Raw genomic sequence first — 57671 nt, forward strand, 5'->3', positions numbered from 1 at the left:
CCGGCGACACTCGTCCAAAACGGCATTCAATTGACAGAAGGCCGTGAGTACGTGCTCCGCTTCAACGCCAAGTCAGAACGCATCAAATCGCTTCAAGTCGGCTTGAACGGATTGGACGGAGACGCGTATCTCCCGCTCCAAGACGTGTCGTTGACACGTAAGTTCAAAGCAATCGAGATTCCATTCACGATGGGACAAGAGACGGACTTGTTGAGCCAACTCCAATTTGTCCTCGGCTCTGCCAAAGGCACAATCACACTCGATGATGTGCAATTATTCGATGTGACACCGATTGAGGTCGATCCTTCACCGCTCAAGAACGGTTCGTTCACAGAAGGGTTGACGCATTGGGGCTCGTACGTCCACTTTGACGCCCAAGCGGCGGTCGAAGCGGTGAACGAGGCGGCTCAGTTGTCAATCACGCAAGAAGGACAAGAGCCATGGAGCGTGCTCATGGAGCAAGGCGGCCTCGAGTTGCATGCAGGTCAAACGTACGTCGTACGCTTTGATGCCAAATCGACAGTAGCCCGCAACATGGAAGTGACGATCGAGAACGCGGTGTACACGCGTTACTTGAGTGAAATCGTCCAAGTTACTCCTGAGACGAACACGTATGAGTTCGAGTTTGTCATGGGCCAGACAGACATGACAGCTATGAAATTCTTGCTCGGCCGCACGGACGGCTCGCCGCTCGGCGCGCACGATGTGACGATTGACAACGTCAGCGTGACCGTAAAATAATCGAAAATAAGAGCGCCTCGCATGCATGCGAGACGCTCTTTTTGCGTTTAAGACTCTCGTTTTCGACTGATCAGCCGTGCTGTACGCATCAAGGACGGGAGTAACTTCCGTCGCTTGCGGATGGCCAAATATCTGGCTTCCCACGTCGGTTTGAACTTGTGTTTGAACTGACGGAGTCCACTGAACGGATAGATGTAACTGATGTTCTCGAAGATGTCGGCCGCAATTCGCTCCGGCCAGTACGCGAACGTGTGCTCACCGACCGAGGCGAGCGGTGCCATGCCGAGGCCGACATGGGTGTAGTCATTTGACCGTGCCCACTCGATCACGTGCAGAATCAGCACCTCGATCGATCCGGGCGGAGCCTCACCATGGGAACGCATCAAATCGATGGAGACGGTATCATTGCCGCGGAGCAACGTGATGAAGGCGACGACTTGTCCGGTCTCGTCACGAAGGAGGGCGACCGGATAGTGAAGCAAGGCCTGCTCATTGAAAAAGCCGAGCGAGAAGCCTTTCTCGCTTCGATTGCCGAGCCAGTCGTCCGAGATGCCGCGCAGCGACACCATCAACTCGGATGACGGGTTCATGACGATGTCGGTCGTATAGCCCCGCTTCGTGAATTGGTTATGGAGCGAGCGCATGTTGGCGCGCTTTTTTCCGGTGAGCGAGAACGTGGAGACGTCGACCGTCGCCTCTTCACCGAGCTTGAAGAATGTGAACCCGGCATCGTGCAGGCGCGGCATCCAGTCCGGGGTGACTTGATAAAAGAGCGGGATATAGCCGAGCCGGTCCGTCTCTTCGATAAAGGCGAGCAATAGGTGTGACGCGGCGTCTCGCGCTCCTTGCACATCCCCGAGGACGATGGCGTGATTGCCAGATACGGTGAACAAGAGACACGCCTCGTCGTCCGGCCCATAATAGACGAGTTTGTCGTTCATATAGGCCAAGTCGAACGCGCTCGTCGTCGCATGCGTGGCTTGAAACGCCGCGAAGCGGGACGGTTCAAACGACGTGCCGAGCTTTGGACGTTTCAACCGGTTGAACAGCGTGAAGATGCCAATCAACAGCAGTCCGGACAAGACGACGGCGGCGAGGCTCAACCCGGCGGCAGCTTCCGGGTCGAAGAAAATCGTGTCGGTCTGACTGAACGACTGCAGCAGGAACGCGTGCGTGCCGACGTAGAGGCCGACATAGGCGACGTTGCGGACGAAACGGCTGACGGTCACGATGGAGCGATAGCGTTTGTGTTGGGTCCGGGTCAACCAGACGAACAAGGCGAACCCACCGACGACGAACGCTTCAAACAGATTGAAGCCGCGTGCGATGACACCGATACTGGCAATGAACACTGCGACGCCGACAAGCCAGAGCACGCGTTTCGTCCTTATGTACATCCCGAACGTGGTCAGTAGCGTCAACAGACCGGCGGTGAACAGCGCGAGCGTGCCGACCCACTGTAACCAGAGGGCGGTCGAATAGAGCGGTGACACGCTCGGTAACAGCGTCTGGAACCACAAGACGAGACTCGTCATCAATGCGATCAGGCTTCCGGCGAGCCGTCCGGTCTTGGCGAGTGTGCGCGACACGATGCGCCAGACGACGGTTCCGATTTCATAGGACGACCCGATGATCGGCTTATACTCGATCTGTTTGACGACCTGGTCCCCGAAGACGAGCGCCGCCAAGAACAGGCCGATCATGAACGGGACGATGAAGTAGACGAAGCGATAGACAATCAAGGAAGACAAGACGATCTCTTGGTCGATACCGAGCTGGGTCATCCCGACGAGGTATAATAGATCAAACGAACCGACACCACCCGGGACGAGCGAGACGACCCCGACGATGGTCGCGACGATGAAGACGCCCATCATGGCCGCGAGCGGTGCTTCGCCTCCGAGCAAATGCAGGGCATACAAGGCGACGAGTCCGGCCGTCACCCATTCGGCGAGCGACGTCGCGATATAGCCGAGCAATGTGGGCCAATCCAAGTTCGACCGCTTCCGCGTCACATAGATATAGAGCGGTAGGACGGCGAGTGTCGCGAGGAGCACGGGCCAAATCCACTGTTTTGTTTCGGTGAGCGCGCTAGCCGGGAAGAGCCCGAGCAGCACGCCTGCGGCAAGCAACGACAAGCCGCTGATGAGCGTCGGGGTCATCCAACCGATGGCCCGGAGCAAACGCAACGTGTCCGTATATGGACGATACAGCGACGTCCGGAGCGCGATGCCGATGACGCCGCCAAACCCGATCATGCCGTTCATCGCGTTAGTGATCCATGCCGCGCGAAGCAGCTTCGAGAGCGGGATATGGACGTCGAGCGAGCGCAGTAAAAAGTAGTCGTATCCGGTCATCGTCAAGACGGCGACGAGGCCGAGTCCGATCAAGGCTATTTGTTCGAAGCCTGTCAACGCCTCTAACGTTTGAAACGCCGCGGCGAGCGACAGGTTTTGGAGCTCCTGGCCGCTCTGATAAAGAATCAGTCCAATCAATAGGAATGGAAGCAACCATTTCAGTTGTTTCCAGGAAAATCGCTTTTGCATCGTATGTACTCCTTCTGACTTGATTAGCTAAAGTGTACTCAATCGAGTCGCGTAATCATAGTACGAGTCAAAGGGGGAGACGGATTCAAAATCAATGAGATTCGTGAATCGCGGGAATGTAGACTGTAAGGGCAAGAAACAGGACGAGTGAACGAAAATCAATCTGATACATTGGAACAAAGGGGGTGGACTGAGATGCTGACGTTTGAAGAGAAGTGGGAGAAAGTGCTCGCCTGTGACGCGGCGTATGACGGACAGTTTTATACCGCGGTCAAGACGACCGGGATTTACTGTCGGCCCTCGTGCCGCTCGCGGAAGCCGAAGCGGGAGAATGTCGATTTTTATGAGACGAAAGCGGAAGCGGAGTCGTCCGGCTTTCGGCCGTGCAAGCGATGTCAGCCCGAGGTCGACCGTAGTCCGGCGAGCGCGCTCGTCCATGACGTGACGGCGTTCGTGCTCACGCATTACAAACGACCGCTCAAGCTTGAGGAGATTGCCGAGCACGTCAACTTGAGCCCGTTCTATGTCGAGCGGACGTTCACCCAAGCGACGGGCGAGACGCCGCGCCGTCTGCTCGAAAAGGTTCGCATCGACAAGGCGGCCCATCTTTTGCGGACGATGGACATGAGCAATCTCGCCATCTGTTATGAGGTCGGCTTTCAAACCACATCCAACTTTTATCGCGTCTTCCGACGGCTAAAGAGATGTTCACCGAGCATGTATCGAAAGGGGGGAGCCGATGAGTCGCTCATCGTTCGAGATTCACGTCACCGCTCCGTTTGATTTTCAACAATGTCTGCAATTTTTGCGACGCTCAAACGATGAAGTGATGCATGTCGCCCGCGAAACGTCCGTCTCGAAGCTGTTCGACGTCGAGGGAAGGTTGTTGCTAGGGGATATCATGGAGACGGCTCACGGCCTCGTCATCGCATTTTCGGAAGACGACATCACGAGCTCGGAACAGAAACACGTGGAGCGCTACGTCCGCGACTGGTTCGACCTCGACCAAGACGTCGCGGCGTTCGTGCGGATGGCCGAGACGGATGAACTGTTGCGTCCGCTCGTCCGAGAGTACGAGGGGCTGCGTCTGATCGGCTTCCCGGACTTGTTCGAGGCGCTCACGTGGGCCGTCATCGGTCAACAGATCACACTCTCGTTCGCCTACACGCTGAAACGACGGTTCGTCGAGCAGTATGGACCATCCCGTGAAGTGGACGGTGTGACGTACTGGGCTTTCCCCAATCCTGAGACGATCGCGCTCCTCGATCCGAGTGAACTGAGACCGCTCCAATTCAGCACCCGGAAAGCAGAATATATCATCGGCATCGCCCAGGAGATGACGGACGGACGATTGTCGAAACAGCAGTTACGCAGCGAGCCACCTGACGTGATGCATGGACGGTTGTTAAGCTTACGCGGTGTCGGGGAGTGGACGGCCGCGTATGTCCGGATGAAGTGTTTCCAAGATCCGACGGCGTTCCCGGCTGCGGACGCTGGTCTGCATCAGGCGTTGAAGCATCACCTCGGGCGAAACGACAAATTGACGGCAGACGAAGTGAGGCAGTACGGGGAACGCTTTGCCGGGTGGGAAGCGTACGCCACATTCTATTTATGGAGGTCATTGTATGGAGACGTATAGACTGGACTATGTGAGTCCGATTGGAATTCTGGAGATGGTCGGGACAGAGACGGCCATCCGCTCCATCCTGTTCGTTGAACGCGATGATGTCCGCTTTGAAGCGGATGAAATGACGCCGGACGTGTTGAAGACGTGCCACCGAGAAATCGAGGAGTATTTCAACGGACGTCGCCAATCGTTCACGTTCCCGTTTGAAGTCGAGGGGACGGTGTTTCAACAGGACGTGTGGCAAGCGCTGGTCATGATTCCATACGCCGAGACGACCTCGTATCGCGAATTGGCCGTGACACTCGGCCGTGACCGCGCCGTGCGGGCCGTCGGCAGTGCCAACGGGCGCAACCGGTTGAGCATCGTCATCCCGTGCCATCGCGTCATCGGATCGAACGGGACGTTGACGGGCTATGCGGGCGGCCTCTGGCGAAAGGAATGGCTGCTTCGACACGAGCAAACAAACGCATATCCGAGCCTGGCAAAAAAACATCTACCCCTCCATATCTGATACAATGGAGAAGTCCTATCGTGACGTCTGAATCGACGTAGTGGTCTAGGACGATTCTCGTCATTTAAGGGCGATTATTTGGAGGGTACCATGATAAAATTACTAGCAGATTCAACTTGTGATTTATCCGATGAGATTTTAGCAAAATATGAGATTGGCGTCGCGCCGCTCATCATCACGATTGACAATAAATCGTATGAGGACCGTGTCGACATCCAGCCTGATGAGTTTTACGGAATGTTGGAAGCGCTACCGGAATTCCCGACGACGGGGATGCCGAGCCCAGCGACATTTATGAAGCTGATGGAAGAGGCCGTCGAGAGCGGACATGACGAGATTCTTTGCATCTGTATGTCGAGCGGGACGAGCGGATCGTATCAATCGGCCGTGCTCGGTAAAGAATATTTCGAAGAGGCGCATCCCGATTCGACGGTGAAGATTCATATCGTCGACTCACGTTCGATGAGCCACGGGAGCGGTTGGTTGTTGATGAAGAGCGCCCAGATGCGTGAAGCCGGGGCGACGTTCGAGGAGCTCGTTGACTTCAACGAGAAGTATAAGCTGAAAGTGAAGCACTTCTTGTCGGTCGACGACTTGGATCACTTGATTAAGAGCGGTCGTATCTCGAACGCGAGTGCCATCATCGGCAAGCTGTTGATGGTCAAGCCGATCATGAGCATGAAGAACGGCAAAGGGGCCATCGTCGCGAAAGAACGGGGAACGCGTAAGGTGCTCAAGCACTATACGGACGAGTTCATCAAACGTTGCGACAAGGACATCACCAACTTTGTCATCATCGGCTATACGTCGGATCAAAAGATTGCTGAGAACTTGAAGGCGAAGATTCAAGCCGAATCCGACTTCGAAGGTGAGATTTACCTCATGCAGATGGGCGTCTCGGTCGGGACGCACGTCGGCCTTGGGGCCATCTCGATGTTCTTTGTGGAGAAATAAAACGTAAGCCGTCTCAATTAAGAGGCGGCTTTTTCTGTGGATAACGTTATCCACAGGCAGGGACGGTCCAGACGCGTTCCACGGACCAAGAGTTATCCACAATGTCGAGGCGATAGACGTCGGGATTGCTAAGTGTACGCCACGTGTCGAAGTCGAAGCAGTTATCCACATGTTGGAGTAGCAGCGCGAGCAAATTGCCGTGCGTCACGAGAATCGTCGCGCCGGTTACGTCGTCGAGATGGTCGATGACGCTCAGAATCCGGTCAGTCGCATCTTGCCCTGACTCGGCGCCGGCCAGACGGAACGAGGCGTCGGAGAACGAATGGCGGAGCAGTTCGAACCAATCGTCTCGCGGCTCAAGCGAGAGGATGCGTTCGCGCAACTTCGGCTCCGTCTCGATGGTCAGCTGCTTGGACGTGGCGAGCGGTGTGATCGAGGCGATGGCTCGCGTATAGTCGCTCGAGATGATGCGGTCGACGGGAATGTCTCGAAAGAAGTCAGCGAGGGCGAGTGCTTGTTGTTCGCCGGCTTCAGTGAGTGGGGCGTCCGGCTCTTGGCCAGTCGCCGAGCAATGACGGATGAGATAGAAAGCAGACATGATAGATCCTCCTTCATTATAGGGTTGGGTGCTTACCAGACGGTCAAACTCGTCCTCACATCGTTGGCGTCGGTCAAATAGGCGACGTCCTCAAAGGAACAGGAGAGGGCGTATGTATAGAGTGATTCAATCATTTGTTGATCTTTGCAGTACATATCGACGAATGTGGAGTCGACGATGAGCAGGGCGAGGTCACAATGGCTATCACGAAACGCCTCATACGTCTCAATGTCTTTCACCGGTCCTTTTGAAAAGGCCTTTAAATTTACGAAGATGAGATAGTGCTCATCCTGATGAATCAAATGAGAAAACGTTTCGCCGTCCATCTCGGTCTCTTCAGGAAACAACGGGTGATCAAGATCGCCGTCCTTCACACGATACGATTCCTCACCACCGACGAACCAGCTGTAAGAGGTGAGATCGATGGGACTCAACATGTCGGCCAGAAAGCGTCCGTATGTATTCGGGATTTTAAAACGGATGCCGCGCTTCACGGATTGCATTCCCCCCTTCAAAAGTTTCATGGATGAAATCCGTACTTAACCCTTATCAAACATCACAAAAGCGTTATAATCAATATAACAATTATAAACGGGGCGAGTCGGCGAATGGGGATTTACCGAATCGTCTCATACACAAATCCAGGGGAGAAGGATGGGGTTTTCATGAGCAGTGTTCAAAAGAGAACAGACGTCATTTTGATTGGTGCAGGCATCATGAGTGCGACGCTCGGGTCGCTCTTTAAAGAGCTCGTACCAGAGTGGGAAGTCAAAGTGTTTGAGAAGCTCGAAAGTGCAGGGGAAGAGAGTTCGAACGAATGGAACAACGCCGGGACGGGACATGCGGCCCTCTGTGAGTTGAACTATACGACCGAGAAGCCAGATGGCACGCTCGACATCTCGAAAGCGATCAACGTGAACGAGCAGTTCCAAATCTCGCGTCAGTTTTGGGCGCATCTCGTCAATAAAGGCTTGATTCAAAACCCGGAAGCGTTCATCCGTTCGATTCCACATATGAGCATGGTCCAAGGCGAGAAAGACGTCGACTTCTTGAAGAAACGTTTGGAAGCGCTAACAAATAATCCGTTGTTTGAAGGAATGGTTTTATCGGATGACCCGGAACAGCTCCGGGACTGGATGCCGATCGTCATGGAAGGACGTTCCGTCGATGAGCCGATCGCGGCGACGAAAATCGATTCAGGTACCGACGTCAACTTCGGTGCGCTCACACGGATGCTGTTTGATCATTTGACCGGCCAAGGTGTCGAGGTCAATTACAAGCATAGCGTCGAGGACGTCAAACGGTTGGCGAACGGGCTGTGGGAAGTGAAGGTAAAGGATATTCAGGCGAACACAATCGAGACGCACACGGCGCCATTCCTGTTCATCGGCGGCGGTGGCGGCAGCCTGCCGCTCCTTCAGAAGACAGGCATCCCGGAGTCGAAGCATATCGGCGGATTCCCGGTAAGTGGTCTGTTCCTCGTTTGTAAGAACCGTGACGTCATCGAACAGCACCATGCGAAAGTATATGGCAAAGCGAAAGTCGGCGCACCGCCGATGTCGGTGCCGCACCTCGATACGCGCTTCATCGAAGGACGCAAAGAATTGTTGTTCGGACCGTTCGCCGGCTTTACGCCGAAGTTCTTGAAGACAGGCTCAAACCTCGACCTCATCCAATCGGTCAAACCGTACAACGTCGTGACGATGCTCGCGGCCGGGGCGAAAGAGATGCCGCTCACAAAATATTTGATTGAACAGGTGCTCTTGTCGCATGACAAACGGATGGACGAGCTCCGCGAATTCATCCCGACCGCGAAGAACGAGGACTGGGAAATCGTCGTCGCTGGACAACGGGTTCAAGTTATTAAAGACACGCCGGACGGCAAAGGGACGCTCCAGTTCGGAACGGAAGTCGTCAGCGCCGAAGACGGATCGGTCGCAGCGCTGCTCGGTGCGTCACCGGGAGCCTCGACGGCCGTGCACGTCATGTTAAAAGTGCTCGAGCAGTGTTTCCCGAACCGGATGCCGGAATGGGAACCGAAAATCAAAGAGATGGTGCCGTCTTATGGCGTATCGCTCTCGGATCACCCGGAACTGTTCAAGACGATTCACGAATCGACAGCAATGGCGCTCGGCTTGAAAGAAAAAGGCGTCGTCCACAATTAAGCGAGTACAGGCGAGGATATGTTCATATTCTCGCTTTTTCTTTTTGATTGTAAGACAATTAATCCATATATTGGTTAAAAGTAAGTAGGGGTCTACATAAAATAGGAGGTGCTGCATGAATAAAATCATTCTTTCTGAATGGGAGCGTAAAAAATACGGTGATTATGTCAATAAACTTCGAGAGTACCCGGACTGTTTCGAGTATTGTGCGGTCCCTAACTACGAAGACCATATGGAGATTGCACAGACGGAATGTATCCAGTTGGGCGATTGTTTCGCAGTCCTGATGAGGCATGCGGATCACTATATTCTTGTTGCCATCCTGTTCGATGTCGAATGGGAAACGAGACAAGTGTTAGAATGGCTTGACCGCTGGGAAGTGCGTTGCATGAGACCGACAACAGAGACGCTTCTAATCTCACATGCGAATGATGTGGTTGAACAAATCAAATTCAAAGACCATCCACTTCTCTTGATTGAAAAAGGGTCGAAGACATTGCTTGTGGATCCCGAAGAACTTGTTGATGTGGCGGATGTGTATGATCAGTATAAGAAAATCAATAACACAGGGCTTGCGGAAGACATCATTATTGAGAAGGAATGAGGAGGGGGATTAGTGATGCAGAAGAACATGGAGGAGCTGGTTCAGCTAAAAGAGGAAGACTCCTATTTTAGACCGTTTGTTGTTGAGTCTGCGGATTCAAAAGGGAATGTATTTATTGTCGGCATCAATCCAGCCACACCTATGAAAGTGAAAGACTTCGAAGATACTAGCGAATATATCGATCTGATCTATAATCGAAGTCGATTCATGGAACGGATGCAGACGCTTCGAATCCGAGACGGAAAATCACGACTCTCTAAGACGCGGGTCGGTTTGAACGCATTCGTGAAAGATTTGGAAGCCAAATCTAGCGGAGTGATTAACGTGGTTGAAACGAACATGAATGCATGGCCTACAAAATCTGCAAAATGCTTGTCTTTACCAAAAAACAAACAAGCGGCAGTATACGGTGCACAAATCTTCAAAAGGGTTTTCTTCCACTACAAACCTAGCGTGTTGATTGTCCACAGTAAGCAAGCACTTGGCGAATTGCTGGCATTTTTGGAAATAGAAAAACTAAACCCATCCGTAACCTTCGATTCGAACGTGCGATTAGTGGACTGGATTGCAGCCGGCCCAATTACTTTTACGTACGAAGATGGAACAATTGGGACGATTTTCTGCTCCAAGCATTTTATGTACCACGGACATGTCGGACATAGCTTCCAGCCGCTGAAAGAACAGGTGCTGGCCGTCTTTGAACAATAAAAAAAGACCTCTTCGCACGGAAGGGGCCAATCAAGTAGTGGCGACAGGTTTTTCGCTCAAATAAGCAGCAATTTGTTGATCGATAATTTCTTCCGACAATTCAAGCGCGAGCGAAAGTTCTTTCACGAGGATCGTTTTAGCGTTCTCTAGAATCTTACGGTCCTGTTCATATAACTTTTTGTTCAACAAGAGAGCTTCGCTTTGGCGGCGAGCAAGCGTGTTGATGACTTGAGCGATCTCGTGACGGTTACCCGAGTGCACGACGTTCAAGAATTCACGATTGCGGTTGTTCGGATGGGGATTCCATTCGACACCCGGCGAGCGGAACGATTCAAGGATCTCTTTTGCTTCTTTGGCTTCAAGGAGCGTCAACATCATCACTTTATCACTATCGACGGGGATACTGATTTGTAACTTCTGTGCGTTGTTGATGGGATGGAGCGTATAGTACGACTTCGTCTCACCCGCGACCGTCATGTCGGAAATGTCGTCAATGCGGCAAACTCCGTGGGTCGAATAGATGATTAAATCACCAGTTTTGAACAAATCGATCACCTCTTCCTTTCATCAAGTATAGTAGTTCATGACACGAAATGTCAACTCGGTTGACATTTGAGGTGAGATATGACACAAAAAAATCCCTCCCAATCGTTAGGAGAGATTAAAGGTTCCAGTCGGTTTTCAACAACATTTTCAGTTGTCGGAACGCGTCGTCACCGAGTGATTCGGCGATTTTTTGTTCGAGTTCAGCTTTCAGTGCCTCGTTCTGTTCGTAGCAACGGACCCCGAGCTCGGTCAGCTCGATACATTTATCTTTTCGGCTCGTCGGATGATCGGTCACCGTGACGAGTTCTTTCGTCTTCAAGTTCTTGATGAGCTTATGGATCGCTTGACGGGAGATGTGGACGTTGCGCGTCACTTCGGCAATGGTCGGCTTCGTCTTATAGATGCGGGCGAGCACGTACCATTCGGAGTTGGAGATGTAGATATCGTGTTGCTCGTTCCAAGCCCGCTCGCTGATGCGACGGATTTGGTCGTGACGCTCGCTTAGGAGATCGAGGAGTCGTGTCGTCGGTTCTGTTGGAGTCAAATTGGTCACTCCTATTCGTTTTTGTCGTTCCTAACTATACAAAAGCCGATGTGTCGCGTCAATGCGCAAACGAGATCGTCATCCTCCGATAAGATTTACTGATTTAGGGAACAGAAAAACAGAGGAGGGACTTTCATGCCGACACGTACTGACTTGTTTCAACGCTATAAACAACATATTCTCGAACTGCCCGACCTGGAGGAAGCGACACTGAAGAGTGAACCGTTCTTACTCGAGGAGGACCCGAACAAACAACTTACAATCTATTACGCTCCGTTCGAATACGTTAACCCGCAGGCCAAAGTCGTCATCGCCGGGATTACACCAGGACTGTATCAAATGCGGCAATCGTTCGAGGCAATCCGCGATTTGGCGGACGCGCCAGACGAGGAGGCGCTCCGAGCCGTCAAACAACGGGGCAGTTTCTCGGGACCAATCCGCAAGAACTTGGTGACGATGCTCGACGACTTGGAGTTGCATCGTCACCTCGGTCTCCCGACGACGCTCGACTTGTTCGGCGAGGCGAACCATCTCGTGCAGAACACGGCGGTGCTACCGTATCCGGTCTTCTATAAAGGGAAGAACTACAACGGGTCGAGTCCAGACATGTTGAAGACGGACTTGTTCCGGTCTTATGTCGAAGGTAGCTTCGCCGACGAGATGGCCGTCCTCGAGGACGCCCTCATCTTGCCGATGGGGATTAACGTCCGTCGGGCCGTCGAGACGCTCGTCGACAAGGGTATTATCGCGCCAGAACGCGTCGTGAGCGGATTTCCCCATCCATCAGGGGGGAACGGCCATCGGCATCGCATCTTTGCCGAGAATCGTGAATCGATGCGGCGCCATATCGCTGACCATTTCAAACAGAACCCGTTAAAGTGAACCGGCCCGTGCGGTTCTTTTTTTGTGAAGCACCTCACCTGACAAGTTTGCTTTAGTTCGCTAAAATGGGGTACGAGGTTGACCCAGTTTTCCTATGAGAGAAAGGAACCGTCTATGATCACGTTAACGAATGTCAGCAAACAGTTCGGCCGCGACTTAGCCGTCCGTGACGTCTCGCTTCAAATCGAGCGGGGTGAGGTATATGGCATCATCGGCGCGAGCGGGGCCGGTAAGTCGACGTTGCTCCGGTTGATGAACCTGCTCGAGACACCGGATACAGGGCAAGTCACGGTCGATGGGGACGAATTGACGGGCCTGTCGAATCGACAGCTACGCGAGAAGCGCCATGTCATCGGCATGATTTTCCAACAGTTCAATCTCGTCGCGAACAAGACCGTCTATGACAACGTGGCCGCCTCGCTGAAGCTGGCCGGCCGACCGCGCTCGACGCATGAGGCCCGGGTGCTCGAGTGCTTACGTTTCGTCGGGCTCGAGTCGTTCAAAGACAAGTATCCGGCGCAACTAAGCGGTGGTCAAAAGCAACGCGTCGCCATCGCCCGGGCACTCGCGAACGAACCGCACGTCTTGTTATGTGATGAGCCGACGTCGTCGCTCGACCCGAACACGACGGCCGAAGTGCTCGGCGTGTTGAAGTCGATTAACGAGCGGCTCGGCGTCACCATCGTCATCGTGACGCATGAGATGGACGTCATCAAACAAGTGTGCGACCGCGTGACCGTCATGACGGACGGTTCGGTGTATGAGACGATTGACGTCATTCCGAGCGGGGTCGCAGACATCGACGACAATCCGTCCTGGTTCGTCGATCAACTGAAGAAGGCAGGTGAACCACATGCCTGAGGTGCTCCTGCAATATCAGACTGAGATTTGGCAATCGATCGGGGAGACGTTCATCATGGTCGGCGTCTCGATTCTCGCGGCCGTCCTCCTCGGTCTGCCGCTCGGGACGTGGCTCTATTTGTCACGAAAAGGACAGCTGTTAGAGAATCGGGCCGTCTTCTCCGTGCTCAACTTGATCGTCAATATCGTCCGCTCGTTCCCGTTCCTATTACTCGTCGTGTTTTTGATTCCATTTACGCGGCTCATCATCGGAACGGCCATTGGGACGGCGGCGGCAACCGTGCCACTCGCCATCATTGCCATCGCCCATTACTCGCGACTCGTCGAGCAGTCACTCCTTGACGTACCGCGTGGCGTCGTCGAGGCGGCCGTGTCGATGGGGGCGTCCATCAAAGACGTCATCTTCAAGTTCTTGTACGTCGAGGCCCGTTCCGGTCTCGTCCTCGGGCTGACGACGTCAATCATTAGCTTCATCTCGTACTCGACCATCATGGGGGTGGTCGGGGGCGGTGGCATCGGCGACTTTGCCATCCGCTATGGCTATCAACAGTTCAAGACGGAGCTGATGATGTACATGATTCTCATCATGCTCGTCTTCGTCCAGATGATTCAGTTCACCGGTACGACGGTGGCTCGGCTCATCGACAAACGCTAATTACCTAAAGAAAGAAGGAGAACTTATGAAAAAATTAATGGCGCTTTTCGCCTCACTCACACTCGTCCTCGCGGCGTGTGGGAACGATTCAGAAACGAACACGACGGAAGCCCCGTCAAACGAGCCGCAGACGCTCAAAGTCGCATCGCTCATCCCACCGATGACGGATATGCTTGAAATCGCGAAAGAGCAACTCGCAGAAGACAACATCGAGCTCGAAATCGTCGTCCTCGGTGACAACGTTCAACCGAACACGGCGCTCGCAGCGAAAGAAGTCGACGCGAACTTCTTCCAACACGTCCCGTACATGGAAGAGTTCAACCGCAGCAATGATGCCAACCTCGTCCCAATCGAACCGATTTACTTCGCCAACTACGGTGTCTACTCGAAAGAGTATGACAACATGGACGATATCCCGGAAGGCGCGACGATTGCCATCGCGAACGACGTGTCGAATATCGACCGCTCGCTCTCGCTGCTCGCGCAACACGATGTGATCGAGCTCGGTGAGAAGAACGGTTCGTATTACACGCAAGCCGATATCACAGAAAACTCAAAGAACCTCAAGTTCGAGGAAGTCGATTTGCTCATGCTCGCGCGTGCGTATGATGACGTCGATGCGGTCCTCATGACGCCGGCTTACGCGGCTCCACTCGGCTTGACGCCGAAGAGCGATGCTCTCTTGACGGAAGGTGTCGAGAACGACTTCGCCATCACGCTTGTTGCTCGTGAAGACAACAAAGATGAAGAAGCGATCCAGAAACTCGGCGAAGCACTCACAAGTGACGAAGTCCGCACGTTCTTGGAAGAGAATTACGAAGAAACGGCGATTCCGGCGTTTTAACGAGAAAAGATTGAGCCCAGACGGCTCAATCTTTTTTTTAGTATTCCTCGTATTCTCTCGGGTCTTGATTATCGATACGGCCGTCCGGCTTCGTCAGTGCGTTGAGCGTCTCCATCTCGTCCTCGGTCAATTCGAAGTTGAAGACGTCGAGGTTCTCTTTTTGGTGCAACTCGCTCGACGAACGGGGGAGCGGGATGACACCGAGTTGGACGTGCCAACGCAGAATGACTTGAGACACGGTCTTGCCTTTTTGTCTTGCTAGTTCCGCAATCGTCTCGTCATGCGTGACGGTCCGGGCTCGGCTCAACGGACTCCATGCCTCAGTGATGATGCCGCGCTCTTTGTCAGCTTGACGCTGTTCCACTTGGGAGAAGTATGGGTGGAGCTCGATTTGGTTGATGACCGGTGTCTCACCCGTCTCCTCAATCAAACGGTCGAGGTGCTCAGGCATAAAGTTCGAGACGCCGATTGAGCGGATCCACCCGTTCTCTTTCGCTTGGATGAGTGCGCGCCACGCCTCCACGTATTTGTCTTGTTTCGGGTTCGGCCAATGCAACAGGAACAAGTCCCAATAGTCGAGGTTCGCCCGATAGAGTGACTCACGAATCATCTCGAGTGCATCATCATAATTAAAATATTGAGCCCGCAGCTTCGACGTCAAAAACAGCTGCTCGCGCGGGATGCCAGATTGGCGGACGGCTTCGCCGACGGCACCTTCATTGTCATAGCGAATCGCCGAGTCGATGAGACGATAGCCGTTGCGGATGGCGCTCGTGATGGCGTCGACGCCCGGTTCACCTCGTAAATAGACGGTGCCGAGCCCGATGGCCGGAATCTCGTAGCCATCATGTAGTTTAATGGTTGGGATGTTCATAAAATGCCTCCTCATTCAAAATCCGTTCTCTTGTCCGATATTCCACTTTCCCGGGGAATCAAACGTTTGAATCGGTTGGAGTAAACCAAAATGAAGTTGCCTATTTTCCTGTTTTTGGGATAATTGAAGAGAGGTGATGGGGATGAAGTGGTGGTGGATGTTCGGGATATTGGCCATTGGAGGAATGATGGTCGTAAATGAGGCTTGGTATGGAAACTCGGCGGCGTTTGGAACGGCGACCAGTATGATTATCGTGACGTTGATTGGCCTAAAGAGTTTAGAAAACCGATATCGGATAAGAATGGGAGTCATCTTTTCATTATTGATTGCTGGAGCAATTTACTTCGGGTTGCCGAATTATTCGGTCGCTGAGGCAGAACATAACCTGAAACAAGTACATAAGAACGTGAACTATGTGAATGATGTCGGGGTGGTGAACGAAGGCTGGAATCCGTTTCAACCAAACCGTGTCTATTTATTTGAAATCGATTCAGGGGACCGAGTCTTGTTTTTACCCGATTCAGGAGACATTATAAAAACGCGTCCTCCAATGTGAGGACGCGTTTCTGATTAGTTGCGAATCATATAATCGAAAGCACCGAGTGCGGCAGTCGCACCAGATCCCATCGAGATGATGATTTGTTTGTAGGCGCTGTTCGTGCAGTCACCTGCTGCGAACACACCTGGAACGTTCGTCGCGCCATGACGATCAACGACGATCTCACCGAAGTTGTTACGCTCGACCGAGTCGAGCCAGTCCGTGTTCGGGACGAGGCCGATTTGGACGAAGACGCCTTCGAGTTCGACGTGATGCGTCTCGTTCGTCTCACGTGACAAGTACGAGATGCCGTTCACTTTGTCCGTACCCGTGATTTCTGTCGTCTGAGCGTTCGTGACGACGGTCACGTTCGGGAGGCTGTGGAGACGGTCTTGAAGCACTTGGTCAGCTTTGAGTTCGGCAGCGAACTCGAGCACCGTCACGTGTTTGACGATTCCAGCGAGATCGATGGCTGCTTCAATTCCAGAGTTACCGCCACCAATGACCGCGACGCGCTTGCCTTCGAAGAGAGGGCCATCACAGTGCGGGCAATAGGCGACACCTTTGTTTTTGAACTCTGCTTCACCTGGGACGTTGACGTTGCGCCAGCGTGCACCCGTCGACAGGATGACACTCTTACTCTTCAAGACGGCGCCGTTCTCAAGTTCGACTTCGACGAGGTCTTTCTTCTCGAGGCGCTTCGCGCGCTGGAGGTTCATGACGTCGATGCCGTACTCTTTCACGTGCTCTTCCAAGCTCGCGACGAGTTTCGGGCCTTCCGTGTAAGATGTGCCGATGAAGTTCTCAATCCCCATCGTGTCCATCACTTGACCGCCGAAGCGTTCCGCGACGATACCGGTCCGGATACCTTTACGAGCCGCGTAAACCGCTGCGCTCGCACCGGCCGGGCCGCCACCGATGACGAGGACGTCATACGGGTCTTTGTTGTCAAACGCCGAAGCGTCTGGGCCAGTACCGAGTTTCGCCAAAATCTCTTCAAGTGACATGCGCCCGTTGCCGAACGCCTCACCGTTCAAGAAGACGGTCGGGACAGCCATGATTTCTTTCGCTTCCACTTCCGCCTTGAACGCGCCACCGTCAATCATCGTGTGTGAGATGTTCGGGTTGAGGACGCTCATGACGTTGAGTGCCTGGACGACGTCCGGGCAGTTATGGCAGCTGAGGCTGATATACGATTCGAAGTGGTACGTGCCTTGAATGTTTTGAATCTGTTTGATCGCATCCGCGTCCACTTTCGGCGCCCGGCCGCTCACTTGGAGCAACGCGAGGACGAGTGACGTGAACTCGTGACCGAGCGGGATTCCTGCGAAGACGATTCCTGTCTCTTCAGACGGACGGCTCACGCTGAAGCTCGGTGTGCGTTCGAGCGTGACGTTCTCGACCGAGATGCGTGACGACATGCTCGCGAGTTCGTTCACGAGGTCGAGCATCTCTTTAGAGACCGCGTCGTCTCCAGCGCTGACACGGAGGACGACATCGCCCTCCATGAGCTGGAGATATTGGTCCAACTGTTGTTTAATATCTGCTTCTAACATGTAATCCGCTCCTTACAACTTGCCGACGAGGTCGAGGCTCGGGCGAAGTGTTGCAGAACCTTCTTCCCATTTCGCCGGGCAAACTTCGCCTGGGTTGTTGCGGACGTATTGTGCCGCTTTGACTTTGTTGACGAGCGTGCTCGCGTCACGGCCGATGCCGCCTGCGTTGATTTCAACAGTTTGGATGACGCCGTCTGGGTCGATGATGAACGTACCGCGGTCAGCAAGGCCATCTTCTTCGTTCAAGACGTCGAAGTTACGTGAGATTGTGTGTGATGGGTCACCAATCATGATGTACTCGATTTTACCGATTTTCTCAGATGTTTCGTGCCATGCTTTGTGCGTGAAGTGTGTGTCAGTCGATACTGAGTAGACTTCGACGCCGAGGTTTTTAAGTGTCGCGTATTCGTTTTGAAGATCTTCCAATTCAGTCGGGCAGACGAATGTGAAGTCAGCTGGGTAGAAGCAAACGACGCTCCATTGACCTTTGAAGTCGTTGTCCGATACTTCAAGGAATTCACCTGTTTGGAATGCTTGTGCTTTGAACGGTAAGATTTCTTTGCCGATTAATGACATGGGATATGTCCTCCTTGGTTTTTTACTCTAGTGGACTTTCGTCTCTACTAGAATAATTATAATGTAATACTAACTTCATATAACCCGCCAAAAATGTCAAGGCGTTTGCATGTCTGGTAAAATGTTGATATATCAACGTTAAATGGATAAATCGCTTGATGAAAGGAAAGAAAACGATTACAAAATAAATGTGCTTTTGTTTTCAATCCTGTATCCTGATAAAGTGATTAGGAATAGCGAGAGTTTGAATCGAGTGAAGGAAAGTCGTTTATTCTCGTCACGAAGTACATCATTATCAATTACATATAAAAGGGTGAGACAGTTGAACTATCGAATTCATTCACACCGCTTCGGGGAGACAATACTTAAAAATGATGAGGAGTTCACAGAGATTTGGAGAGAAATTCATGACATCATATATTCTATAAGTGATAATGACATCATTCAAAAATTCGAAGAGAAGTATGCGGACAAGAATAAAAGTCTGTCCTCGACTTTAAATGATTTATTCAAATCAGAGTTTTCAAAAAGAGGATGGGCCAGCGAAAGTCCGATCTTCCAAGACCGTGACTATTCAGAGAATGTGTGGCGTCTCGATTTTGCCAAAGAGAATATATCGCTGGAAGTAGGTTTCAACCATTCAGGAACGATTGCATGGAATCTGTTGAAACCGGTCATTGCGAGCGAGTTGAATCATGTTGAGAAGGCAATTCAAACGCGAATTGGTGTGATTATTTGTGCAACCCAAAGACTTCAGCGTGCCGGAAATTTCGACAACGCCATCGGTACATATGAGAAATATGTCCACCATTTGAAACCGTTGAACACTCAGTTGACCGTACCAATCGTCATCATCGGTCTTGAGGCACCTGACACGTTCAGGATTGTCGAGCATTTTAATGAACAGGGAAAAAAAAGAGGCCGTGTAGAAGGATTCTACACGAACCAGATTATCGATGATGCAACAGAAACTTATGATGAGCCACTGTTTGATGAGGACTTAGATTAACATGTAGTTTTTATTACCCACTTCGTATATGTCGATTGGTTTTGGCCATGTCTACGAAATGGGTGATGGTGTAAATCACGTGATCAAAGTCTTCATTGACCTGATGCTCCCAGAACCGGAGGATGACCCATCCTTCCTCGACGTAGTGTCTTGTAACGTCAGCATCCCGTTCGATGTTGCGACCGATTTTCTGACGCCAGAACTCGACGTTCGTCTTCGGAAGTTTGAAGTGAAGGGGACAGCCGTGCCAGTAGCAGGAGTCCAAAAAGACGACGACACGGAGTCCGGGAAACGAGATGTCCGGTGTCCCATATAGCTTCCGATTGTTCTTCCGATATCGATATCCGGCAGCCCAGAGTGCTTTCCGGACCTTTACTTCCATCTTCGTGTCCTTGCCGCGATTGCCGCTCATCGTCTTGAAGACGGCTGGACTCGATGCTTTTGGTACATTTCTGGCCATACCTTCACCTCCCTCTAATAGGAAGATTCCACGTGAGGGAGATAAGTACTCATTTTACGCGTCTAGAATCTGCTGGATGTAGTTTCTGTCCAACCAAAACGATTGTTTTGTGATCCACTGACCGTCTGGGAGTTTCACTTTGTCCTGACCGTCGGCTCCTTTTGAGCGCACATGGGCGACCTGATTGAACTTCGGGCCGGGAAGATTGTTTTTCACTCGTTTACCCGAAGGTGTCAGTTTTACTCCAGTATGGACAATGTGTTTAGCCTCGAGCCACATCGACTTCAACTCGCCATCGACCGTTTCAAGCGGCATGTTCCATAGACGTATCCCTTCGAAACGAGGGATACGTTTTTGTTTGGGCACGTACTCCTCGTCATATCGGAATACGAGGAAGAGGTATTTCTGTTCGGCGAACGTGTCATACAAGTCGGATTCTTCCCACTCGTCTCGAGACAAGTCGTCGAAATCGACTTTTCCGAACGACATGTGTTCCCGAATCTTGCCGTCAGGCTCTCGCGCAATCGTCTTGAACTTGATGTTCGCTTTCGCGAACTCTTCGATGCTCGACAAATCAGTCTTCCTGACTCCTAAAAGTTTTGCCATGACTCGTGGAATCATCGCCTTATTGCCCGGGTTATATGGGATGCTTGTCTCTTCGCATAGTTCGAGTACCGTCTTCCCGTAATGAGGCGCGAGTTTTGCCTCGAGGAGTTCTTCAATCGACATTTCTTTCAATTCACCGTGATTGGCGATTGACTCCATCAACTCTGGGGTTAAGTACTGACGGACGAGTCCCGACATATAAGAAGCTTTGAGTGAGAAGGCCCGAGGTTTTGCTGGTTGCTCTGAGAACGGTTGGCTACGGACGACCGAGCCGTTCGCCCCTTTCGTGCAGGCTGACAAGTACATCGTATCGGCCTCGGAGATCAAATGGGCCTCGCCACGTTTGATTTTTGCGACGATTGTCTCCCAGTCTTGCCGCATCACGTCCAAATCCTCTTCTGAGAACTCATTCAAGAACGCTTTATAGATACGGTAGTCGTCGATAGGGATGTTTGGCTCATATTGATAAAGCATGATCAGCATGCTCGTGGCTTTTGACAAGAAGCTCGACGTCTCGAACGAATACTCGTGCTCGTTATGATAATCAATCATGTTCAAAACGAGCCGCTCCTTCGATGAATATGTACCATTTTTGTTTTTCTTGAAAGGGGTGACCTTCAATTCGATGCCGAGTTCTTCAAAATCAGGCCGTGCGTCCGAGTTAATTGGGTAGCCGAAATGGCTCTCCTCGATGATGTGTCCAAGGGAACCTTTCGAGCGGACATTCTTGATGCGCCCGGTCGCGTCGATTTCTCCGAACGTCTTTCCTTCGGCCTCTCTTGCCTTGTCCATCAATTCTTGAATCGTTTCATACCGCAAAATAACTCCTCCTACAGTTTACATATATAACCATTATAGCGTACCGCTTGATCGAATTCATCGTTCGTGATACACTATTTCCATTGAGTCGAAATTAAAAATAGAGTAAATTTAAGATAGAAAATACGAAAGGGTGTTCCCATTGATTAAAGTAGTTGAGTTATTTGCTGGTGTAGGAGGTTTCCGCATCGCGCTTGAAGGAATTAAAGACGTGAATGCCGAGCCTACATCGGACAAATTCGATGTAGTTTGGGGCAATCAATGGGAACCGGCGACGAAGAGTCAACCGGCCTTCGATTGCTACGCCGAACGGTTCAAGGACCGAGGTATACATTCGAACGAAGACATTGCCCTCTCGTGGATGGAGGCGGGCCCGCACCACTTGTTGGTCGGTGGTTTCCCGTGCCAGGACTATAGCGTGTCACGCAGCCTCAAGAATGAGCAAGGCATTCAAGGGAAGAAGGGCGTCTTGTTCTGGGAAATCATGAATATCATTGAGCAGGAGAAACCGCCTTACGTATTGCTTGAGAACGTTGATCGACTCATGAAGTCGCCTGCCAAGCAACGGGGACGTGACTTCAGTGTCATGTTACGTGCGTTCGCCGACCAAGGCTATACGGTCGAATGGCGTGTCATCAATGCGGCTGACTATGGGTTCGCGCAACGCCGTCGTCGCATCTTCATCTTCGCGACCCGGACGGATCTTAACCATTCAGCGCGTGCCAAGCAGGCGGATCCAGAAGAATGGCTGCTCGAGTCAGGATTCTTCGCACCTGCATTCCCGGTCCATGAGCTAACAAGTGAGAAACATCCGGGCTCGCAGTTCGAACTTCCGAAAGATATCGTCGAAATCTCTGACACGTTCTCGGCAACGTACCGCAATGCGGGCATCATGTCGGGCGACCGGGTGACGACGATTGAAACATTACCGAAACGCGAAGTGCCGAAGACGCTCGGTGAAGTGGTCCAAGAAGTCTATGAGCAGTTCGGTCCTACACCCGAACAGTATTATTTGGACACCGAGACGATTAAAAAGTCGGGTCGGAACGAGCAGGAAGAGTTGGCTTACTTGAAAGGGCCGAAGAAAATCGAACGGACCTCGGCAAGTGGTCACGTGTATGTGTACGCAGAGGGCGGTATGTCGTATCCGGACTCGCTTGACCTTCCTGGCCGTACGATGTTGACGAGCGAAGGCACGTGCAACCGCTCGAGCCATGTCATCGAAGATCCACAGACGAAACGACTCCGTTACCTTCGTCCCGAAGAGTGCGAAGGTCTAAACGGATTCCCTTACGGATGGACGAATACAATGACGGACCGCAAACGTTACTTCACGATGGGGAACGCCCTTGTCGTCGGATTGATTGAGCGGATGAGCCATCGAATCGCAGAGGTCCACGAGCAAGAGGATAATCAGAACATCTTGCAGGAAGCGATTCAAATGCAGTTGTTAGGTACGTACAATAACTTCAAATAAAAAACTCTAGTCGCGACAGGGAAATCGTGACTAGAGTTTTTATTATCAACTTCAAAGTTAAAAAGACAGAGGTCGCCCTCTGCCTTTCACTTATTCTGACATCAACGCACACACCGCATTCGAATAGGCGACCGGATCTTCAATCGGTAGCCCTTCGATGAGGAGCGCTTGCTGATAGAGCAAGTCCGTATACTGTTTCGCTTTCGCTTCGTCTTCCTTATAGACGCGCTGTAATGTCCGGAAGATGGCGTGGTCCGCGTTCACTTCGAGCACTTTCTCGGCTTTCATGCCGCCGCCGTTCGGCATCGCGTTCAAAATCTTCTCCATCTCGATTGAGACGTCGCCGGCGACCGTCAAGCAGACCGGATGTGACTTGAGACGTGTAGATGCGCGCACTTCTTTGACGCGGTCGCCCAGTTCTTGTTTCATGAAGGCGAACAAGTCCTTGTTGTCCTCATTGAGCGAATCGGCCGCCTCGTCATCAAGCCCGAGATCACCGCTCGCGATCGACTTAAACTCTTTGTCGTCATACGACTGGAGCATCTTGATGGCGAACTCGTCGATTTCTTCAGTGAAGTAGAGAATCTCGAACCCTTCTTCTTTCAAGCGCTCCGCTTGTGGCAACAGTTCGATCCGATGAATCGATTCACCCGTCGCGTAATAGATGTACTTCTGATCGTCTTTCATGCGCTCGACATACTCTTTGAGCGAGACGAGCTTCTTCTCGTTCGACGAGTGGAACAAGAGCAAGTCTTTCAACTCGTCCTTGGCGGCACCGAACTGATCGTAGACGCCGAACTTGAGCTGACGGCCGAACGACTCGAAGAATTTCTCGTAGTCTTCGCGCTCGTTTTGGAGCATCTTCTCGAGCATGCCTTTGATTTTCGACTTCACGTTTTTGGCGATGACGCGAAGTTGGCGGTCCTGTTGCAGCATCTCCCGGGAAATGTTGAGCGACAGGTCTTCCGAGTCGACCATCCCTTTGACGAAACCGAAATAGTCCGGGAGCAGGTCAGGCGACTTCTCCATGATCAAGACACCGTTCGAGTACAGCTCGAGCCCTTTCTCGAACTCTTTCGTGTAATAGTCGAACGGGACCGTCGATGGGATGTAGAGAATCGACTGATACCGGATCGAGCCGTCGACGTTCAAGTGAAGGTGTTTGAGCGGCTCATCGAAGCCGTAGCGTTTCTCGTGATAGAACGCCTTGTAGTCCTCCTCCGAGAGCTCGCTCTTCCGTTTGCGCCAAATCGGCACCATGCTGTTGACTGTCTCTTCTTCGATATAGTCCTCGTACTCTTCTGAATCGTCTTTTTGACGGTGCTTCGTCACGTCGAGCTTAATCGGGTAGCGGATGAAGTCCGAATGCTTCTTGATGAGCGAACGGATCTCGTACTCTTGGAGGAATGATGAGTATGTCTCGTCGTCCGTGTCAGCTTTCACGTGCAACGTGATCTCAGTCCCGATGTCGGTCTTATCCGTCGGCTCGATCGTGTAACCGTCTGTGCCTTCCGACTCCCACAAGTAGCCTTGTTCACTGTCGACCGAGCGGGTGCGGACTGTCACACGGTCTGCCACCATGAACGCCGAGTAGAAGCCGACACCGAATTGGCCGATGAGGCTGTGGTCTTCTTCCATCTTCGTCGCCTGCTTCATCGCGAGCGAGCCGCTCTTGGCGATGATCCCGAGGTTCGATTCGAGCTCATCGGCCGTCATCCCGATTCCGGTGTCACGGATGGTGATCGTGCGGGCGTCTTTGTCGAGCTCGACTTTAATGAAGTAGTCGTCCTTGTTGAAGTCGATTGCCTCATCTGACAAGGCCCGGTAATACATTTTGTCGATGGCGTCACTCGCGTTCGAGATGAGCTCACGGAGGAAGATGTCCTTATGCGTATAGATTGAGTGGACCATCAACTCTAAAATTCGTTTCGATTCGGCTTGAAACTGTTTCTTTGTCATGATCGTTCTCCTTTTTATTTGTTCGATTTTGGCACTCTATCAATAAGAGTGCTAACACTACTGATTATCCTAATTTTTAGGAAGATGTCAACCCGGTTCAAACAAAACGTTGACGCGGGGGCCAGATTCGCCTATAGTTGAGTACATGCGATGAGCTGGTCTATGTAAGACGGCGGACATTCCTTCGGGAGCACGTTGTGGAGCGTGGTTCGACGCGGTAGACTTTTCGAGAGCACCTCTAGTGAGAGGTGCTCATTTTTTTGTATATGGGGGATTATGATGCAACTACATACCATCCATCACGTGGCGATTATCGCCTCAAATTATGACGAGGCGAAACGGTTCTACATCGATATCCTCGGTTTCGACGTCATCCGCGAGCATCATCGTCCGGACAAAGGCGATCACAAGATCGACCTGCGGCTCGGCGCCTACGAGCTCGAGCTGTTCATCAAACCGGACAGTCCGAAACGGCCGAGCTTCCCGGAGGCGTGTGGACTCCGTCATCTCGCCTTTAAAGTCGACGACATCGAGTCGGTCGTCGCCGAACTGAATACGCACGGTGTCACGACGGAACCGATTCGGTTTGACACGTTCACGGGCGAGAAGATGACGTTCTTCTTTGACCCAGACGGTCTGCCACTCGAACTGCACGAATAAAGCCCCTTCACGCGAAGGGGCTTTATTATGGGCGCACATACGACAAGAGCATCTCTCGCAACATCCGTTGTTGGATGCGCGGTTCGATATCGTCCTCTAAATAACTGATGTGAGACTTCAAAATGATATTGTTACCGAACGTACCGAACGCGTTGATGACAGTGACGACGGTTGCTTTCACGTCGAGATCGCTCCGGAGCGAACCGTCCGTCTTCCCGTCCGCGATGAGCGGTTCGAGCGTCTCCATGATTTCGCGCTGCAACTCGATATAGTCGTCAATCCCGGGAAGGGGACTTGCGACGGACGAGGCATAGCTCTCGAACGCCTCACGGAAACGAGAGTGGCTTGTCCGCTTCATTTGTTGATCGAGTAAATAGTCGAGAATCGCCTCGAGTCGCGAGTAGGCATTTCCCGGCCGGCTCGTCAGTTCTTTGAACGCGTCCAACGTCGGTGCCAAATTGCGCACGGCCGCGGCAACGATCAACTGGTCTTTTTTCGGAAAGTAACGGAACAACGTCGCGACCCCGAGCTCGGACGCGTCAGCGATATCCTGCATTTGCACCCGTTCAAATCCGTCTTGTAAAAAGAGCACCTCGGCTTGCTCGATGATGCGATTCATTCGTTCTTCTTTATTTTGTTGTCGTTTACTCATGAAATCACCTCTTTGTATCTCGTTATTATACCGTGTCGAAGCAGTTTCGTTGAGAATCGAATGTGCATCGACTACTATAATGATAGTTAGACTATCACATTTAAAGAAATGGAGTTGGGATTATGCGGTTAACGGGGAAAGTAGCGGTCATTACGGGGGCAGGCAGTGGCATGGGTGAAGAGACGGCCAAGTTGTTCGCACGAGAAGGGGCGACCGTCGTCGCGACAGATATCAATCTTGAAGCGGTGACGCGCGTCGTGGAAATGATCCGGTCAAACGGAGGAGAAGCGATCGCGCTTCAACACGACGTCACGTCACGCAACGATTGGGAAAACATTTATAACGAAGTCCAGTCCGTGTGCGGCAAGCTCGACGTGCTCGTCAACAATGCGGGCATCGCGCTCGCAAAACCGTTCTTGGATCAGACGGAGGAAGACTGGGCTCGCACGTATCGAATCAATATCGATGGCGTCATGCTCGGAACGCAATATGCGATTCCACTCATGGAGCAAAACGGCGGCGGGTCGATCGTCAACATCTCGTCCATCTCAGCGCTCACAGGTATGGCCGGTGCCGGTGCCTATACGGCCTCGAAAGGAGCCGTCCGGTCGCTCACGAAAGCGGCAGCCGTCGATTACGGCAAGCACAACATTCGCGTCAACTCGGTCCATCCGGGCTATATCGTGACACCGATGAGTGCGCCGCATATGGAGCACCCGGACTATAAACAACATTTCTTGAATCAAATCGCTTTGCCGAATCTCGGTCGGGCTGAAGAAGTGGCGACGGCCGTCCTCTTCCTCGCGTCGGATGAAGCAAATCACATCACGGGAATCGAACTTCCGGTCGATGGGGGCGTCACAGCAAAATAAGCAATACAACACATGCAGGTCGGAGGAATTTTCCTCTGACCCTTTTTTAATTATTTTTCGAAAAAACCATATTAGAGATAGACAAATCGAGAGTTTCCTAAAATAATGAAATTAAGTGATTTTTTGTAGTTAATTGTTGGAACCTTCAAGCCATTATCACGTATACATGAATTGACGGATCCGTCGGTTGAAGCTTTGGACATATGGAAATGAGGAGAACAGATGAAAGCAACATGGAAACAAGTTTTATCATTCGTCACGGTGCTCATGCTCGTATTGGCATTGATTCCACCACAAGCGAGTGCGGACGCTGGAGCGGGGATGCAAGAGGCGAAGACGCTCAGCCCAGGAGTAGAAGTCACATTCGAAACCGGGACAGACGCCACGAATACATACTGGTTCAAAATGGAACGGGGGACTCCATCGGCGATGACGCATATGGAAGTTCAGTTCGATTCGACGAAGCTCGCGAACATCTCGGTCTATCCGAGTGCCGATTTGGCAGCGAAGGACGAAACGTTCGAACAGTATCGTTCGAGCGCGACACAAGAAGACGGACAGCAATCGGCGACGATTCGTTTCCCATATGCATGGGAAGGTCCATACTACATCAAAGTGGAGTATCTCCCGATGATGGAAGAAGAGACGGTGTCGCCTTCAGACATCAAACTCGTCTACAACCCGGTCAAATTGCCGGTCAAGTATGAAAACATCGAGACGGAGGCGGGCATGTGTGCCGTCGAATCGATTTTAAATCCGGCACCAGAGCGCGACTCGATGTTGAAACTCATCCGTCGCATTCAGACGGAAGTGTTGGCACAATCGGAGTCAGGCAACGATTTGGCCGCCTTGTACTATCGGACGTCGCCATACCTCATCAAAGCGATGGTGAAAGACGGCGCGAAACGCCAACAAGCGTACAATGATTTGAAGGCGTTACAGCCACTCATGAACGCGCTCGTTGATTGGAAATCATACACGCTCACGCAAGCGGATGAAGCGGCCATCGAACGGTTACAGACGCTCGTGACGTCAAGTGTGCCGACAGCATTGCAAGCAGAAGTCGACAAGGTAGCAGCTAAGCTTGGAACGGGTACGCTTGCCGGAACACCGCTCCAAGATGTAATGGGTAAATTCGGGGTATCGATTGAAGTCGATGATGCGCCGCGTTATATCGTCAAATACAAATCGTCACCGAGCAAGTCGCTCGGTAAGATGAACGCTTTATCGAACGTCTCAGCAGAGAAAGTCGATCTTGGTCGCCCAGGTGACCACTTCGCGGTCGTCGACGTTGAAGCGGCGAGCACGAAAACGCAAGCGACGGCCAAGTCGACGCTCGAGCGTGACGCGAACGTCGAGTTCATCGAGCCGGTCCAGACGTATCAAGCGTTCACGGCCGACACGAGTTACGACTATCAATGGTCACTCAACTCGAAATCGGTGTTGCAGCCATTTCAGGAAGCTGGAATCGGAATCGATGCGTATGAGGCTCTCAAATTGCCGGTCCGTTCGGTGAAAGTCGCCGTCCTCGATACGGGTGTCGACTATCGCCTCCTTGATTTCAAAGGACGTGTCGACATCGCCAACGAGAAAAATTTTGTCGACCCGAACGGGGAAGGCAGCGCGCTTGACGATCACGGACACGGGACACACGTGGCCGGCGTCATCGGTGCGATTCAAAACAACGGGACATCGATGCGCGGGATGATGCCTGCTGTCTCGATTCTCCCAGTCAAAGTGCTCGACGCGAGCGGTTCTGGGGATACGGAACAAATCGCGCTCGGAATCAAATATGCTGTCGATGCTGGTGCGAAAGTCATCAACATGAGCCTTGGCGGCAGCGAGAGCCGGACGATCGGCTACATGTTGAAGTACGCCTATGACCGCGGTGTCGTCGTCGTGGCGGCAACGGGGAATGATGGCGATTCAAGCCTGTCGTACCCAGCTTCATCGAAGTATACGATCTCGGTCGGTGCGACGAACACGTTCGGCATCGTCTCGGATTACTCGAACTACGGGTATGGTGTCGATGTCGTGGCGCCGGGCACGAAAGTCGCGAGCCTCGTCCCGAACGGTAACGTCGTCTATATGGACGGCACGAGTATGGCGACGCCACACGTCTCGGCTGTCGTTGGATTACTGCTGTCGACACGTCCGGCACTCAAAGTCGAAGAGATTCGTCAGTTGCTCCATCGTACGGCAGAGCCGCTTGCTTTCTCTGGCGGGGATGCGACAGGTGGAATGAGCTATGAAGACGGCCTTGATTATTTCATGGAAGACTCGGAAGAAGAACTTCCGTTCAACTATGACTACATCAGCGGCTATGGCAAGGTTAACGTGCACCATGCAGCTTCGATGCTACGTCTCTACGCCAAGCCAGGCGTCGTCCGTGACAATTCGACGGTGTTTGCTGCTAGCGTGCAGAGCGGGACGACAGTGACGGTCTATAACGGCGAGAAACGTCTCGCGACCGGAACATCGAAACAAGCTCGTGTCGCATTGAATATCGGAGCTCAAAAAGCAGGCACGGTTCTCCGGGTCGTCTATAGCAACGGGAAGCTCGTCTCGAGCGAACGCCTTCTCGTTGTGAAAGGTGCCCGTGCGAAACAACCGACCGTCTCGACACCACGTGCGAACGCGAAGCAAGTATCGGGTCGCGCGGATGCGGGAATGACGGTCATCGTCCGAGACGCGAAGCGCCGCGTCATCGGGAAAGGGACGACCGGCCTCACGGGAACGTTCGTCACGAAGACACGCACCCTTAAAAAAGGGGAGCGCCTCTCGATCCACATCGAGGACGCGAAAGGTCGCGCGAGTCAGATGAAACACGTCGTCGTCAAATAAGTACACATGAAACAAGGAGTTCGCCGCAGCGAACTCCTTGTTTTGCCTTCTACTCGAGGATACCGAGGAGCTCCATGACCAATAAAACGAACAGTCCGGAGCCGAGAACGGCCGCGAAGAAGACGAGCACGGCGTACTCTTTTTGTTTCAAGATGGCCCACCATCCGGTCACGAACGCTCCGAGCCCAAGGACGAAGAATGTGGTCATGTAGCTGAGCCGTAGCATGTTCGCGGCGTTGTCGCTCCAAAGCGTCGAGTGGAAGGTCGTATCGAAGTTATCGAGCAGGAGGAACGGCACGTACATGGCGAGGAACAAGCCGATGAGGATAATCGACCACTTGCCGACCGAGGTGCGTGGGAACAAGGCGCCATTCATGACGATTCACCTCTTTTCATTACAAAATCATCTGTATAGGACTATTCCCGTTTTGACGAAAAGTTGACGGCTTTCGTTGAAACGACATGATATAGTCGAAATGAGAGAGTGAGGGATGGCTATGGTCGAACAGTTCAAGATGAGACGCGTTTGGGAGGATGCGCTCGAGATGAATGTGGTATTGGCGTTAAAAGCAAAATGGTGCGAGGTCACGGTGGATGAGTATGTCACCGCATCCGATATCGACGCGCTCGTCTCCACGTTATCCGCGTTCAATGCACGAAACGGGAAGTCGCCCCAGACGTGGAGACTCGATGTTCCGCTCGTCCACGTCTCCTTGACGTTCGAACTGGCGAATGCGAGAGGGACCGTGCAAGTCAACGCCGTGGTCGAACAAATGAAAGGCGATGGGGGAGACATGAACGCGTCCTTCTTGTTCGAGACGACGATGGGGCAACTCGATGATTTGAGCGCTCAACTCAAACGTTTCATCCGTCGTGAGACCGACCATGTTGACTCGCTCCGACCAGAATAAAGCAGCCTGAGACGTCTCAGGCTGCTTTTCAATACCATTCTTTCGGTTCGTAATTCAATTCGCGGAACAACTGTTCGCGCTCTTTCTTCGATAGGTCGCGCCATTGTCCTGGCGGGAGCTTACCGAGCGTGACGTTCATGACACGCACGCGTTGAAGACGGTATACCTCGTAGCCGAGCACTTCACACATGCGACGGATTTGGCGGTTGAGTCCTTGCGTAAGCGTGATGTTGAAATCGAACTTCGACAGTTGGTGGACTTTACACGGCAACGTCTTCTGGCCGAGAATTTTGACGCCGGCTTCCATCTGTTCGACGAACTCCGGGGTAATCGGCTTATCGACCGAGACGATGTATTCTTTCTCGTGCTCGCCCTCGGCGCGAAGGATCTCGTTGACGATATCACCGTCGTTCGTCATCAAGATGAGCCCTTCCGAGTCTTTATCGAGACGGCCGATATTGAAGATGCGGAGCGGGTGGTTGACGAGGTCGACCAAGTTGCCTTTGACCTTCTTCTCGGTCGTGCTCGTGATGCCGACCGGTTTATGGACGGCGATATAGACGTTGTTTCGCGCGACACGGGCGGCCGAACCGTTGACGAGCACTTCGTCTCCTGGGTTCACTTGGTCGCCGATTTTCGCTTTCTTCCCGTTGATGGTTACCCGTCCTTCTTCGATGAGGCGGTCGGCTTGGCGGCGGGACGCCTTGCCGGATTCACTGATAAATTTGTTGATACGCATAGATCCACGTCCTTTTTTGGCTTCGTCCTCTCACTATAACGTATTTTACATGTGCCTGAAAGCGGGAAACGACCGAGTAGAGGGGATGTGGCACGATGGAGCAGGCACGTTTGCTATTGCAAGACGCGATACGATTTCAACAAGCGCTCATGACGTCGTCGTTTCAGGCAGAGCTGATTGATGGGGCGTCCCCGGTTCTATGGTACGGGCGACCGACGGAGGAACAATGGCTCACCGTCGGGACAAACCCGTCGCGCGGCGAGTTTTTCGAACGGGACGGTAACGTCAGAAGCGGGGAGTCGCAAAAATTTTATTGGCGTGACCAATCGCTCGATGCCTATCTTCAAGACGAAAGGGCGCACGAAGCGACGCTTGAACACGCCGCGGCCTATTTTGAGGCCGGACGAGCGACGACGAGTTGGTTCGGCAAGCGGAATGGAGCGAAACTGGAAGCGTTGCTTGAGGGCATGGGGCGCTCATTTTATGACGAATCCGCGCTCCATGTCGACTTCTTCAAATATGCGACGTGGCGTCAGATGGGCCGGTTGCGGACGGGGCGACAATGGATGGAGCACCCGACGTCACTCGATTTGCTGGAACGGACAATTCGTTATGTGAACCCGTCTCGTCTGATTGTCCTTGGGCGGGACAACTGCGCGTCGTTTGAAGGATTCACTTACAGTGAGCGAATCGAGGCGTATCCGAGTGCCCGGTTCGAGCTCGGTTATCATACGACGCTCGGTGTCCCGATGGTCGGACTGCATTTCAAACCATCCGAAGTGTTCGTCGGTCTCGGGAACGGTCGAGACGTATTCGGACTCCATCACGGTTCGTACGCGAAGCGAGACCATCTGATTCGAATCGGGGCAGCCATCGAGACGAGCGCTCGTCGTTATTTTGCCTGAACGTCAAGCTTTGGCGGATGGACGCGCGTGATGCTGCCCCAAAAGTTGAACTCGTTGAAATCGATATAACGGACGTCACGTACCCGATTATCGAGCACCTCGAGCAAGATGACGTCGGGAAAGCCGGGTTTACGGAAGATGATGTACCCGATTCCGGTCACAGAGTGATTTTTATAGAACCCGTTCGCCATATTCAAGATGAAGGGACGGTCGGCCGCGAGTTCGCGCTCGAACGTCGACCATTTCCATAGATAACGTGAGCTGCTATGCCCTTTGTAGCCGTAGTGGGCCCATAGTTTCGTGACGATTGTCGCGATGCGGGTCGGGGGTGTGCCTTTCTCGTCTTTGAACTGATGGGCGAGGGCGATCGCGCGAGCATCCTGTTGAATCTCGAACACGTCCTCTGGGATTTGGTCATAGCCTTGGTCACGGTAATAACGAAAGACAGCCGTCATCGAAGTGAGCGTACAATTGTTTTTGCCGCCGTTGAACGTTTTTTGCAGGAGCGCCGGAACTCCTTCAATCCGCTTTTCGGTTTTGATCGTCCAATGGCCGTGATAGCGGTCGTTCACATAAGCCACAGGGTCGACGATCCCGGCATAGCCTTTTTTTGCGACCTCGAGCTGACCTGCGTAATGATGTTCCATGACGCACCTCCTTTTTCTTTAGTATACAAACAACGCCTCTTCTCAGGAAACTACGAGAAGAGGCGTTGTGGCGTCAAAAGACCAAGTGAGCGATCCCGACGATGATAGGTAACGTGATAAACGTCCGGAGTAAGAAAATGAGGACGAGGTCAAAGAATGAAATCGGCAGTTTCGATCCGAGCAGCAGTCCCCCGACTTCCGACATGAAGATGAGCTGCGTGACCGATACAGTGGCGATGACGAACCGCGTCAGCTCACTTTCGATCCCGCTCCCGAGGACAGCCGGTAAGAACATATCGGCGAACCCGACGACCATCGTCTGAGCAGCCGCTTCGGCTTCAGGAACTTGGAGCAACATCAAAATCGGTTCGAACGGTTTACCGAGAATCGTGAAGAGCGGTGTATATTCTGCAATGACGAGTGCAATCGTCCCGACGGCCATGACGACCGGCAAGATGCCGAGCCACATGTCGAGCACGTTTTGGAAACCGTCCTTGAACGTGGCGACGGCACCTTTGCTAGATTTCGACTTCAACAGTGCTTGGCGCAACGCCCACGTCCGCATCTTCACGTTGGCCGGCACCGGTTCTTCCGGTTTTAGTTCAGTTTCTTCGTACGGTGTATCAGCCTTTTTCGACAACGGATAAATCCGAGGCATAATCAGCGCTGCGACAATCCCTGATAAGACAATCGCTCCATAGTATTGCAGGAAGTAAGCGTCGAGCTCCATATACGACAAGATGACGATGGTGAATGTGATCGAGACGACGGAGAACGTCGTGGCGATGACGGCAGCTTCTCGTTTCGTGTAGTAGCCGTTCTCATATTGTTTCGTCGTCAAAAGAATCCCGATCGTCGCGTCCCCGACCCAAGACGCGAGCGAGTCGAGCGAGGCCCGGCCCGGAAGTTTGAAGAGCGGGCGCATCACTTTGATGAGCATCGTCCCGACAAACTCGAGCAGACCGAAGTTCAAGAGGAGCGGGAGCAACATCCCAGCAAATAAAAACGTCGCGAATAAAATCGGAATCAAATCATACAGCAAGAGTCCGCCAGTGAATTCGGATGTGATCATCTCCGGTCCGATCACGAGAAGCGTCATCACCCCGGCAATAAAACCGACGACTCGCATCCCGAACCAGAACGGTGTGACGTTGAACAGGGAATTGAAGTGTGGCCGTTCTAGGATGAACGCCGGTTTAGCCAAATACGTCCATAATGATCCAAGCACTGAGATGCCCATCATGATGACGGCAAGCGTCGGAACGATCCCGCCGATGAGGTCAATCAACTGATTCGACAAGAGTGCGACCGGAATCGTAAATCCGTCCTCGGTAGGAACGGGCACGATGAAGAACATGAGGCCGATCAAAGAAGGAATTAAGAATTTCAGAAAGTCGTTGGACGTGAATGACGTCCCGCCTTGGTCAGGCTTGTTTGGTGTCTGATTCATGTGTTTTACCCCTTTTCCCCGAAAAAGTAGTTGGCGCGCCTCACTCGCATGTCCCCATCATGCGTGAGTGAATCGCTATGAAAGAATAGTTTCTTCTCGTTCATTATAGAGAAGGGGATACGTAGCAGGCAACAACTCGTTGCAATTTTCTGAAAAAAAAGAAAACGGTCACACGAGCGAACTGCTCGTATTCTCGGGCTCACTTTAGTATGATGACGGCGAGTCTTACAAATTCGAGATATTCACCATATATACTTTAGGAACGGAGCGATACAGATGAGATTAAGTGTACTCGATCAAGCGCCGGTGACATCCGGCCATACGTCAGAACACGCGTTGCAAAGCGCGGTCGAACTCGCCCAAGTGGCAGAAGAACTAGGATATTACCGGATGTGGATGGCCGAACACCACGGAGGCATGTCGTTCGCGAGCTCGGCCCCGGAAGTCGTCGCAGCGTATATCGCCGCGAAGACGGAACGGATTCGTCTTGGGTCGGGTGGCATCATGATGATGCACTATTCGCCGCTCAAGATGGCCGAAGTGTTCAAGACACTCAGCGCGCTCGCACCGGGCCGTATCGACTTCGGGGTCGGCCGGGCACCGGGGGGAGACCCTAACGCCATCTACGCGATGTCACAAGGTCAAAAACCGATGATGGATGGTTTGTATGAAAAACTTGGAACGACGTTGCAACTGATCAACGACGAGACCCCGGAAGAGCGATGGTATAAGAACACGCCGGCCGCTCCGACCGGGGTGACACTTCCTGAGGCGTGGCTCCTCGGATCGAGCGGAAACAGCGCCGTTCAAGCAGGGCGGATGGGGCTCGGCTATTCGTTCGCCCAGTTTTTCAACGGTGAACTGAGCGTCGATGCGCTCGATGCATATCGCCATCACTTCACACCATCCGCGTTCATGGAGAAGCCCGACATTAGCGTCACGTATCTCGTCACGACGGCCGAGACAGAAGAGGAAGCCGAGTATTTGGCCCGTCCGTCGGATTTGTCGCGCTTGTTCTTGATGAAAGGCCAGCTCCGTCAACTGCTTAGTCCGGAAGCGGCGCACGATTACCCCCTCACCGAAGTCGATAAGATTCAAATCGCCAACAACCGCAAGATTCATCTTGTCGGGACACCGAAGCAAATCGCGACGCAGCTACAAGAAGAGTCGGCCCATTATGGATTTGATGAGGCGATGATTTGCAGCATCCAACATACGCAAGAGAGTCGTCTGAACGTCTACCGCCTCCTCGCCAAAGAGCTTCTCTGACCAAAACGCACCTGTCCCAACGGATAGGTGCGTTTTCGATTAGAGAAACAGTTGCATGAGGACGAACAGGGCGACCAGTCCACCGAGTGAGACGGTAAAGAAGACGGCGACCGAGCGCTCATGGTTACGGAAAATCGTGTAAAGTCCAATGACAAACGCACCGAACGCGGCGACGACGGCCGATATCGACACGACGGCAGCCCACGTGTTGTCGAATAGGGTGTCGAAATTGAATGGTTGACCCGACTGGACAATGAGGGCAGAGATGATTAAGAGAAAGAACACAGCGAGCAACAAGAGGACCGACCATTTCCCTGGACGTGTCTGTGGGTAGACGTTTCGACTGAGCATAATGGTTCACCTCGCTTTTTCAACTTTTACCTATCTATACCCGATTTTCAGTACATCTCAAAAAATGCTTCCCCTTTTTTTGAACGGTTTCGTGAACAACATCGTCTAAAACAACTAAACTAGAGGAAACGGAGATTGCCTGGAGGTACAGTATGCAGCAGATGAAGATTGACCCGCATTATTTGTTTGATGTTTTCGTTCATTTATACCGGATGGTGTTTTTGATGGAAGTGACGCCTGACGGTTACCGTTATGTGCGCGTCAGTGAGCAGGGGAAACTGGCGTCCTCACTTCCGGAAGACGTAGGCGGACGTTATCTGCATGACATGTACGCGGCCGAGGTCGCCAAGGAGCTGATTGTGCATTACGACGCAGTCGTCGCCTCGCATGAACCCGTCTATTTCATGTCGAAGATGAACATCGACGCCAACACGGCCCGATTCGCCTCATCCGTCCTCATGCCACTCGAGAACGAGGCGGGAGAGGTGCGTTACGTCCTCGGCTTGACGACGGACTTATCGGAAGAGGCGGAAATGAAATTGTTGAGTAGCATCGAGAATATCGACTACTTGACCGGGATGCCGAACTTGATGAAAGTGAAGCTCGAACTCGAGAAATTGTTCCTGAAACAAGAATCGGAAGCGACGAGCGTCATGCGCCTGCACATCAATCGATTCAAAATCATTCTGTCCCTCCAAGGCGTGGAGCGGTCACATCGCCTGATTAAAGAGATGACTCGGCACTTGTCGAACCTATTACCGAAAGGCTCAATCATCGGTCGCGTCGACGGGGAGGATTTTATCGCCGTCTTACCATACACGTCGGTCGAAACGGCGACGATGCATGGGGAGCGTCTGCTCGCGGCGATTGCCGACTACACGTACCAAGTTGCCGAGACGGAATTCGCCTTGTCCGGCTGCCTCGGAATCAGTGCGGGAACCGAGGATGCAGACCGGGTCATCATGAACGCGTCAACAGCACTCCTTGAGGCCAGACAGGCTGGGAAACAAATCATCAAAGTGTACGAGAAAGATGACTACGTGCAGCACTACATCGATGAGATGACGATTGAGATGGAACTCGTCAAAGGGTTGAAGGCGGATGAATTGAGCGTCGTCTACCAGCCGAAAGTCGGCTGTCAGGACGGAACGGTTCATTTCGAGGCGCTCGTGCGTTGGCAAAGCGCGGCACTCGGGAACGTCTCGCCGGAAACGTTTATTAAGATTGCCGAAAAGTCACTTTTGATCGAGGATATTACCGAGTTCGTCTTTGATCGGGTCTGTCGTGACATGATTGATCAGCCGGACTTGTTTGAAGGCCGACGTGTCGCGATCAACGTCTCGCCGGTATTGTTCCGCCAAGACTATATTCAGCAGTTGTTACCGATTCTCTCGGCGTATGGCCTGCTGCCGGAACAGTTCGAGTTTGAAATCACAGAGCATACGCTCATGCAAGAACCGCTCCTCGGCATTCAAACAGTCGATTATTTGAAAGCGAAGGGGTTCCGGATTTTGATTGACGATTTTGGGGTCAGCTATTCGTCGCTCAACTATTTAAAAATGTTTGATATCGATGGCATCAAGATTGACCGTTCGTTCATCAATCAATTGGACAAAGACAACGGGCTGAAAGAGTACGAAATCGTCAAACTGATCGTCTCGCTCGCCAAGAAATTGAATTTAGAGGTCACGGCTGAAGGTGTTGAGACTGAAGTACAGTATCGTGCGATTGATCAGCTCGGATGTGACGAGGTTCAAGGATACTTCTTCAGTCGGCCCCTTCCACCCTCTGACCTCAAGCAGGCGCTTGAAGCGCTCGTCTCACAACATGCGGCGTTGCGTCAGGGCGAGTCAGATAAAGCCATGGCGGTGACGTCACTCGATGAGACGGAGGCCGAACGACTGAAGACAATCCTTCGGCTTGAAATTTTGAACACCCCGCGAGAAGAACGGTATGATCGGATCTCACGGCTTGTCGCCCGGACGTTGGACATGCCGGTCGCACTGATCTCGATTTTGACGACGGATCAACAATGGATCAAATCGTGCCAAGGGGTCGCGCTTGAAAATTCGAGCGTGGAGCGGAAGTGGACGTTGTGCGACCGTGTCGTGACAGGAAAATCGGCGCTCGTCATCGAGGATGTACGGACGGCCGAGGCGATGTCGGACAATCCGTTACTCGAAGGGATTGGTTTTTATGCCGGCGTGCCGCTCTTGACACGAAGCGGCCACGTCATCGGTACACTATGCGTGACCGACGAACGGTCACGTCGCTTCGATACCGAGGCGCTGCAAACGCTCGAAGATTTCGCCAGATGGGTCATGGCGGAAATCGAATTGACCGAGCAAGCGCGAGCGCAAGCCCGACGGCAACAGACGCTCGAGTCGCTCTATGAAGTGACGGCCATTCACGAACCGTTCAGTGATAAATTGAAACGGATTCAGACGGTGCTCCGTGACTGGATTGGATATTCCCACGCACTCGTTTTCTCGACGGAGTCCACCTATCGCGTCTTATCAGAGGATGGGGAAAGCAAACTCGATTGGACGGGAGACGAGTTGCAGCAACTACACGCGTTGACGACGATCGGTCATCAAAAGCTGGGTCGAAACGAATTCGTCATCGATGGAATCGAGTTTGCCTCGATGATCAGCCTGCCACTAGCGAATGAAGGGAAGACGTTCGGATGGGTCGTCTTTTTGGCTGAACAAGGCAGCTTGGACGATGTCGTCGACACGGTGACGATCAACGAGATGACCGATACGATCCTGCTCGTGACCCGCTGGATGGAGAACGAGATTCGACGTGAACGCAAGCATCAAGAAGTGATTGAGCTCATCACCCAAGATGGGCTGACGAAGCTGGCGAACCGGCATTCGCTCATGACCGATTTGAGACAGAAAATGAATCGGAAGCAAACGGTCGCTCTGCTGTTTATCGATTTAGATGACTTTAAACAAGTAAACGATTCCTACGGTCATTTGATCGGGGACGAGGTGCTCATCGAGACGGCGAAACGAATCCGTACGTTCAGCCAAACGGTTTCAGGGAAAGCGTACCGATTTGCGGGCGACGAGTTTTTAATCGTCATCGAAGCAGAGCCGGAAGCGCTCGATCCAACCGTGTTTGGCGAGTTGAATCATGTCATTTCCCAGGAAATGACGGTCGGGAACGGCTTGAGACTTAGATTATCAGCCAGTGTCGGTGTCGCCTACTCTAGGATGGACCAAGCATCCCTTGATGCGATCATCCATCACTCGGACGCGGCCATGTACGTCGCGAAAAACTGTGGCGGGGACGGATACTACGTGTACGACTCATATCAAGAACACTGAAAAGGAGACGGACGATGGGGAAGTTGTGGCTGATTGAAGGGTTGCCTGGGAGCGGAAAGACGACATTCGCCGAAACGTTTGTGGCGAGAGGGAGTTCCTACAAATTCTATTCGGAAATCGATGCGTCCCACCCGGTCGATTTGCATGACGTCCATTGGGTCGAAGGGGACATACGGTTCGAGGGAGATGTCATCGATCAAGATGGAGACGGTCGATTCGTCCGCTATCGGGCTGGAGAGGCCATCTATGGCACGGACGTCTATGAGTTACCGTTCGAGAAACATGTCGACCTCATGATCGGCCGTTGGCATCGGTTCGTGGAACGTGCACAAAGGGATGAGGTAGACTATGTGTTTGAGTGTGCCATTCTTCAAAATCCGTTCACGATCGGCATGGTGTCGCAACACGTTCCGAACGAACAGATTGAGCGTTATATTGAGACCGTGGCGGGCCTGATCACTACGCTTGATCCGACGGTTGTGTACTTGGAGACGAACGATGTCCCGGCTGTGTTTCGTAATGTGTATGCGGAACGTCCGCCCGAGTGGCAACAAGGTTTCGTCGACTACTATACGACTCGTGCGTATGGCCGGGCGAACGGATTGGTTGGAATCGAAGGAACGATTCGACTTCTGGAAGAACGGCAACAACGTGAATTGAAGGTGTTGAGTCATTTGCCGCTACGAACGATTCGAATCGTCAATGACGAACGGAGAGCGCTCGAAGCGTTCGACAAATTATGGAATAAGGAAGGAGCCGGTCATGCAGACGCTTAAACAATATTCCGACCGCTTTTGGTACATGACCCCTGTCGCCGAGACCGATCGTCCGATTTTAGGAGCCGTTGTCGGTGACACGCATACACTCATGATTGATGCAGGGAACTCCGAGGCGCATACGAACTTATTTTTAGACGCCTTGACCGTACAAGGAATCAAGCGCCCAACGCTCGTGGCGTTGACGCATTGGCACTGGGACCATGTTTTTGGATTGTCGGCATTGACCGATACTGTCTCGATTGCAAGCACGGCGACAAAAGCCGGAATCGAGCGACTGTTTCCCTACACGTGGGACGATGAGGCGTTGGCCGAACGGGTCGAGGACGGACGTGAAATCGCGTTTTGCGCGGAGGCGATCCAACTCGAATACGGTGAAGACAGGTCGATGCGTGTCGTCTTACCGACCGTGACGTTCGATGATACAATCACGCTCGACCTTGGCGGGGTCCACGTCCTCTTAAAGCATGTCGGTGGAGACCATGCTGCCGATGCGGTCGTGGCTTACGTACCAGAGGAAAAGGTACTGTTTTTAGGGGATGCCCTCTATGCGAACTTGTACGCGCCGTCTTGGCGGATGACGCCGGCCCAGACGCTTCGCCTTTTAGAGGTGCTCGACCAGTTCGAGGCCGAGGCGTACGTCTGGTCGCACGGTCAAGTCGTGACCCGTCTCGAGTACGAGAAAGACCGAGACATATTACGGAGTTTGGCCCAAATCACTATTGATTTCCCAGGAAATAAGGAAAAGATAACCGCACAGTACGAACGTTTGACGGGGCGCTCGGTCGACGAGGAAGAACAAGAGCTGATTTCGTTCTTCGTGAACGGCTCGAGTGGGGAAGCGTGATGGAAATCAAACGGATTCACGACGAAGACGAAACGTTTCAACAGTTTTTGACGAGTCAGTTGCGAACGTTCAATGACGCTCACTCGATGCACCATCGCGAGATCCGCAATGCTGACGTCCCGGTCGTTCAGCTGAAAGTGGAACACGACGGGGAAATGATCGCAGGGTTGTTTGGGAGCGTCTATTGGGGCTGGTTCGACTTGGACCGGTTATGGGTCGCGTCAGAACATGCGGGAACAGGCCTGGGAAGCCGTCTGCTCGAGGAAAGGGAGCGGTTGGCCCGCGAACTCGGGGCGACGCGCGTCAAGTTGACGACGTTCTCGTTTCAGGCGAAGACGTTTTATGAGCGCTTCGGTTATGAGGTAGCGGGCGTCCTATACGACTATCCGCCTGGCTCTGATTACTATATGATGACGAAACGATTGATTGATGCATAAAAAAAGCGGCTCACGCGAGCCGCTTTTTTTAGTACACTTTATCCCCGTTGAAGATTGAGTTTTTCACCATGACGTAATCGACGGTGCGCAATGCATCGAGATTGTCCCCACCCGAGTAAGAGATGGCCGATTGGAGGTCTTGCTCCATCTCGGTCAACGTGTCTTGGAGCGCCCCTTTATGCTCGACGAACACTTTCTTGCCTTCGACGTTTTTCCGTTCCCCTTTTTGGAATTCAGAAGCCGACCCGAAGTATTCTTTGAGCAACTTCCCGTCCTGTTCGAACGTCTCGCCCGGTGACTCGTCGTGGCCGGCGAACAACGAACCAATCATGACCATCGATGCCCCAAAGCGAATCGATTTGGCGATGTCCCCATGTGTCCGGATGCCCCCATCCGCGATAATCGGTTTCGTCGCCGCCTTGGCACACCAACGGAGCGCGGCGAGTTGCCAACCGCCCGTGCCGAAGCCTGTCTTGATTTTCGTGATACAGACTTTGCCCGGTCCGATACCGACCTTCGTCGCATCCGCCCCGGCATGCTCGAGTTCCCGGACTGCTTCCGGGGTCCCGACGTTGCCGGCGATGACGAACGAGCCTGGAAGGTGGTGTTTGATGTGTTGAATCATGCGGATGACCGCGTTCGAATGACCGTGCGCGATATCGATCGTGATGAACTCCGGCGTATGCCCGGATTCGGCCAGCATCTCGACGAACCGATACTCATCTTCTTTCACACCGACACTGATCGATGCATACAACCCGCGTCCATGCATGTCTTCGATGAACTTGAGCCGCGTCTCTGGATGGAAGCGATGCATGATGTAGAAGTAACCGTTCTCGGCCAGCGATAAGGCGACTTTCTCATCGATGATCGTCTGCATGTTGGCAGGCACGACCGGAAGTCGGAACGTAAAGCCCCCAAGCGTCACGCTCGCATCACATTCAGACCTGCTGTCGACGATACATTTTGCGGGAATCAATTGAATATCTTCATAATCAAATACTTTATCCATGTTGTCACACCCCTATTTACGAACAATTAGATTCGTTGAATGATAAATACTTCGCCCATTCGGTAATGTAACGTAAATTAGAGCATATGTCAAAGGGATATAGCGATAAAAGATAAAAATTCTTGATGATTGCTGGTAAATCCTCTTTAATGTTCGTGTTTAGGTGCTGTTATCTATGTTTCACGTGAAAAAAGACCGCTCAGGAGCGGTCTTTAAAAACGACATATTGATTTCGTCCATTGGCCTTGGCTTCATATAGTGCCAAATCCGCGTGTTTGAGCAATTGTTTCGTCGACATTCCTGGTCGGTACGGGGCGACCCCGACGCTCGAGGTCGTAACGAACGTATGTCCTTCGATTAACCACGGAAGTTGGAGCGCGGTGACAAGCTTTTCGGCCACCCGTCTCGGCGCATCGGATTCCGTGTAACGGATGAGCACCGAAAATTCGTCGCCGCCAAAGCGAGCGATCACGTCTTGGTTTCGCAGGACATCGGTCAGGCGAGCAGAGAATTGGCGTAGCAGTTCGTCGCCGATGTCATGTCCGAGTGTGTCGTTAATCTGTTTGAAACAGTCGATATCGAGCGAGAGGACGGCGAGAGACTCGTCTCCTTCATCCAATCGCACCAATGTCTCTTCCAAGTAGGCGAGGAAGTAGCGCCGATTCGGCAAGTCGGTCAACGTGTCATGGTAAGCCAGGTGCTTGAGCTGTTTCTCCAACACTTTGCGTTTCATGATTTCCCGCGTGACCGTCAAATAATGGAGCAGCTGGCCGACGTCGTCGTAAATCGCTTGAATCTTCGTCTCGAGCCAAATCCAACGTCCATCCTGGTGCAGGTGACGAAATTCGAGGGTGAGCGGTTCGCTCGACGCTGTCATCGTGTCGAGTTGTCGTCTCGCGGACTCGACGTCATTCGGATGGATGAAGTCGAGCGTATTTTTACCCTCGTAAAGCTCGGGCGCATATCCAAGCACGGTCTTGTGGGACGGCGAAGCATAGCGCACTTGACCGTCACGCTCGAGGATACAGACGAGGTCGCTCATGTTCTCCGTAATGAGGCGATATTGCGTCTCACTTTGGTGCAGGGCGCGCTCCATCTCACGCTTCTCGGTGACGTCGCGCAACAAAGTCATGACGGCAGTCGTGCCTTCGTAATCGATGAGCAGGCTGCCGATGTCCATATGTAGTCTTCGTCCTCCCGGCGTGAGGAGCACGATTTCCGTGTCTTGAACGGGATCACCTTGCCGTAAGGCTTGGAGGCGCGCCTTTGTCGTCTCATGAAATTCCGAGGCGACAAATTTAAAGATTGATTCGCGCTCGATATTCGTCGCCCCGATCGTTTCTAGCGCTAGGGCGTTGGCGTATAGAATGACGCCGTCTTTATGAACGATAATCCCTTCCGGAATCGTCTCGATCAGTTGGCGATAGCGACGCTCGCTCTCTTGGGTCGCACGCTCGGCATTTTTCTCCGGAGTATGGTCAATAATGATGGCGAACAGACCCGTGATTCGGCCTCCGACTTCAATCGGAATATTCAAGATGGCCAAGTCGAGGAAATCCCCGGTCTTTTGAAGCGCCGTGATCCCGTATTTGTGCGGGGTGCCGGACAAGGCAAAGCGGAGACCGTCGTCGACGAGCATTCGTTCTGACTCTGGCAACCATGCTAAAAATGACTCGCCTAACAAATCATCTTCTCCGTAACCCGTGATTTGCGTGGCAGCGGGGTTGATCGATTGGACGCGAAACGCGTCATCGAGGACGAAGATGCCATGCGGCGAGTAGCGCCGGAGCGACTCGTGCTGGTCTTTCAGAATCGACAGTTCGAGTTCACGACGCTTCCGCTCCGTCACTTCCCGGACGACCGAGATGACGTGTGTGCAGACGCCTGCCTCGTCGAAGACCGGGGTCACCTCGGATTCGTAGTAATGAACCGGTAGTTGAATCTCATGTGAGACGGGTTGGACCGAGTAAGAAGGTTCGGCCAGGCGGTAGTCTTCGAAGACGATACTCTTTCGCTCCCGAACAGCCTCCTCGTAATGTCGTGTGACGAGAGCGGCTGTCTCGGGCGGGACCATGTCCTCGACACGTTTCCCGATATCGGCATCTGTCCAGCCGATCGCCTGCTTCCCCGGCTCGTTTACAAATATATAGCGATAAGTTGAACCGTCCACTTCCATGAAGAAGACAAAATCAGAGATTTTGTCGAACGTTCGGAGGAGGACGGAGGAATAGTGTTGGATTGTCTGGTCGGCGTGCATCATGTCCCTCATTTCAATCAAAAACTTTTCGGCGCGTCATTTTCATATTACCGTAAGTGACGATGAAATGTGTGAACATTCTAAAAAAGACAGGACTGTAAAAAGTCCTGTCAGGCAGCTTGTTTCATTTCGGATCGCTCGTGGCGACCGTTCATCAAGTAATAGAGGAACAACGTAAAGAAGACGACGCCGGCAAGCAACAGATAGAGCGTTGAAAAACCGGTCAACGGAATGAGCAAGCCAATAAAATAAGGCCCGAATCCTAGACCCGCGTCCAAGGCGATGAAGAAGGTCGACGTGGCCATGCCCATCCGGTGAGGGGACGCCGCTTTGACGGCGATTGCTTGTGTACCGGATTGGATATTCCCGAATCCTAATCCGATTAGCGCCCCGGCGAGTAACAGCATGACTGCGTTGTTGGCTTGGCTCAAGACAAGCATGCCGATCGCAAAGAAGGCGATGGCCGGGTACATGACGATGTTGGCCCCTCGCGCGTCCATCAGGCGCCCGGTGATCGGCCGCGAGATCAGGACCGCAATAGAATAGACAAGGAAGAAAATACTCGCCGCTTCCACGAGATCGAGTTCACTCGCATAGAAATTGATATAAGACAACACGCTCGAGTAACTGAGGGCCGCGACGCCAATGATGAGTGCAATTGGCAACGCCTTTGGTTCGACGAAGGCACTCAGTGACAAGCCCCGAACAACTTCCGGATTGTCGGCCTCAGGGACGTTCACGAACAAGGCACTTCCTAGACTGATGAGTCCAACGACGAGACAAGTTAGGAAGATGACCGAGAAGCTCGTGTACTGACTCATCATCAAGCCGACGAACGGGCCGATGGCGGTGGCGAGCGTCGAGCTCATGCTGTAATAGCCGATGCCTTCGCCTTTTCGAGAGCCGGGGATGACCTGGGCGACGATCGTTCCGGTCGCCGTACTCGACAGTCCCATTCCGAGACCGTGAACGAAGCGGGTGAACAGTAAGAAGCCAACGCCGAGGTCGATAAAATAGAGCAAAATCGTCGCTGTGAAGAAGGTGAGACCGATGAGAAGCGTCTTACGCCGTCCGATCGAATCGATCAAGCGTCCGATGAAGAGTCTCCCGACGAGCGTCCCGATAATAAAAATGCCGGTGACAAGCCCGGCCTCGCTCGTCGAAGCCCCATATGTGGAAACGGCATGAACGCCGATGGTTACCATTAGTAAGAAGAAGATGAGCGTCAAGAAGAAGTTGACGAGGGAGATGATGAGAAAATCTTTCGTCCATAGTTTTTGTGCGGTCAGTTGCATCGTCGGCCCGCCTCCTTATCCATTTGATTCTAAATAGTTAACAAACATAACTAAAGGAGTATAACAAAAGGATGGAGGTTTGTCCGAACAGACGCTTGTCACTAGAAAAACCGATGCGCGTTCACGCATCGGTCGGTCGTCAGGCTAGATGACGGCGATACCAGAGGACAAGCGGGACGAGCACGAGGGAGATGACGCCGCCGAGCAGTGACAAGGTCAGATAACTCGACTGGGCGGCGATGACGCCCGAGAGCATCCCTCCTGATGCGCCGGCTAAGGCAATCCAAACATCAACTGAGCCTTGTGTCTTCGCGCGCGTCTCCGTCGACGTCGCATCGACGAGGATGGCGGTCCCGCTGATGAGACCAAAGTTCCACCCGACACCGAGCAGGACGAGCCCGACAATCAACAAGAAGAGAGAGTCGGCTGGGGCAAAAGCGGCGACGACCCCGGCGAAGAACAAGGTCACCCCCGAGGCGATCGCCATGATTTCACGGCCGATCCGGTCGACGAACACGCCTGTCACGAGGGACGGCAAGTACATCGCCCCGATATGGAACCCGATGACGAGCCCGACCGCACCGAGCTCGTGCCCGTGGTGGCGCATATGAACGGGCGTCATCGTCATGATGGCGACCATCACGATTTGGCTGAGGATCATGACGAACGCACCGACATAGACACCACGGCGGTCATGCGTCGATTCAAGCGGATGGACCGATGTGTCGATGGTTTCTTGCCGTTTCGCCTCGATGGCACGGGAGACGAGAAGCGGGTCAGGGTTCAAGAATACGAGCAAAATGAGGCCGGCGAAGAGATAGGCTACCCCCGCAAGCAAAAATGGTCCTGATAGTGTCGGCAAGCCGAGTCCGTCGGCGACACGTCCCATCGGCTCGACCAAGTTCGGCCCGGCGACAGCCCCGAACGTCGTCGAGACCATCGCGATACTGACCGCAGTCGCTCGCTCCGTCGCATTCGCCAAATCTGTCCCGGCGTAACGGGCTTGGAGGTTTGTCGCTGTCCCCGCCCCGTAGATAAGGAGTGAGATGAACAAGAGCGGTACGCTCTCGAGCGTCGCGGCAATGATGACCCCGACCGCTCCGAGCGCACCGGTCAAGAACCCGGTCGCGAGTCCGAAGCGGCGTCCGACCCGCTGTGACATCAACCCGATCAAAAAGGCGGCGGCGGCGGAACCGAGCGTGAACAGTGCCGTCGGAACGCCCGCGTATGCGTCGGTCCCGAGTAAATCACGGGCCAGCAAGGCGCCGACCGTGATCCCGGCGGCGAGGCCGGCCCCTCCAAATATTTGTGAGAGCACGACAGTGACTAACGTTCGTTTGTATAACTGTCGTTGCAGTTCAAGGTTTTCCACATAGGTAGCAAACTCTTTTCGCATCCAGTCTTTCCTCCTTTACGCTATATACCCCACCTAGTATATCGTTAGAGAGGAGGGGAAGGGAAGCACGTAAAAAGGATTCGACCCGTCGATTTGGGTCGAATCCTTGAACTGTTCACATTAGGCGCGGTCCCAGAACCGTCCTTGCGCGATGCCGTCGATAAACGTATCGAAACCATCAAGACTATGTTGTTTGAACGTGTAGACGCCTGGTTGATCTGTCTTCACCCGGCAGCGGTCGAGCACTTCATCGTGGTGTAAATGTAGCGCGAGTGGCTTGAAGTGCTTATACGTGTTCTCGATGAATTCGAGCACGTCGTCCTCGACCGAGGTCGCGGTGCTGACGAGGAAAGCGGCATCGAACAGGCTCGAATCGACCGTATCATACGTCTCTTTCACTTTAAGGTCGCCGAGCGTATACGACTTCTTCCCGACGAGGCTGTAATTGACCTTGTTGTCAGCGAACACCTGGACCCACGCCTTCACTTGCGCGGCATCGACGTCTCCGGCAAGGAGGACGGCGACGCTCTTCGTGTCCGGTTTCGCGATTGTATTGGCCATGCTGAGCGCCGGTGAGGTCTTGTCCGAGACGACTTCATTGTTCTCGTCCGGAAGCTCGACGCCTAAGTTGTCAGCGACGACAGAAGCGAGGTGACGGTCGATGCGATTCAACAAATCGACGGCGTTCTCTTTGACCATGTCCGACTCACATTTGCCGAGCTCGAAGCTGTAAGCGTCTTGAATGTGCTGCTTTTCGACGTCGGTCATGCTGTTATAGAAGAGCTTCGCTTGCGAATAGAAGTCGAGGAAGCTGTCGCTTCGACCACGAATCTTGTGCCCGTCGATTTTCTCTTGATAGTGCTCGAACCCACCTTGCTCGGCTGGAACAGGCTCGGGTTGATTGTTGTTGAGCGCATTTTTGTGGTAGCTTGTCTGTCCTTTATGAACGGCCATCTGATGCATCCCGTCGCGCTGGTTGTTATGGAACGGGCAGACCGGTTTGTTGATCGGGAGTTGATGGAAGTTCGGTCCTCCAAGACGTGATAACTGGGTATCGGTGTACGAGAACAGGCGTCCTTGCAGGAGCGGATCGTTTGAGAAGTCGATTCCAGGCACGAGATGGCCAGGGTGGAACGCGACTTGCTCGGTCTCGGCGAAGAAGTTATCGACGTTGCGGTTGAGCATCATCTTGCCGACAAGTTTGACGGGCACGTCTTCTTCCGGCCAAAGTTTCGTCGGATCGAGAATATCGAAGTCGAACTTGAACTCATCTTCTTCCGCGATGATTTGAAGCCCGAGTTCCCATTCCGGGTAATCGCCTTTATCGATTGCTTCATACAAGTCGACACGGTGGAAGTCGGCGTTCTTCCCGAGCGCTTTCTGTGCTTCGTCCCACACTTGCGAATGGACGCCAAGTTTTGGTTTCCAATGGAATTTGACGAAATGTGCCTTGCCTTCCTTGTTGACGAGTCGGAACGTGTGCACGCCGAACCCTTCCATCATGCGTAGGCTGCGCGGGATGCCGCGGTCGCTCATCGCCCACATCACGTGGTGAGCCGCCTCATGGTTTTGACCGACGAAGTCCCAGAACGTGTCGTGGGCACTTCCGCCTTGCGGCACTTCCGTGTGCGGTTCCGGTTTCACGGCATGGACGAGGTCCGGGAATTTGATGGCGTCTTGGATGAAGAAGACGGGCATGTTGTTCCCGACAAGGTCATAGTTCCCTTCATCCGTGTAGAACTTCGTCGCGAAGCCTCGGACGTCGCGGACGGTGTCCCCAGAACCGCGCGAGCCTTGCACCGTCGAGAAGCGGACGAACACAGGCGTCACTTTCGACGGGTCGTTCAAGAAGTCGGCTTTCGTATAGTCAGCGAGCGACTCGTACACTTGGAACTCCCCGTGGGCCCCGACGCCGCGCGCATGCACGATGCGTTCAGGAATCCGTTCGTGGTCGAAGTGCGTCATCTTCTCACGGAAATGGAAGTCCTCGATGAGCGTCGGTCCGCGTCGCCCGGCTTTGAGCGAAAACTCATCCTCCGCCATCTTTAGACCTTGGTTCGTCGTGAGCCCGGCTTGCTGCTCGTTATCGATCATATGTTGTTTTAATTGCTCTTCTTTCTTGTTCCCCATGTTATTGCCTCCCCTTTAAGTATGCACACGCGCTGTAAGCCACGTTTTGGCCTACTTAACGAGTTTTCCCTAACCGACCGAGAAAAAACCCCCATTTTCCAAATGGAGGTTAGCGTAACATGGATAAGGTTTTCGTCTTGCCGTCCGACAGTTTGTAGCGCACGACATAGTGGCGCGCCGTCGTCTGGACAGTGGCGGATGTGATTTTCGTCGTCTTTTCGCCGATATGGATCAGCGTCAAATACTCGACTTGCTTGCCGCGCTTTGTCGTCACGACTTGATTGCGGCGTTGCCAGTCATAATCTCGGTATGACACATAACTCGCACCGACGGCGACTTTCGGGGTCGTGCCGACCTCGAGTTGCAACAAGTGGATGGAGCGGTTCTGGTTGTCTTTAAACATGGCATGACGGCTTCCGCTCGAGACCCGGTTCAAACCGGTCCCAAGATGGAACCGCTGGACGAACGAGGTCGTGGTCGGACTCGTGATGTCATCGTACACGAGCACCGTTCCGTCGCGGTCGTAGGCGAGGCGGCGGGTATGCGTCATCCCCTGGCCGAGCAGTCCGCTCGTCCCGGCTGCCGTCCACTGTGTCGATGAAGCGCCGACCGAAGTGATTTGACTGCGTCGCAAGTTGCTCGGCGTCAATTTGAAGTTCTGTCCGGCAACATGAACGGTATTATGGGCCGCTGCCTGCATGACGACCTTTCGTTCGGGTCGATTCGTATAGGCGTAACGACCGCTCTCGACGATAAAGTCGCGTCCGTAACCATAAAGGTCGATCGATAAATCGTCGGCATGTTTATGGATGTTGCTGTGATAGCCGGCCGTCATCATCACTTGGACCGCGTCGTGGAACGGACCAGAAGCCCCGCCCCAATGCTGACGGAAGAAGGCGTACTGGTTCGACAACTTGCCGACCCGTGTCGACGGTTGCGCCCCAGATCTCCCTTGTGTCATCGCATAATACAAGTGTGGATAACGCTCGACATAGGGAATCGCGTCCGGACGGTGAACGATGGACGGGGTGTCGCCGAACATCGGGAGTGTCCCGTTCGGCTTCAACATATACGTCAGCGCCCCAGGCATGTCTTTGACGTCTCCCATCCGGCTCGACAAGGCGAACCGGTTAGCGGCGGCCCAGTCGTTGAAACGGGCGAGCGTGTCATATAAATAAATCTGATAGAACGGCGAGTGCTCAAGGTGGACCCCGTCCGTGCTCAAGCTATGGTTCAACTGCTGTGTGAGCCGGTTCGTCGCCAGCGAACGCCATGACGACGAACGATAGAAACTTCGGTGCGTCTCCGCGACAGCGGTCAACGCCATGTCTTGGAACATGCCATGGTTATTGTTCGGCTTATAAAAGCTCGATGTCGCGAGGAGCGTCGCGTGCTCATAGAGCGTCTTGGCGAACAGTTGCGAGAACGCTGGGTCGGTGTTGATGGCGGACGAGCGGAACTCGTTCCAGAAGTTGAGCAGATGGAACGTCCGGATCGCCGTGCCGTGGTCGTGATACGGCCACGGATAGCGTTTGTAGTTCCCAGCCGGATATTGCTTGGTCCAACTCGTCACGATCCGCTTTCCGTAACGGAGATACTCAGTGTTTCCGGTCGCGGCATACGCTTGCGTCAACTGGTTCAACGTCGTGAAGTAATGGATTTGGAACTTGAACGACTTCGAGTCGACCTCCGGGACGCTGACGTCGAAGCGGTATGTATCGATGTTCGGGACGCGCAGCTGATAGGGCGGGGAGGGGATATACCAGTTCCCTTTCATCGCTGCGTCAGCCCGGATGACGGCGGTCTTGGCTGTCAACTCATCATAGTAGTACGGCGTCTGGCCGCGGGTGAGCGAGCGCATATATTCGTGGGTCAGACGTGCATACGTCGAACCAGAAAACGTCGTCAAGGACAGGTTTGTCGCCACTAGTTTGACGGCTTTCTTTTTCACGTAATAGATGGTTCTTCCGTCCTGGACTTTATAGTAATAACCGGACGTGCTGAGCGCCTTGAACCGCTTTGCTGTTCGCAACGTCGCTTTCGGCTTGAGCGTCTTGCCGACAAATTGATAAAGCGTTGTGCCGGAAGGGACGCTCACCTCATAAGGGGGTGTCGTCGCGGCCACGGCGGACTGTGGCGTCATAGTAGAACCCATCACGAACAACAGCACCCACAAAATCATCAATCGTTTCATAACGTCTTCCTTTCTTTGGCCGTTCAATCGGTTGCGTCTATACAATTAGTATACAATTATATATTTAGCCAAAGAAAGGAAAATTCGATGTATTTTTTTGGAGGATTCAGGTTATAAAGCGGCCCACACATTCTGCTTTAATACAATTTGTTGGACAGTTTCCGGATTCAAGTCGTATTTCGTGGAAATGGTGCGGGTCACCTTCGCTTTCAAGTCAGGATCGTCCGACTGTTCCGCTTCATAGACACGATTCCATGCTTGCCAGACACGTGCTTCCTTGTCCGAAAGTTGCGTGCCCCATTCTTTTTCTTTCAACTGCCACCCGAACGTCATGTCTTCATAAGAACCGGCTTTTACCGTATCAGCAAGGCTCCAATCTCCACCAGGCGCAAATACGGCCTCGCCGAGCGGGGATTCTGTACCGATATAGGCTTCGTGGTCATAAAAACGGATGAGGGCGGCTTGGAACGTGTCTTGTACGGCCACCTCGTCGATCACATCCTGGCTGATCGATTGGAGTGTCTCGACGTCGGGTTGGCCGTGGACGATAACGTCATATGCATAGCGGACGGCCTCGTCTTCCTTCACGGCCTGCCTCGCCTCGATCGTATAGCGTCCCTCCTCATGTGTCGCTTCTGTTCGGGTGATCGCGCCATCGCGTTCCTCCTCGATAGACTCATGCGGCCAGACGTAGGCGGTCAAGATCATGGCGGGGATGAAGAGAAGACTGCGCCTTAGACGATACACCCATTTCGGTTTACGTTTCGTTGTCATTTAAATCACTCCAATTCTTATGTATAAAAAAATCCCCTGATGTCAGGGGATTAACGTGTGCGGTCGAGCCGTACGATCCGAGCATCGGGACTGTCGATCCCACGAACGAGCTCACTCAAAATTTTAGAACCTAACATGCTGTACACCGTTCCATTGCCCCCATATCCGAGTAAATAAAAGAGATTGGGGCGGTCCGGGTGTTCCCCGATAAAGGGCAGCTGGTCGATTGACTCACCGAACAAGGCTACCCAGGCGTATTCAACTGTCAAATCATACATCGGGAACAAAGCCTCGACTTCTTGGCGCAACCGCTCGGCCCGTTTTTGAATGAGCGCCTCGCTATGCGGCGTCTCTGGTTTCTCTTCATCGAGCCCGCCGGCGATGATGCGGCCGTCGACGGTCGTCCGTAAATAAAGGTACGGCCGTTTCGTTTCCCAAATGAGCGCCTGGCCATCCCATTCTTTAAAATCAGGGACGGGATTCGTCGCAATCGCATAAGAACGGTTGAGTTCGATCCGGTGCGTGTCGAGGAGCGGGGCCGGGCGATAGCCGGTCGCGAAGATGACGTGGCCCGCCTTGAACGTTCCTGCTGGAGTCAGCACGAGCCAGTCGTCTCCGTCGGCGACGACTTCCGTAACGTCCGTCTCTTCAAAGATGGGGACGTCCTGTGTCGACAAGTAACGGACGACTTGGCGGCTGAGTGTGAGCGGATTGACCTCGGCGTCCCCGTTCGTGATCAAGGCGGCCGGTTTGTCGAACGGATAGCGTGCGCGTAACGCCTCCCGGTCGAGCCATTCGGCTTGAAGCCCATGTTTTGTCAGCATCTCATACTCCCGTTTCAATTTGGAGACATCTGCCTCACTGCTGGCAAAGCAAAGGCTGTCGCGCCGGATGTAGACGTCTTTGGCATCGACCGTCTCGGCGACCTCGTCGAGCGCATCGACCGCCTCGGCACACAATTTATAGAAGCGGACGGCATCCTCTTCGCCGATTTGCTCGTCGAGTTCATGCAACATGATGTCGTTCGAGTATTGAATGAGCCCGGTATTCGCGGCCGTGCTCCCGGCACCGACTTTCCCTTGGTCGATAACGGCGAAATCGACACCATCCTTGTGAAGCGTATAGGCCGTCAGCGTTCCGGACATGCCGGCGCCGATGACGAGTACGTCGTAGCGTTCTTTTTTGATTGGTTTCTGTAAGACAATCTGTTCCGATTCCGTGATCGGCCAATATAAGTTCCCGTTGTGCATTTCCATGACGTCATCCTCCGATAATCAGCATCTCCTTCTTAATCCCCGAATTTCACGATTGAAAACGCCAAAAACCGCAGACGACGTGTCTGCGGTTTTTTAAATCGGATGTGTGTTCGTTACTTCTTGATGACGACCGTGCTAGCGGATGCGCCTTTCGTGTAGCTGATTCGTTTCACATTTTCGGCTCCACGAATCTCGGCCAAGTTCGTGCCGTCGACGATGACTTCTTTGACAGTTGCGCCGTCGAAGTCGATGATGGCACCGGCTTCTTTCGGTTTCACTTGAACGACGATGTTTTTAAGCGGGTCACCTGTCAACTCCGTGTAAGCGCCACGTACGAAGATACCGTTCTTGAAGTTCGTGCCCTTGCCGATCGTCACGCCGATGAAGTCGTCTTGAAGGACGAGGCGAGCAGCACGGTTATTTTCGACCGTGTAACGTGTCAATTCCACTTCCGGCTCCGGAGTGAGGTCGATTTGAGCGAGCACCGGATCGTGGTCACTTGCGCGACCAGACATTTCCGTGAAGTCCGCGTTGACGTGGATCATATCGATCTCGGTCGTCGCCGCTAAGTGGTTCGACACGAGGATATGGTCGAGCACTTGCGAGTTCCCTTGGTAGACGTACGAGTAACGGTCGACGGCAGGTACTTTTTCGACCATGTTCGTCATCAAGTCGCCTTTGAAGATTTGCATCGCGTCTGAGAACTCGAAGTCGTTAAAGTCACCGAGGGCGACGACGTTTGCGTCCGGGTTGTCCGTCTTCACATCGGCCACGAAATCATGGACGATTTGTGCGATTTGTTTCCGTTGGACTTCGCTGCCAAGAACGACCGGCTGTTTCGAGCCGAAGAAGCCAGTGTCGCCACCTTTCGAGTTCCAGTGGTTGGCGATGACGACGACGTTCTCGCCTTGGAAGTCGAATTGCGCCGCGAGCGGTTTACGTGAGCTGTTGAACGCCGGGTTGAGCGGGTCGATGCGGCCCGGGTTGTGCGTCAACTTGCCGTTCTCATAACCGACAGCTGTCGTCGCGTCACCGGCAGGGATGCCTTCTGTGAGCGAGACACGTTCCGGGTCATACAAGAAGCCGACACGGATGTTGGCGTTCGGTGCACCGCCATCTTTGTTGTTTTCTGGGTCGATGTTGACGTACTTGTACGATTTGCCGCCGATCGAGACGATATTGTCAATCAAGCGTTGATAGCTTTGGTCGGCCGCAGAATCGCCTGTGCCCTCACCGTTGTTGTCTTGAACCTCGGTCACGCCGATGATGTCCGGGCTGTTCAATTCCTCGACGAACGCTTTCGCGAGTTTAAGTGCCTTCTCATCCGATGTTTCCTTCACGTTGTTCGAGAAGTTCTCGAGGTTGTAAGAGGCGATCGTCAATTTGTCCTCTTCGGCTTCGATGAACGTCGTCTCGCGCTTGGCATCGCCTTTGACGAAGGCGGCTTTCATTTCGTCGAGTGAGGCTTGAATCTTGTAGTTTCCGAACGAGTATCCGACGATTCCGACGATCGGGCCGTTGAATCGGTCACCGGTCGCGACATCGAATTCACGCGCTTCCGCGTTTGGTTCGAGACGGAATTGGATCCGTTCCGGGTTGGCGTCATCTTTTTTAAGAAGCACACCACCGTTGAACGTCTCCGTCGGTGTTCCTTCGAGCACGGTCACGAGGTCGCCGTATTGTTGTGGGGAGACAGATTTAAGGTTGCCCGTCTCGACGCGCATCCCTTCAAGGCTCTCCCAGAAGTCGATGGCGTCTTTGTCCGGGTTGAAGACGGCGAGGGCGTCGCTGTCGATGAACTCGGTCGGCAAGTTCGACTCGTCGATTTTCACTGGCGTCGGGAGGGCGACACCGCTCTTGATGACGTCAACACCACCGTTACGTGTATCGATTTGCGTCATCTTCATGTCCGTCTGTTGACGGTCGCTATATCCTTCGATGGCGTACTCGCTGACGAGACCTTTCACGCTGACGAGGTCTCCGACTTGGATGCCGGCGATCGAACGGCCACCATACAAGATGATTCCTTCTGACGTGCGTGCGTCTTGGTCCGCTTCCATGTCAGGTGTTTGAATGTAGTAATACGTCGTTCCGTTCGAGACGAACGAGTACGTGACGATTCCTTCGACACCTTCGACCGTCTGTCCGTTCATCGGCGACGTGTGGCTCGCGCCTTGAATGTCGTGGATGCGGATCTTGTCCGTGATTTTATAGTCGAACGTCGTCACGGCGCTGAACGAATCACCTGATTTGACGGCCACTTTGAGCGTCTTCGTTTCTTCAATGCGGACTGGTGATGTATAAAGCGTACCGTTCACTTTCGGGTCCGACCCGTCGAGCGTGTAATAGATGTCAGCGCCCGCTGTCGTCGTCGAGAGTGTCACGTTTTGTGGACCGACGAACGTGCCCGCACCTGGCTCCGCAGTTGCCGGACGGAGTACCGACGCATCGATGACCGTGTCAGATGCGTCACGCGGGATGATTTGATACGTGTTATCGAACTGTTGCACGATTCCTGTGATTGACGAGTAGTTGACGTCCGTCTGTAAATCGAGAATGCCGCGCTCATCGCGCACGACGAATTCTTTCGTTCCGTCCGTGGCCGTCAAGTTTTGACCACTGCCCGAGAGCGTGACGTTATTGACGGTGACGAGTTCAGACTCGACGTCCTCATTGATCTGTTCGCCAGTGAGAACTTGCGCAGCCGGGACGCTCGCCGCTTGTTTTGAAACGACGACGGCGCTGTTCAATTGAAGCAGTTCACGATACGAACCGATCGCACCCGTGACGACGACTTCATCCCCGACGTTGACGGCGAGTGACGTCGGACGGACCGAGAGGCCGCCTGTCGCATCTTGAATCGAAATCGTGTTGGCCAGTTTCGCCGTGACGACGCCTTTAATCGTGACCGTTTCACCTTCGGCTTTCGTACGGGCGTCACTGATCGAGATCGGAGTGACCGGCGCCGGTGGTTCTACTGTACCGCCATCGCCGTAGTCGACGCCTTGGAACGTGTGGGCTCCGAGGTTCGTGAACGTATCGATTGGTTGTGTGTTCCATTCAGTGGCCGGGTCGAACGCATCGGCGCCGTTCGCATCCCCTGTCGTGACCGTATCTTTTCGAACTAACGACTGGTCAGCCGTGGCGACGCTAGTTCCCCATTTCGTACCCGGATCGAATCCGACTTGACCGAAGACGTCGAGCACCGTGTCGCCTTTTTTCAAGACGAGCGTGTCATCGCCGTTAAAGTTCGTCACACCGCTTGTCGTGTTCGACTTCGCTTTCAAGGCATCGCTCGCGTTGGCGTTGACGATGACATACGTGCCACCTGGCTCGAGCGTACCTGTCAAGTTGAAGGTCGTGCCTGGAGCCGTCCCGCCGTTTGAATACAGTTCAAGTTTATAGGCCGAGAGGTCGATGGCCGCATTCGTTCCATTGAACAGTTCGATCGCTTTATTGTTGCTAGAGCCTTCAACATATTCCGAAATGAATAAATCTGTAGCGTTCAACGTCTCTGCGTGTACGTTTGCCGCAATCGGCGTCATGCTGCTGACGATGAGTCCAGCCGATAAAGCGAGGCCGGTCATTTGTTTGAATGAACGTGCTTGTGGTTTCCCCATGTGTTAGTCTCCCTTTGATTATGTAGATGGCCGATACGATGTCCCAGTTCGTGTGGTCACTTGCTTGAGCGGATGCCCCCTTTAGGCCAAAACAAAATGATAGCGCTTACATTACTCGACTTGATGTAAGGAAGATGCGTTCGTATTCCCTCCATCGATTGACGGATTCCACTATCATTTACCAACTTTTCAACTACATGTTAAACATAACCAAGCAGACGTCAGAACTCAATCCACTTATTGCGAAGTTCATATTACAGTTTGATTACAGACCAGAAGAAAACAAGGCAGAGGTCAATCGGGTTGACGGGACGTCGTCCAACTCTTACAATTCATTAATACAATTAAGTATATCGGTTAACTGTGGATTAAATAGGGAGGA

General features: G+C 53.0%; 51 protein-coding genes (1 of these 51 only partly in view). 25 read left to right on the forward strand and 26 right to left on the reverse strand.

Features of this window, described 5'->3' with window-relative positions:
* A protein-coding gene (locus tag KNP78_RS10470; protein WP_214824127.1) for a carbohydrate binding domain-containing protein crosses the window boundary here: on the forward strand, window positions 1-741 show its 3' portion. Its footprint begins 1650 nt before the window's first position; only the last 741 of its 2391 coding nucleotides appear in the window; its start codon lies beyond the left edge, outside the window; the stop codon is at window positions 739-741.
* Between the two features lie 47 nt (window positions 742-788).
* Here the strand turns inward: KNP78_RS10470 and mprF are convergent, their stop codons facing one another.
* Entirely contained in the window at window positions 789-3287 is a 2499-nt protein-coding gene (gene mprF, locus KNP78_RS10475) for a bifunctional lysylphosphatidylglycerol flippase/synthetase MprF (RefSeq protein ID WP_214824130.1), read from the reverse strand.
* 195 nt (window positions 3288-3482) lie between these two features.
* Between mprF and KNP78_RS10480 the strand changes: the two genes are divergently transcribed.
* The 4 genes from KNP78_RS10480 to KNP78_RS10495 all read left to right on the forward strand — a co-directional run bounded on the left by KNP78_RS10480 (window position 3483) and on the right by KNP78_RS10495 (window position 6379).
* A complete protein-coding gene (locus tag KNP78_RS10480; protein ID WP_214824133.1) occupies window positions 3483-4070 on the forward strand; it encodes a bifunctional transcriptional activator/DNA repair enzyme AdaA in 588 nt (195 codons plus the stop codon).
* Window positions 4027-4926, forward strand: coding sequence for a DNA-3-methyladenine glycosylase family protein (locus KNP78_RS10485; RefSeq protein WP_214824136.1), 900 nt, complete (start codon window positions 4027-4029; stop codon window positions 4924-4926). Before KNP78_RS10480 ends, KNP78_RS10485 begins: the two co-directional genes overlap by 44 nt.
* Window positions 4913-5425, forward strand: a complete 513-nt coding sequence (locus KNP78_RS10490; protein WP_214824139.1) for a methylated-DNA--[protein]-cysteine S-methyltransferase — start codon at window positions 4913-4915, stop codon at window positions 5423-5425. Before KNP78_RS10485 ends, KNP78_RS10490 begins: the two co-directional genes overlap by 14 nt.
* 90 nt (window positions 5426-5515) lie before the next feature.
* The gene (locus tag KNP78_RS10495; protein WP_214824142.1) at window positions 5516-6379 is read left to right on the forward strand and encodes a DegV family protein; all 864 of its coding nucleotides are present in this window, start codon (window positions 5516-5518) and stop codon (window positions 6377-6379) included.
* Window positions 6380-6425: 46 nt separating this feature from the next.
* Here KNP78_RS10495 and KNP78_RS10500 read toward each other — a convergent pair whose 3' ends face one another.
* Entirely contained in the window at window positions 6426-6977 is a 552-nt protein-coding gene (locus KNP78_RS10500) for a histidine phosphatase family protein (protein ID WP_214824145.1), read from the reverse strand.
* Between the two features lie 32 nt (window positions 6978-7009).
* The gene (locus tag KNP78_RS10505; RefSeq protein WP_251128527.1) at window positions 7010-7480 is read right to left on the reverse strand and encodes a DUF2691 family protein; all 471 of its coding nucleotides are present in this window, start codon (window positions 7478-7480) and stop codon (window positions 7010-7012) included.
* 162 nt (window positions 7481-7642) lie between these two features.
* Here KNP78_RS10505 and mqo point away from each other — a divergent pair, with 162 nt between their 5' ends.
* From mqo to KNP78_RS10520, 3 genes are all read left to right on the forward strand, one after another.
* The gene (mqo, locus tag KNP78_RS10510) at window positions 7643-9142 is read left to right on the forward strand and encodes a malate dehydrogenase (quinone) (protein ID WP_214824149.1); all 1500 of its coding nucleotides are present in this window, start codon (window positions 7643-7645) and stop codon (window positions 9140-9142) included.
* Between the two features lie 115 nt (window positions 9143-9257).
* Window positions 9258-9746, forward strand: coding sequence for a hypothetical protein (locus tag KNP78_RS10515; RefSeq protein ID WP_034780385.1), 489 nt, complete (start codon window positions 9258-9260; stop codon window positions 9744-9746).
* Between the two features lie 15 nt (window positions 9747-9761).
* Window positions 9762-10454 (forward strand): hypothetical protein, encoded by a 693-nt coding sequence (locus KNP78_RS10520; RefSeq protein ID WP_034780387.1) that lies wholly within the window; start codon window positions 9762-9764, stop codon window positions 10452-10454.
* Between the two features lie 30 nt (window positions 10455-10484).
* Here the strand turns inward: KNP78_RS10520 and KNP78_RS10525 are convergent, their stop codons facing one another.
* Window positions 10485-11009: a CarD family transcriptional regulator gene (locus tag KNP78_RS10525; protein ID WP_214824151.1), complete on the reverse strand. Its 525-nt coding sequence runs from the start codon at window positions 11007-11009 to the stop codon at window positions 10485-10487.
* Between the two features lie 106 nt (window positions 11010-11115).
* Window positions 11116-11544, reverse strand: coding sequence for a MarR family winged helix-turn-helix transcriptional regulator (locus KNP78_RS10530; protein WP_034780390.1), 429 nt, complete (start codon window positions 11542-11544; stop codon window positions 11116-11118).
* 135 nt (window positions 11545-11679) lie between these two features.
* On the opposite strand from KNP78_RS10530, the gene KNP78_RS10535 reads away from it, so the two are divergent.
* From KNP78_RS10535 to KNP78_RS10550, 4 genes are all read left to right on the forward strand, one after another.
* Window positions 11680-12426 (forward strand): hypothetical protein, encoded by a 747-nt coding sequence (locus KNP78_RS10535; protein ID WP_214824154.1) that lies wholly within the window; start codon window positions 11680-11682, stop codon window positions 12424-12426.
* A gap of 114 nt (window positions 12427-12540) precedes the next feature.
* Complete coding sequence (locus tag KNP78_RS10540; RefSeq protein WP_214797354.1) at window positions 12541-13287, forward strand: methionine ABC transporter ATP-binding protein; 747 nt, start codon at window positions 12541-12543, stop codon at window positions 13285-13287.
* The gene (locus KNP78_RS10545) at window positions 13280-13942 is read left to right on the forward strand and encodes a methionine ABC transporter permease (protein WP_029596402.1); all 663 of its coding nucleotides are present in this window, start codon (window positions 13280-13282) and stop codon (window positions 13940-13942) included. The genes KNP78_RS10540 and KNP78_RS10545 overlap by 8 nt, the downstream gene beginning before the upstream one ends.
* A gap of 25 nt (window positions 13943-13967) precedes the next feature.
* Window positions 13968-14786: a MetQ/NlpA family ABC transporter substrate-binding protein gene (locus KNP78_RS10550; RefSeq protein WP_214824157.1), complete on the forward strand. Its 819-nt coding sequence runs from the start codon at window positions 13968-13970 to the stop codon at window positions 14784-14786.
* A gap of 37 nt (window positions 14787-14823) precedes the next feature.
* Here KNP78_RS10550 and KNP78_RS10555 read toward each other — a convergent pair whose 3' ends face one another.
* A complete protein-coding gene (locus tag KNP78_RS10555) occupies window positions 14824-15660 on the reverse strand; it encodes an aldo/keto reductase (protein WP_021067915.1) in 837 nt (278 codons plus the stop codon).
* 142 nt (window positions 15661-15802) lie between these two features.
* Here KNP78_RS10555 and KNP78_RS10560 point away from each other — a divergent pair, with 142 nt between their 5' ends.
* On the forward strand, window positions 15803-16216 hold the full coding sequence (locus KNP78_RS10560) for a hypothetical protein (protein WP_131472010.1): 414 nt from the start codon (window positions 15803-15805) through the stop codon (window positions 16214-16216).
* 14 nt (window positions 16217-16230) lie between these two features.
* Here the strand turns inward: KNP78_RS10560 and ahpF are convergent, their stop codons facing one another.
* Together ahpF and ahpC are read right to left on the reverse strand one after the other, a co-directional pair.
* Window positions 16231-17754: an alkyl hydroperoxide reductase subunit F gene (gene ahpF / locus KNP78_RS10565; RefSeq protein WP_214800072.1), complete on the reverse strand. Its 1524-nt coding sequence runs from the start codon at window positions 17752-17754 to the stop codon at window positions 16231-16233.
* 12 nt (window positions 17755-17766) lie between these two features.
* On the reverse strand, window positions 17767-18330 hold the full coding sequence (ahpC, locus tag KNP78_RS10570; RefSeq protein ID WP_021067918.1) for an alkyl hydroperoxide reductase subunit C: 564 nt from the start codon (window positions 18328-18330) through the stop codon (window positions 17767-17769).
* A 322-nt stretch (window positions 18331-18652) separates the two neighbouring features.
* Between ahpC and KNP78_RS10575 the strand changes: the two genes are divergently transcribed.
* On the forward strand, window positions 18653-19339 hold the full coding sequence (locus KNP78_RS10575; RefSeq protein WP_214824160.1) for a BglII/BstYI family type II restriction endonuclease: 687 nt from the start codon (window positions 18653-18655) through the stop codon (window positions 19337-19339).
* Window positions 19340-19352: 13 nt separating this feature from the next.
* On the opposite strand, the gene KNP78_RS10580 is transcribed toward KNP78_RS10575, so the two are convergent.
* Both KNP78_RS10580 and KNP78_RS10585 read right to left on the reverse strand, forming a co-directional pair.
* On the reverse strand, window positions 19353-19799 hold the full coding sequence (locus KNP78_RS10580; RefSeq protein WP_214797357.1) for a very short patch repair endonuclease: 447 nt from the start codon (window positions 19797-19799) through the stop codon (window positions 19353-19355).
* A gap of 54 nt (window positions 19800-19853) precedes the next feature.
* Window positions 19854-21224 carry a Sau3AI family type II restriction endonuclease gene (locus KNP78_RS10585; protein WP_214824163.1) on the reverse strand — a complete coding sequence of 457 codons (1371 nt, stop codon included), beginning with the start codon at window positions 21222-21224 and terminating at the stop codon, window positions 19854-19856.
* A gap of 142 nt (window positions 21225-21366) precedes the next feature.
* On the opposite strand from KNP78_RS10585, the gene dcm reads away from it, so the two are divergent.
* Window positions 21367-22701 (forward strand): DNA (cytosine-5-)-methyltransferase, encoded by a 1335-nt coding sequence (gene dcm / locus KNP78_RS10590; protein ID WP_214824166.1) that lies wholly within the window; start codon window positions 21367-21369, stop codon window positions 22699-22701.
* Window positions 22702-22791: 90 nt separating this feature from the next.
* Here dcm and htpG read toward each other — a convergent pair whose 3' ends face one another.
* Window positions 22792-24660 (reverse strand): molecular chaperone HtpG, encoded by a 1869-nt coding sequence (htpG, locus tag KNP78_RS10595; RefSeq protein WP_214824170.1) that lies wholly within the window; start codon window positions 24658-24660, stop codon window positions 22792-22794.
* Between the two features lie 279 nt (window positions 24661-24939).
* Between htpG and gloA2 the strand changes: the two genes are divergently transcribed.
* A complete protein-coding gene (gene gloA2, locus KNP78_RS10600; protein ID WP_058765255.1) occupies window positions 24940-25320 on the forward strand; it encodes an SMU1112c/YaeR family gloxylase I-like metalloprotein in 381 nt (126 codons plus the stop codon).
* Window positions 25321-25345: 25 nt separating this feature from the next.
* Here the strand turns inward: gloA2 and KNP78_RS10605 are convergent, their stop codons facing one another.
* The gene (locus tag KNP78_RS10605; protein ID WP_214824172.1) at window positions 25346-25972 is read right to left on the reverse strand and encodes a TetR/AcrR family transcriptional regulator; all 627 of its coding nucleotides are present in this window, start codon (window positions 25970-25972) and stop codon (window positions 25346-25348) included.
* 122 nt (window positions 25973-26094) lie between these two features.
* Between KNP78_RS10605 and KNP78_RS10610 the strand changes: the two genes are divergently transcribed.
* The gene (locus tag KNP78_RS10610) at window positions 26095-26844 is read left to right on the forward strand and encodes an SDR family NAD(P)-dependent oxidoreductase (protein ID WP_058765259.1); all 750 of its coding nucleotides are present in this window, start codon (window positions 26095-26097) and stop codon (window positions 26842-26844) included.
* Between the two features lie 222 nt (window positions 26845-27066).
* Window positions 27067-29688 carry a S8 family peptidase gene (locus KNP78_RS10615; RefSeq protein ID WP_214824174.1) on the forward strand — a complete coding sequence of 874 codons (2622 nt, stop codon included), beginning with the start codon at window positions 27067-27069 and terminating at the stop codon, window positions 29686-29688.
* 49 nt (window positions 29689-29737) lie between these two features.
* Here KNP78_RS10615 and KNP78_RS10620 read toward each other — a convergent pair whose 3' ends face one another.
* Window positions 29738-30064, reverse strand: coding sequence for a hypothetical protein (locus KNP78_RS10620; protein ID WP_034780432.1), 327 nt, complete (start codon window positions 30062-30064; stop codon window positions 29738-29740).
* Between the two features lie 115 nt (window positions 30065-30179).
* On the opposite strand from KNP78_RS10620, the gene KNP78_RS10625 reads away from it, so the two are divergent.
* Window positions 30180-30599: a hypothetical protein gene (locus tag KNP78_RS10625; RefSeq protein WP_214824176.1), complete on the forward strand. Its 420-nt coding sequence runs from the start codon at window positions 30180-30182 to the stop codon at window positions 30597-30599.
* 28 nt (window positions 30600-30627) lie between these two features.
* Here KNP78_RS10625 and rluF read toward each other — a convergent pair whose 3' ends face one another.
* On the reverse strand, window positions 30628-31338 hold the full coding sequence (gene rluF, locus KNP78_RS10630; protein WP_214754426.1) for a 23S rRNA pseudouridine(2604) synthase RluF: 711 nt from the start codon (window positions 31336-31338) through the stop codon (window positions 30628-30630).
* Between the two features lie 95 nt (window positions 31339-31433).
* Here rluF and KNP78_RS10635 point away from each other — a divergent pair, with 95 nt between their 5' ends.
* The gene (locus KNP78_RS10635; protein ID WP_214824178.1) at window positions 31434-32243 is read left to right on the forward strand and encodes a hypothetical protein; all 810 of its coding nucleotides are present in this window, start codon (window positions 31434-31436) and stop codon (window positions 32241-32243) included.
* Here KNP78_RS10635 and KNP78_RS10640 read toward each other — a convergent pair.
* Both KNP78_RS10640 and KNP78_RS10645 read right to left on the reverse strand, forming a co-directional pair.
* Window positions 32231-32890 carry a C39 family peptidase gene (locus KNP78_RS10640; protein ID WP_214824180.1) on the reverse strand — a complete coding sequence of 220 codons (660 nt, stop codon included), beginning with the start codon at window positions 32888-32890 and terminating at the stop codon, window positions 32231-32233. The two genes, KNP78_RS10635 and KNP78_RS10640, sit on opposite strands and share 13 nt — an antisense overlap.
* 73 nt (window positions 32891-32963) lie before the next feature.
* Window positions 32964-34340 carry a YjiH family protein gene (locus KNP78_RS10645; RefSeq protein WP_214797364.1) on the reverse strand — a complete coding sequence of 459 codons (1377 nt, stop codon included), beginning with the start codon at window positions 34338-34340 and terminating at the stop codon, window positions 32964-32966.
* Between the two features lie 276 nt (window positions 34341-34616).
* Between KNP78_RS10645 and KNP78_RS10650 the strand changes: the two genes are divergently transcribed.
* Entirely contained in the window at window positions 34617-35609 is a 993-nt protein-coding gene (locus KNP78_RS10650) for an LLM class flavin-dependent oxidoreductase (RefSeq protein WP_214754419.1), read from the forward strand.
* Between the two features lie 39 nt (window positions 35610-35648).
* On the opposite strand, the gene KNP78_RS10655 is transcribed toward KNP78_RS10650, so the two are convergent.
* Window positions 35649-35960 carry a hypothetical protein gene (locus tag KNP78_RS10655; protein ID WP_034780450.1) on the reverse strand — a complete coding sequence of 104 codons (312 nt, stop codon included), beginning with the start codon at window positions 35958-35960 and terminating at the stop codon, window positions 35649-35651.
* Window positions 35961-36112: 152 nt separating this feature from the next.
* On the opposite strand from KNP78_RS10655, the gene KNP78_RS10660 reads away from it, so the two are divergent.
* The 4 genes from KNP78_RS10660 to KNP78_RS10675 are packed head-to-tail and all read left to right on the forward strand — an operon-like array spanning window position 36113 to window position 41355.
* On the forward strand, window positions 36113-39295 hold the full coding sequence (locus tag KNP78_RS10660; RefSeq protein ID WP_214824182.1) for an EAL domain-containing protein: 3183 nt from the start codon (window positions 36113-36115) through the stop codon (window positions 39293-39295).
* Window positions 39296-39309: 14 nt separating this feature from the next.
* A complete protein-coding gene (locus tag KNP78_RS10665; RefSeq protein ID WP_214754413.1) occupies window positions 39310-40071 on the forward strand; it encodes a P-loop NTPase family protein in 762 nt (253 codons plus the stop codon).
* Window positions 40058-40918, forward strand: coding sequence for an MBL fold metallo-hydrolase (locus tag KNP78_RS10670; protein WP_214824184.1), 861 nt, complete (start codon window positions 40058-40060; stop codon window positions 40916-40918). The genes KNP78_RS10665 and KNP78_RS10670 overlap by 14 nt, the downstream gene beginning before the upstream one ends.
* Window positions 40918-41355, forward strand: a complete 438-nt coding sequence (locus tag KNP78_RS10675; RefSeq protein ID WP_214824198.1) for a GNAT family N-acetyltransferase — start codon at window positions 40918-40920, stop codon at window positions 41353-41355. Before KNP78_RS10670 ends, KNP78_RS10675 begins: the two co-directional genes overlap by 1 nt.
* A 28-nt stretch (window positions 41356-41383) precedes the next feature.
* Here KNP78_RS10675 and guaC read toward each other — a convergent pair whose 3' ends face one another.
* From guaC to KNP78_RS10720, 9 genes are all read right to left on the reverse strand, one after another.
* Window positions 41384-42367, reverse strand: coding sequence for a GMP reductase (gene guaC / locus KNP78_RS10680; RefSeq protein ID WP_214708298.1), 984 nt, complete (start codon window positions 42365-42367; stop codon window positions 41384-41386).
* 199 nt (window positions 42368-42566) lie between these two features.
* Window positions 42567-44624: a PAS domain S-box protein gene (locus KNP78_RS10685; protein WP_214754524.1), complete on the reverse strand. Its 2058-nt coding sequence runs from the start codon at window positions 44622-44624 to the stop codon at window positions 42567-42569.
* Window positions 44625-44734: 110 nt separating this feature from the next.
* Complete coding sequence (locus tag KNP78_RS10690) at window positions 44735-45919, reverse strand: MFS transporter (protein ID WP_214754407.1); 1185 nt, start codon at window positions 45917-45919, stop codon at window positions 44735-44737.
* 139 nt (window positions 45920-46058) lie between these two features.
* Window positions 46059-47315 carry an MFS transporter gene (locus KNP78_RS10695; RefSeq protein ID WP_214824201.1) on the reverse strand — a complete coding sequence of 419 codons (1257 nt, stop codon included), beginning with the start codon at window positions 47313-47315 and terminating at the stop codon, window positions 46059-46061.
* A 120-nt stretch (window positions 47316-47435) separates the two neighbouring features.
* A complete protein-coding gene (locus KNP78_RS10700; RefSeq protein ID WP_214754403.1) occupies window positions 47436-49445 on the reverse strand; it encodes a catalase in 2010 nt (669 codons plus the stop codon).
* 109 nt (window positions 49446-49554) lie between these two features.
* On the reverse strand, window positions 49555-51639 hold the full coding sequence (locus tag KNP78_RS10705) for an alginate lyase family protein (protein ID WP_214824204.1): 2085 nt from the start codon (window positions 51637-51639) through the stop codon (window positions 49555-49557).
* A gap of 111 nt (window positions 51640-51750) precedes the next feature.
* Window positions 51751-52413, reverse strand: a complete 663-nt coding sequence (locus KNP78_RS10710; protein ID WP_214708308.1) for a hypothetical protein — start codon at window positions 52411-52413, stop codon at window positions 51751-51753.
* 50 nt (window positions 52414-52463) lie between these two features.
* The gene (locus KNP78_RS10715) at window positions 52464-53669 is read right to left on the reverse strand and encodes an NAD(P)/FAD-dependent oxidoreductase (protein WP_214824207.1); all 1206 of its coding nucleotides are present in this window, start codon (window positions 53667-53669) and stop codon (window positions 52464-52466) included.
* Between the two features lie 113 nt (window positions 53670-53782).
* Window positions 53783-57289, reverse strand: coding sequence for a chitobiase/beta-hexosaminidase C-terminal domain-containing protein (locus KNP78_RS10720; protein ID WP_214824209.1), 3507 nt, complete (start codon window positions 57287-57289; stop codon window positions 53783-53785).
* Window positions 57290-57671: the final 382 nt, after the last annotated feature.

The sequence above is a fragment of the Exiguobacterium sp. s28 genome (genome assembly GCF_018618135.1).
In the GTDB taxonomy this organism is placed as follows: domain Bacteria; phylum Bacillota; class Bacilli; order Exiguobacteriales; family Exiguobacteriaceae; genus Exiguobacterium; species Exiguobacterium mexicanum_A.

What these genes read in the sequence shown, in the direction of transcription:
- KNP78_RS10495 (WP_214824142.1), top strand. Translation starts at nt 5,516, where the DNA reads ATGATAAAATTACTAGCAGATTCAACTTGTGATTTATCCGATGAGATT.
- KNP78_RS10675 (WP_214824198.1), top strand. Translation starts at nt 40,918, where the DNA reads ATGGAAATCAAACGGATTCACGACGAAGACGAAACGTTTCAACAGTTT.
- KNP78_RS10720 (WP_214824209.1), bottom strand. Translation starts at nt 57,289, where the DNA reads ATGGGGAAACCACAAGCACGTTCATTCAAACAAATGACCGGCCTCGCT.
- KNP78_RS10580 (WP_214797357.1), bottom strand. Translation starts at nt 19,799, where the DNA reads ATGGCCAGAAATGTACCAAAAGCATCGAGTCCAGCCGTCTTCAAGACG.
- KNP78_RS10480 (WP_214824133.1), top strand. Translation starts at nt 3,483, where the DNA reads ATGCTGACGTTTGAAGAGAAGTGGGAGAAAGTGCTCGCCTGTGACGCG.
- KNP78_RS10605 (WP_214824172.1), bottom strand. Translation starts at nt 25,972, where the DNA reads ATGAGTAAACGACAACAAAATAAAGAAGAACGAATGAATCGCATCATC.
- KNP78_RS10515 (WP_034780385.1), top strand. Translation starts at nt 9,258, where the DNA reads ATGAATAAAATCATTCTTTCTGAATGGGAGCGTAAAAAATACGGTGAT.
- rluF (WP_214754426.1), bottom strand. Translation starts at nt 31,338, where the DNA reads ATGCGTATCAACAAATTTATCAGTGAATCCGGCAAGGCGTCCCGCCGC.
- KNP78_RS10635 (WP_214824178.1), top strand. Translation starts at nt 31,434, where the DNA reads ATGGAGCAGGCACGTTTGCTATTGCAAGACGCGATACGATTTCAACAA.
- KNP78_RS10685 (WP_214754524.1), bottom strand. Translation starts at nt 44,624, where the DNA reads ATGCACGCCGACCAGACAATCCAACACTATTCCTCCGTCCTCCTCCGA.
- KNP78_RS10645 (WP_214797364.1), bottom strand. Translation starts at nt 34,340, where the DNA reads ATGAATCAGACACCAAACAAGCCTGACCAAGGCGGGACGTCATTCACG.
- htpG (WP_214824170.1), bottom strand. Translation starts at nt 24,660, where the DNA reads ATGACAAAGAAACAGTTTCAAGCCGAATCGAAACGAATTTTAGAGTTG.
- KNP78_RS10535 (WP_214824154.1), top strand. Translation starts at nt 11,680, where the DNA reads ATGCCGACACGTACTGACTTGTTTCAACGCTATAAACAACATATTCTC.
- KNP78_RS10670 (WP_214824184.1), top strand. Translation starts at nt 40,058, where the DNA reads ATGCAGACGCTTAAACAATATTCCGACCGCTTTTGGTACATGACCCCT.
- mprF (WP_214824130.1), bottom strand. Translation starts at nt 3,287, where the DNA reads ATGCAAAAGCGATTTTCCTGGAAACAACTGAAATGGTTGCTTCCATTC.
- KNP78_RS10610 (WP_058765259.1), top strand. Translation starts at nt 26,095, where the DNA reads ATGCGGTTAACGGGGAAAGTAGCGGTCATTACGGGGGCAGGCAGTGGC.
- KNP78_RS10700 (WP_214754403.1), bottom strand. Translation starts at nt 49,445, where the DNA reads ATGGGGAACAAGAAAGAAGAGCAATTAAAACAACATATGATCGATAAC.
- gloA2 (WP_058765255.1), top strand. Translation starts at nt 24,940, where the DNA reads ATGCAACTACATACCATCCATCACGTGGCGATTATCGCCTCAAATTAT.
- KNP78_RS10695 (WP_214824201.1), bottom strand. Translation starts at nt 47,315, where the DNA reads ATGCGAAAAGAGTTTGCTACCTATGTGGAAAACCTTGAACTGCAACGA.
- mqo (WP_214824149.1), top strand. Translation starts at nt 7,643, where the DNA reads ATGAGCAGTGTTCAAAAGAGAACAGACGTCATTTTGATTGGTGCAGGC.
- KNP78_RS10505 (WP_251128527.1), bottom strand. Translation starts at nt 7,480, where the DNA reads ATGCAATCCGTGAAGCGCGGCATCCGTTTTAAAATCCCGAATACATAC.
- KNP78_RS10500 (WP_214824145.1), bottom strand. Translation starts at nt 6,977, where the DNA reads ATGTCTGCTTTCTATCTCATCCGTCATTGCTCGGCGACTGGCCAAGAG.
- KNP78_RS10545 (WP_029596402.1), top strand. Translation starts at nt 13,280, where the DNA reads ATGCCTGAGGTGCTCCTGCAATATCAGACTGAGATTTGGCAATCGATC.
- KNP78_RS10485 (WP_214824136.1), top strand. Translation starts at nt 4,027, where the DNA reads ATGAGTCGCTCATCGTTCGAGATTCACGTCACCGCTCCGTTTGATTTT.
- KNP78_RS10620 (WP_034780432.1), bottom strand. Translation starts at nt 30,064, where the DNA reads ATGAATGGCGCCTTGTTCCCACGCACCTCGGTCGGCAAGTGGTCGATT.
- KNP78_RS10665 (WP_214754413.1), top strand. Translation starts at nt 39,310, where the DNA reads ATGGGGAAGTTGTGGCTGATTGAAGGGTTGCCTGGGAGCGGAAAGACG.
- KNP78_RS10520 (WP_034780387.1), top strand. Translation starts at nt 9,762, where the DNA reads ATGCAGAAGAACATGGAGGAGCTGGTTCAGCTAAAAGAGGAAGACTCC.
- ahpC (WP_021067918.1), bottom strand. Translation starts at nt 18,330, where the DNA reads ATGTCATTAATCGGCAAAGAAATCTTACCGTTCAAAGCACAAGCATTC.
- KNP78_RS10650 (WP_214754419.1), top strand. Translation starts at nt 34,617, where the DNA reads ATGAGATTAAGTGTACTCGATCAAGCGCCGGTGACATCCGGCCATACG.
- KNP78_RS10560 (WP_131472010.1), top strand. Translation starts at nt 15,803, where the DNA reads ATGAAGTGGTGGTGGATGTTCGGGATATTGGCCATTGGAGGAATGATG.
- KNP78_RS10715 (WP_214824207.1), bottom strand. Translation starts at nt 53,669, where the DNA reads ATGGAAATGCACAACGGGAACTTATATTGGCCGATCACGGAATCGGAA.
- ahpF (WP_214800072.1), bottom strand. Translation starts at nt 17,754, where the DNA reads ATGTTAGAAGCAGATATTAAACAACAGTTGGACCAATATCTCCAGCTC.
- KNP78_RS10625 (WP_214824176.1), top strand. Translation starts at nt 30,180, where the DNA reads ATGGCTATGGTCGAACAGTTCAAGATGAGACGCGTTTGGGAGGATGCG.
- KNP78_RS10655 (WP_034780450.1), bottom strand. Translation starts at nt 35,960, where the DNA reads ATGCTCAGTCGAAACGTCTACCCACAGACACGTCCAGGGAAATGGTCG.
- KNP78_RS10550 (WP_214824157.1), top strand. Translation starts at nt 13,968, where the DNA reads ATGAAAAAATTAATGGCGCTTTTCGCCTCACTCACACTCGTCCTCGCG.
- KNP78_RS10555 (WP_021067915.1), bottom strand. Translation starts at nt 15,660, where the DNA reads ATGAACATCCCAACCATTAAACTACATGATGGCTACGAGATTCCGGCC.
- KNP78_RS10690 (WP_214754407.1), bottom strand. Translation starts at nt 45,919, where the DNA reads ATGCAACTGACCGCACAAAAACTATGGACGAAAGATTTTCTCATCATC.
- KNP78_RS10705 (WP_214824204.1), bottom strand. Translation starts at nt 51,639, where the DNA reads ATGAAACGATTGATGATTTTGTGGGTGCTGTTGTTCGTGATGGGTTCT.
- KNP78_RS10490 (WP_214824139.1), top strand. Translation starts at nt 4,913, where the DNA reads ATGGAGACGTATAGACTGGACTATGTGAGTCCGATTGGAATTCTGGAG.
- KNP78_RS10660 (WP_214824182.1), top strand. Translation starts at nt 36,113, where the DNA reads ATGCAGCAGATGAAGATTGACCCGCATTATTTGTTTGATGTTTTCGTT.
- KNP78_RS10540 (WP_214797354.1), top strand. Translation starts at nt 12,541, where the DNA reads ATGATCACGTTAACGAATGTCAGCAAACAGTTCGGCCGCGACTTAGCC.
- KNP78_RS10710 (WP_214708308.1), bottom strand. Translation starts at nt 52,413, where the DNA reads ATGACAACGAAACGTAAACCGAAATGGGTGTATCGTCTAAGGCGCAGT.
- guaC (WP_214708298.1), bottom strand. Translation starts at nt 42,367, where the DNA reads ATGGATAAAGTATTTGATTATGAAGATATTCAATTGATTCCCGCAAAA.
- KNP78_RS10615 (WP_214824174.1), top strand. Translation starts at nt 27,067, where the DNA reads ATGAAAGCAACATGGAAACAAGTTTTATCATTCGTCACGGTGCTCATG.
- KNP78_RS10640 (WP_214824180.1), bottom strand. Translation starts at nt 32,890, where the DNA reads ATGGAACATCATTACGCAGGTCAGCTCGAGGTCGCAAAAAAAGGCTAT.